We start from the raw sequence: 55,294 nt of genomic DNA on the forward strand, positions 1-55,294 counted from the left end.
GCCTTCGTTTTTTTCAGCACTCTTCTGCAACTCCTTCCATTTCAAGGTATAACTTTTTCAGTTGCTCCACCATTTCGTCATCGGCCTCCCACATATCCCGTTGCACGGCTTCCAGTAGGCGTTCAGTAATATTCTGAAGCGCCCAGGGATTAGCTGCCTTCAACCACTCTGAAAATTCCGGATCGAGGGCAAATTTTTTCGCCAGTTCCTCGTAAAGCTGATCATCCATCACCTGGGCTGTCACGTCCCAGCCAAAAATATGATCCACAATCTGGGAAATATCGCCGGCGCCCTTGTAACCGTGCTCCTTCATGCCCGCGATCCATTTCGGATTGAAAACCCGGGATCTAAGTTCAAAGCGCGTTTCCTCGCTGACGGTTCGGGTTTTGATCCGCTCCGGATTGGAACTATCTCCAATCAGCCCGACCGGGTCTTCTCCCTTGAATGCGCGCACCGAGGCAATCATCCCGCCATGAAAAGAATAGAAATCATCACTGTCGATCATTTCGAATTCCCGGGAATCCAGATTCATGACCGCCGCATCCATCACCGACAATCTTTTTTTGAACAACTCCGGCGCCTGTTTGCCATAGCTTTTCTGACTGTAAGCATAACCGCCCCAAGTCAGATAAATCTGGGCCAGATCATCCACGGTGTTCCATTGTTTCGTATCGATGATGTTGCAGACGCCGGCCCCATAGGCACCGGGTTTGCACCCGAATATCCGGTAACTGCTTTCCTCCCGGGCGCTGTCGTAATCGATACCTTTTTCCAGCAGTTCCTCGATGTCTTTTCGGACATGCTTCGCGACAAAGTTCATCTCTGTCGGTTCATCCAGATCGGCGACAGCCAGCACCGCCCGGTCCAGTAGATCAACGAGATTCGGGAAAGTATCCCGGAACAGACCGCTGATGCGCGTCGTCACATCGATTCGCGGCCGGCCGAGCTCATCAAGCGGAATCACTTCCAGTTCCCTGACATAGGCATTCTGTTTCTGCCAAATGGGTCGGACTCCCAGCAGATAGAGGATCTCCGCTTCATCTTCGCCGCCGGTGCGCATGGTTGAGGTGCCGAAGACCACCATTCCCACATTCTCCGGATACTGTCCCTGCTCTTTTTGGTACTTTTCAAGCATGTCATCAGCCAGACGTTTGCCGGCTTCCCAGGCGGTTGGCGAAGGTACGGTCTGCGGGTCGATTGAATAGAAATTTCTGCCGGTCGGCAGAATATGCGCCATCCCCCGGCTTGGACTCCCAGTCGGTCCCGGTTTGATGAACTTACCGTCCAGACCGTCGGTGATCGCGGTCAGTTCATTCTGGCAGTCAGCAAGACGGGGAACCAGAAAGGTGCAGATATAAATTGCCACCTTTTGGATTTCTGAATCAACGCAGCCAAAAACCTGATTACAGACTGTATCAATCTGCTTTTTCGCAAAATCCGTTTTGGCTAAAACTTCGAGAAACGCGATGGATTTTGCATAAATATCTTCCAGCACATCGGCATTTGTCTTTCCATTTTTGTTAAGTTTCCCCCGGTTGTCAAGCAGTTCATCCAGGTCATAACCATCGAATCTGGCGATGGAACGTCGCAGCGACGGCGTTTCGCCATTGGGCAACTGGGTCATTGCCGACAACAGTTCGATCAACTTTGCACCCGTCGGTGCCGCTCCCAGCGTATGCAGTCCCGTTTTGATCTGCGTTTCTTTCAACTCACTCAGATAATCGTGCAGCTGCTCCAGAAATCCGTCGAAATCCGCAGGCTGAGCATCATCCCGATTGAGGTCCCGGTGCAGATTTATCGCCAGCACCTTTTCCCAGATGATTTTTTGCAGATAACCGAGCTTGCCGGGATCCATCGCCTTGCATTTGTAATAGTCCTGAAGCTGGGTTTCCAGCGCCGCTGTTTCATCGTAGAGTTCCGCCCGCGCCATCACCGGTATCATATGGTCGATGATACAGCAGTTGCTGCGCCGTTTGGCCTGAGTTCCTTCGCCCGGGTTGTTGATGATATAAATATACAGGTGCGGCAGATCTGCGATAGCGATGCGCGGATAGCAGGACTCGGACAGTCCCAGTGCTTTTCCCGGCAGCCATTCCAGTGAGCCGTGCATGCCGACATGAATGATAGCATCGGCTTTGAACACCTGGCGAATCCATTCGTAATAGGCATAGTAATTGTGGGGCATCGGCAGATCCGGGCTGTGATAGACGCTTTCGGGATTAAGGGTGTTGCCCCGCGGCGGCTGCATGCCGATAAAAATATTCCCGTTGATGATTCCCGGCACAGCCAGCTGCTCCTGATGACAGAAAAATTCACCTGGCGGCTGATCCCAGAATTCGGTCATTTCATCGCGCACTTTTGGTGTCAACTTTTTAAACCAGGTCTCATAAGCAGACTTTGAAATCGTATCAACCGCTTTTTTAACCATCTGCTCCGGCGCCGCCCATCTCAGATCGTTGGTCGTTTTCGACAGCAGTTCATCGATAATCGCCGTGCCGTTTTCGGGCATTGTCTCAAGATAATAGCCATTTTTCTTCAGCAGCTTCAGGATATTGGCAACGCTGTCTTTTGAATCCAGCCCGAAGGCGCTGCCGATGGTGTCGTTGCGCGGCGGATAATTGTGAAACAAGATGGCTACCTTCTTGTCTTTGTTTTCCAGATGCTTTAGTTTCGCCCAGTTCTCGGCAATGTCGGCAATGTGTCGGATGCCGTCCCCATCCGGTTGATGAACGACAATCCTGGCGCCGGTCAATGGATCGCGGGTGCCTGAATCCGTAAATGCGCCAGCCAGCGTGATGATATTACCATCCATCTCCGGCAGGGCGGCGTTTGCAATCACATCCACCGGCGAAAGCCCCTGGGTCGAATCTTCCCAAAATTCTCTGTCTGTAAAGGCAACCATCGCTTTTAAAATCGGCACGCCAAAATCTGCTAAGACAGCATCAAGCGACTGATTTCTTACATTGCTTTTATAGCTCATCATCGAAGCGGAAAAACTCATCAGATTTACCATCACATCCACCACCGGTTTTCCGTCCATTTTAAAATAATGCGCCAGAATTTCTGCCAGTCCCATATTGCCGAGATCTTCTTCTCGACGTGTTTTGCGAAACACTGGGATGACATTCATCCCTCGGGTTTCAAATTCTCTGATGAAGGCGTCCACATATTTCGTATCGGCATTTGTCCAGTGCTCCCGGTGAAACCAGATGCCGACTGACAGCCTGCCCTTTTCGTATTTTTCTTTCAAATATTCTGCCAACGTCGGAAGCGTTTCAAAGTCGGGATGGTAGATTCCTTCCCATGGCAGAGGTGCTGGCTCCTGATACACGCCGGAAATTTTGTCTGACCGATTCAGCAGATACAGTAGTGCCTGATGGTAGTTTTCGCAGCCGCTATACGTCAGATACCGGTTCAGCTGCAGGTAAGCTGTTTTGTCAACGGTCGAACACTCGGCTGAAACCAACGCATCGATCGGGTTGGTATAATGAACATAGATCCTGACTGACGCCGGCATGGCGGCAACAATCCTGTCAAATCCGATGCTGTTGTTTTTTCCGCCATGCAGACAGATGATCAGGAAATCCGAATTTTGGGCAAATCCGATAAATTCATCGAGCTCCTCCGGATCATTGAATTCTTTATTTTTCCTAGCATAAACATCAATTTCATACGCTGTTCTGGTCAGTTTTATCGCTTTGCTCAGAATCGCCAGCTCCGTTCCATTTGCACTGCAAAACGCCAATTTCATTGTCATTATAATTCCTCCAATTTTTACACTATAAGGCGGACAGTTCATTAATAAGAAATTGAGGTAAAAAACAAACAAAGTACCGACAATTGTTACATCATGTTGTGTGCCTCAGAGCGGACATCTCGAAGAGTGTCCGAATCTGCAGCACCACAACAGATTAATAATTGGTCGGTACGAGTTTAGCAACAACCTACTGAAAATACATTTTCACACTGTCCGCATACCCATTCGCAAACGCCTATTTCATTATTGAACCGGCACCTTGTACATATAGGTGATCTGGTGATCCTTGAATGCCTCCGGATGGACAATCGCCGCATAATCGGCGACAATATCGTCGAGCTTGTCAACCGACTGATACCAGTTCGCCTGAAAAGCCCAGACGTTTCCAGAAGTGACCGATGGCAATTCGGCAACAAGAGATGCGGAATCGAAAATTTCTCCGGTATTCTTAAATATCTTTTGCCCCATTGGTTCATAGAAAAAGATACTTGCCGTACTTCCCTTTGAGTAAAAGTCTTCAAAGGTAACGTAAGAGTTTCCCGGATCAGCCGTACCAAAATCTTTGTACACATAATCCGCTCCGACAATGGTGTAAATATCAGCTATGTATGATCCGCCGTTTCGCACTAATACCTGCCCGTTATAAATGTATCCCCCCACGACCGTGGGTTTATCCAAACCGGCCACCGCTTTTTTTATTTCATCAAGGTGTTTAGCCGCATTGTCAATCTGAGTATTCGCTTCCTGCTCTTTTCCCAGGAAAGCCGCAAATAGTTTGGTATATTCCATTCTTCCCAAAACGGTTGTTTCCAAACCCGACGAGTCAACAATATAAGGTATTCCCAATTCATCAAGTTTTGGACCAACCGTATCATAGTCGGTATAAGAAATAAATGCCAGATCGACGCCGACACTCACCAAGGCTTCATAATCCAGGGCACTGTTTTTGCCCATAAATTTGATTTTTCCGGCCGCCATTCTGGTATCGATCTGTTCGATTTGACCTTTTCCCACATCGTAGGTCGATACCGCAGCCACTTTGTCGAACACATCGTCTCCCAGCACCCGTAAATATGAACTGTGGGTCGTAGAGCCCAGAAATATTTTATCCGGGTTTCCATTGACCACCTGGGCATTATCATAACCGGATGGTTTCTCTTTTCCTTCAGGAACAATCAGAGTCTGGCGGTCTTTTCCGTCAGTAACTAAGACAACCCCATTATCCAAATACTTGATATTGAAATTCTTTGCATACTGTACCTCCAGCTCACCTTTATTTGAGCTGCCTGAACCCGATTGGCCGGCACATCCCGCCAATACAAACACAGCTGCCAATACAATTGTCAATACTAAAATCACCTTTTTTTTCATTTTGTACTCCTTGTTTTTTTAATTTCTATGCTTAAGCATCACTCAACATTATAAAGTAGCAACCTAACGCACTCTATTTCAAATTTTCAGCATCTTTCTACCATTCTCTGCCCAGCTGATACAGCATCGCATTGAGAATCGCGGCGACCACCGGGCTCCCCCCTTTTCTGCCATTTATCCGGATGATGGGACTGTCGATCTGATCCAGCGCTTTCTTCGACTGGGCAGCTCCAACAAAACCGATCGCCGCACCGATGATCAGATCCGGTTTGGCTTCGCCCGCTTTGACTTTTTCAATCAGGGTATAGAGCGCTGTCGGCGCGTTTCCGATTGCAAAAATGCCAACGGAATCATCTTTAATGGCTTTTTCGATTGCAACAGTCGAGCGCGTAACGCCTCTCTTTTTAGCTTCTTCTGCCACATCAGCATCATGGCTGTAGTTCACAATTTCAATTTGATGATCTGCCAACGCTTTTTTGTTGACGCCAACCTGAATCATCCGGGTATCGGCATAAATTTTCTTTCCCTGCTTGAGGGCGGCCATTCCACATTCATAGCCTCCATTCAAAAATTCCAGCAAATCGGCATATTCAAAATCGGCCGTGGAGTGAATGATCCGTTTAACAATCGGTGCAATTTCTTCCGGGAATGTCCGGTCTCCCAGTTCTTCAGTAATGATCGCAAAACTGCCTTCTTCGATTTCTCTCGGGTTATTGATAAATTCCATTTCTTTTCTCTCTTTCTGTTATTTTTGTAGTCAATCACAAAACTTATAAACGTCGAACTGCTATTGCTTGGCGAGTAGTTTCCACAAACAATTCTGTAACGTGTAGGCGAACAGTGTAAGAGTTGTTTCGTGCGAAACTGATCGCAAAGCTCACGGTACTTTCGCAATTGCCTAAGTATTTTTGAACAAACAATCCAGTTCCTGGATCGACGCATTCCAGGCTGCCACGTCCTGGTGACGGACAATTTCGATGGTTCCACCTTGATAGTCGCCTTCCGACTCCTCCATCATTACTTCCATGTCTCCTTCTAAATTGAGATAGCGATTCTGAAGTGTTTTCAACGCTTCTTCACTGGGTTCCCATTTGTTACGCTGATAAAGCTCCAGAAATCGCCTGGAAATTTCTTCAATAGCATAGACATTATTTTCTTTAAACCAGCGGACCATTTCCTCATCACCGAGATAGGTTTCAACGACTTGATCAATCGCTGTATCGGCAACATTCCGGGTTAAGCATTTCCATTCAAAAAGAGTTTGAACTTTACGCATTAATTCCGAAGCTCCGATATAGCCCTTATTCTTAACGGAAGCATTCCATAATGGGTTAAAAAAAGTATGGGTCATAATCCGTTTTATCTCATCTTCAGTTTTCGATATCACGACCTTTTTTTTATGATTAGAATTCCCGTGATATTGTTTCAATGCATCCTTTGTTAACTGATTTTTCACCATACCGATGCCGCCAAAAACTGAAGCGGAAAAACTGGATGAAAGGATATTGAAACGATTATCGTTGGATGTTTCGAAAGCGACATCCACTGTTCGAATATTTTCTACAAATTCTTTCTTGAAATCAATTCCATTCAGGCCGTCGCCATAGGCATACCCAGAGAAAAGGGTAAAGATCTTCGCTAATTCTTCTTCCGATTCCCATGCGCTGGCCTTCAACGCCAGATCAACACCGGAACCGTAAGCCCCCGGTTTGGCTCCAAAAATCCGAATTGTTGAGCGTCGGAAGGCTTCGGATTTCGACATGTCATCATTGACTCTAATCGCTTCAACCATTTTCAGGGTATTCTTCCGGACAAAATTTATTTCGTCCGCTTCATCTTGAGCCGCGGCCATTTGCACCGCCCGATCCATCATCGCAATCAGACCCGGATAGGCATCCCGAAGCACCCCTGAAATTCGCACAACCACGTCGATCCTTGGCCGTTCCAGTTCTTCAGGGGGAATAACTTCAACATCCATAACAATGCCTGAATCATTCCAAACCGGATGAACTCCCAGCAGTGACAAAATCTGAGAGAGCTGCTCTCCATTAGTCATGGATATATCCGTGGACGTCATATTAACGACAACCTTTTCAGGAATCTTTCCTTCTTCCTTCTGATAATATTCAATTAATTGCTTTGCCATCTCAGTTCCGACAGAATAGGATTCTCGCGTCGGTATTTTTTGTGTGTCCATTAAATAAAAATTACGTCCTGTTGGCATAATGCGCTCCAAACCATCCCGCGGTGAACCGGCAAGTCCCGGTTCAATATAGTCACCATTGAGAGCCTTGATCAGATTTGCCATTTCATTTTCAACCGATAAAAGGCTTTGCTGTGTTTCTTTAATCTCGTTAATAAGAACCGCGCCTTCCATACCATATAGTGATTCGGAATTAAAATCTTCCGACTGGTTCTCGGCGAGAATTTGAGCGATCAGAGAAAGTACTTTTGAATTATAAGTATACTCATCTTTAAAGTCTTTTTTTAAGAAAGAGGCCGTTAAACTTGTTCCATCAATGGATTCTTTAATATAAGATACCTGATCCTTCATGTCCGGCGCCTCACCAAAAATGTGCAGTGCCTGTTCAAAAGATTGGTTGATCGATTGGGTCAGCAGGTTTTTGAGTGCCGTTGCTCCCAAATTAAAATTTTCCGCTTTTTTAATGATTTTCAAATACTCCGGTATTAAATCGATTTCTTTTTCAATATCCTTTTTTAAAACATCAACCTGGTTGCTCTGTGAAGCCACGGCTTCCAAATAGGTTCCCAACATTTTTATCAGCTGAACCCGTTGGTAATCTGTACTGATACAGCTAGGCAGATAATCCAGTATTGTAGCGTAATTTCTTCTTTTTGCACCCATTCCTTCAACACCGATACCAGCATTGTAGCAATAAAAATTGGACAGATTGCCGATAACCACATCCGGCCAACAGTATTGAGACAAGGCATTTACTTTTCCGGGCAAATGTTCGAGGCTCCCTCCGGTTCCGACATGAACCACTGCCTGAGCATTAATGATCGCGTCAATATAACGATAGGTTGCCAGATATTGGTGAGATGGCGGACAGGTCGGATCATGAAGAATCTTGCAGACTTCGCCGGTACATTTGGGTCCATAACAACCCCGCTTTGGCTGCAGCATCACCCAGATATTGCCGAATTTCAGACCCGTTATAATGATTTGGTTTTTGTAAACCATCCCTTCCCCCGGCGGAACTCCCCATGTCTTTTCCATTTGATCTCTAAGCACCGGATCGAGTTTATCGTAGAATTGATTGTAACCTCCGTCTCCTTCTAAAGGCATGCGGTAGATATCCCCGCCAGCCTTAACAATGTTTTCCACCGTGGTCCAACGAAAATCCTGATAGGCTTTTTTGTCCAGCATCTTTTTTTTAAGTGCCGCGCCGTCCTCAGGCCGGTTCAGCACCGAATAGCCTGCATTTTCAAGATTCTTCAAGATTTTGGCAACGCTTTCAAAGACAGCCAAACCCACTCCTGTTCCCAGCGTTGCCTCAACACCTGCGCAAGGTGAACAATTCAGCATTAGGACAATTTTTTTGTTTTCACTCAGGGTTTCTCTCAGCTTCAGTCTCTTTTTAATTCTTGCTGCCAGTCGATTAATTCGTTCTGGAATTGGTTCAGCTTTAACCATATCCCCAGGATCACTTCTGGCCCCAATCACGATGGGTTCAATCATTCCCAGTCTCTCATTGTTAGTGAACGACCATGACATTTCAGTGGAAAGCCCCGCCGTATTCTCAAGCCATTGGGCTTCATTCTGAAGGCGACTGATCATTGGTTTGAAAACTGGAATATTCATTATTTTAAAGGTTTCTACACTTTGACTGAATAGATCACCAGACTGATTATTTCCGGTCGCCCCCAAGGATTGAAGATTAATCAATCCATCGATTTCAAGGCCTTCTTCGGAAGAAAAGCAATCTCTAATAATCATTTCAAAATCTCTGCATCCTGATTCTTTATCTGAAGACAAATTACTGTAAACCGGGATAACACCAATTTCCTGAGCTTCCAATTCTTTGATCAGAGCTTTTTCGACTTCTAAATTATTTTTTCTCCAATTTTGGTAATGGGTAAGCAATCCAACCTGGTTCTTAAAAATATGCCATCTTCGGTACCAATTCTCATAAGATTCAAGAGATGAAAACACCTCTTTTGTATCCGGATGAAATATTCCGTCAGCAATTATATTTTGTTCCACAATACCCTCCTAAAATAATGAATGGTTGGATAAATCCCGGACCGCATCTGCCAGTACATCGGCTTCCAGATCTTCAATTCGATAGTAACGGGCATTCATACAGGATGCCAATTCCTTAGCCAAACCCAGCTTGATAAAATCGACCTCGGTATCCACCACAATGGTCTGGATTCCCTCAAAGCTGATCTTTTTTCCGATTTCCTTCGCTTCAGAAAACGGATCGTTGTCGGTAATGGCGGTATTGGTGCGGCCATCTGAAACCAGAACCAGAATCGGCAATAAATCCTCATGTTTTCGCTGCTCATTTTTGATCACCTCGTAGCCTTTTATCAGGCCTGCCGCCAGCGGTGTTTTTCCGCCGGTCGGTAAATCGCGCAAGCATTTTTGAGCCAAATCAATGCTTCGGGTAATATTAAGCAGTACCTCCGCTTCATTTTTTCTAAATGAAATCAGACCAACCCGGTCCCGTTTCTGATAGGCATCGGTAAGCAGCGAAACGACGGCTCCTTTCACTGTTTCCATCCGTTTTTTGGCGCCCATGGAGCCGCTGGCATCCACCACAAAAACAATCGTGCTGCCGGTTCGTTTTTCCCGCACCTTTTCTCTGATATCTTCCGATTTAATCACCAACGCCAAGCCGTTTTTCTCCCGAACGCTCTGGAAAGGCGCGGCAGCTCGAAGGGTCGCATCAAAGGCTAGATCGGTAATTTTATTTTTCGACATGGCACTTTTTATATACTGACCTTGTTTCGTATCGGTTTTCGTTTTAATTCGTTTACCTTCGCCTTTTCGCTTTTTTCGGTCAATGGCTTTAATATTTAGGTTTCTAACAATAAACGACCGACCAATTTCATCGATTTGATCCAGGATTTCGCTGAACTCCGGCTCCGGTTCCCGGGCTTCATCATCATCGGATTCGTCCGAGTCCGGTGGATCCGCTTCAGGGGTGTCCGGCTGATCTTCCTCCTGCTTTTCCGACTCTTCTTCGCTGTTATTATCCGGATCGTCCGGTTCCTCTTCAGGGGGATTTTCATCCGGATTCGCTTCGGTTTCTTCTTCCGCTTCCGAATCTTGTTGTTCCTGTTCTTGCTGCTCCTCCTGCGGTTCAGGTTCGTCAGGTTTTTCCCGTTTACGATGGGGCAGGGCAAATTCGGCGGCTTCCTTAATGTCGTCAATGTTAATGTTTTTTCGATTATCCAAAGCCGCCAAAGCTTTAGCCGTTTGAATCATCACCAGTTCTGCCCGATTTCCGGCACAATTGGCCTCGTTGACAATATCGGCTGTTAATTTTAAAATTGACTCAGAAATTTTTATTAGGGGCAGCTTTCTTTGCGCTTCGATAACCTGATCTCGTAGCTCAGTCGCTTCCGTCTCCCATTTTTTTACAAATGCAGCGGGGCTGGATTCAAACGCCAGCCGCCGCTTGATCACTTCTTTTCGCTCGGCCAGGTTCTTTGACCCGCCAACCTCCACGTAGATTCCAAAGCGATCCAGAAACTGGGATCGTAAAAAACCTTCCTCAGGATTCATGGTTCCGATCAGCACGAATCTGGACGCATGTTCACAGGCTATTCCCTCCCGCTCAATATGGTTAACACCCGACGCGGCCACTTCCAGAATACTGTTGACAATATGTTCGCTTAACAGATTAACTTCATCGATATAGAGAATATTGCCGTCGGCCTTTTTTAAAATACCGCTTTCAAAGGATCGTTTCCCGACTGAAATTGTTTTTTCAATGTCAATACTGCCAATCACCCGGTCTTCGGTGGCATTGAGCGGCAGCTCCACAACGGCCATCCCGTTGGCGACCTGGTTTAAGCTCCGCACAAGGGTCGATTTTGCAGTGCCTTTCTCGCCGGCCAGCAAAACGCCGCCGATCTGCGGATTAATCAGGTTGAGCAACAATGCTTTTTTGACTTTTTCCTGACCGATGACGGCAGCAAACGGGAAGCGATAGAAACCACGCTGTGTGCGTTTTTCTTTTTTTACCTGGTGGTTGCCGGGTTGCAAGCACAAGTCTGCTGCATTTCCGATTGGCAAATTATACGGCTGCATAGTCAGCGCTCCCGACTTCACTGATAATTTGTTGAACCCTGTCAAAATTCAAGATCCCTTCTTCAAATGGCGTTCGGCGCAACCGGTGCGGCAATACCAGTTCTGCCGCTTCCAGCATATCTGCCGATGAAACCTTGGTCGAACCATTAAACGCGGCAAGGGTCATCGCTGTTTTAATCATAGCGATGTCTGCCCGGTGGCCGTCCACATCCAGTTCGATACTGATTTTTGCGGCTATCTCCAGCATTTCATCACGGTACACAACTTTTTTTAATAATTTTTTCGCTTTTAAAATACGATCTCTTAAATTCTGTTGCTCGTTGATGAATTGCTGTGCAAATTCTTCTTTATCCGCTTCGTAAGCCAGTCTGTTTTTGATGACCGCGATTCGTCTTTCCGTGTTCCGTTCTCCGACCACGTCCACCACCATGCCAAACCGATCCAGAAGCTGCGGTCTTAAATCTCCTTCCTCGGGATTCATGGTACCGACGAGAATAAACCGAGCCGGATGAAAATAGGAAACGCCTTCACGCTCGATGGTGTTCACGCCCATAGCCGCCGAATCCAGGAGGACGTCAACAATATGATCATCCAGCAGGTTAACCTCATCGACATAGAGAATGTTCCGATTGGCCTGGGCTAAAATACCCGGTTCGAACTTTTTCTCGCCTTTTTTAATGGCCTGTTCAATATCCAGGGTTCCCACGACTCGATCCTCGGTGGCACTGACCGGCAGATCCACCACCTTCATTCTGCCAAAGGTTTCCACAAAATTTTCATGGTTTTCATATTTTGAAAGACAATCGCAGCACATGTTCCCCGGTTCTCTGGGGTCACATCCGAAAGCGCAGCCTTCCACCTGGCTCCGGATCGGCAATAAATCAGCCAGTGCCCGGACCGCGGTAGACTTCGCCGTGCCTTTTTCGCCCCGGATCAGAACGCCACCTAGAAGCGGGTTGATGACATTGAGAATCAAGGCCTTTTTCATCTGCTCCTGACCGACAATTCCTGTAAAAGGATAGACAATATTAACATTTTTCATTTTCTTTACCTTCTTTATCTTTATTCAACATTTTTACAATGATGCGCACCCAGAATGAACAGCACAATGAAATACACGGCCAGAACCCCAACATGGAGTGCCATTTGGCCGGCCGATTCGCCGGATGAGCGCAATGCGATATTGGTATGGGTTAATGGCAACACGTAAATAATCCAGCCTAAAACTTCCGGCATCTTGTCCACTGGGAAAAATGTTCCGCATAAAAACGACATCGGCGTAATCACAAAACTTGTGAATTTCGACATGTCGGAATGGGAATTAACCAACAGGCCGACAAAAAATCCCATTGCTGAAAAGACCAGACAGTTCAACAAGGCAATCAGCACAAAATAAGGCGTTATCACCAGATCCGTCGTAAAAACTGACACCAGTATCACAATCAGCAAAGCGGAGTAAACCCCATAAAGGGCGCCGGCAATGATTTTTCCCAAGGCATACACGGTCATATTGATGGGGGAGATCATATAAGATTCAAACGTTTTATAAAACAACCTAGAAATATTTATGGAGCTGCCCGTGTTGCTAAAGCTGATCATCATGGTATTCATGCCAATAATACCCGGAATAATATATGCCATATAGGACATGCCGTTCATTTGGACACTGCCCCCAAGACCCCAGCCAAAGGCAACTAAGTATAGAATCGGTGAAACCATATTGCCAAGGGTCGTTGCCCAAAATTTGCGTTTGAAGACAACCGCCTCCTGCCAAAGAATACCGTATAATCCTGCCATCATGATTCCACCCTTCTGTTGGTAAATTTCAAGAATACATCCTCCAGATTTGACGGCCGGATTCGCACTTCTCCTTCCAGTGAGCCGGCATACGTATTGGCTTCATCCCGCGTTCGGAAAAATTCTTCATGGGTGCTGCCATCATCAAAATACTCCACCGTTACTTTTCCAACTTCTTCAATGAGGTTAGCCGGCGTATCCAGCTGGATCAATTTTCCTTTGTTGATCAAACCCACCCGGTCACATAAAACTTCCGCTTCTTCAATATAGTGGGTGGTCAATAATACCGTCAGCCCTTTTGATTTCAGGCGTTTTAACAGGTCCCACATTTTTCTTCGGGCGGCCGCATCCAGTCCCACTGTCGGTTCATCCAACAGCAGTATTTCCGGTTCATGAAGCAAAGCCCTGGCAATCATCAACTTTCGTTTCATTCCCCCAGAATAATTCTTGGCCAAATCATCTTTGCGGTCTGTCAGTTCCGTAAATTCCAACAACTCATCGATTTTCTTGCGACGCTTATCCTTGCCAATGCGGTAAAGCATCCCATGCACTTCCAAGTTTTCCCAGGCCGACATTTCGTTTTCCAGGTTATTCTGCTGCGGAACCACCCCGATCTTGGCCTTTATTTCAGTTAAATTCCGATCAATACTTTTCCCGTTAATAATAATATCGCCTGATGTTTTCGGGGTGATCGTGCTGATCATGCGTACCGTTGTCGTTTTTCCGGCACCATTTGGTCCCAGAAGGCCGAAAAACTCGCCATCCTCAATGGTCAGGTTGAGCTTGTCCACCGCCGTTACATTTTTGTATTTTTTTGTCAAATCAATTATATTCAGCATTCTTTTCCTTCCTTATAAATCAGTTTCTATTCACTGAAGGTCTCCATATCCCCTTCAATTTCCAGATATAAAGTCCGAAGCTTTTCCAGACTTTCTTCTTTTGCCTCCCACATGCCTCTTTGGGCCGCCTCCAACAGACGCTCGGTCATATTCTGGATGGCCCAGGGATTTACGCTTTTAATCCATTCCCGACGTTCATCATTGAAAAGAAAGTTCGCACTGATTTTTTCATACATCCAATCCTCGACAATATCCGATGTGGCGTCCCATCCAAAAACAAAATCAACCATCCCGGAAATCTCCTGAGCGCCTTTATAGCCATGTTCTTTTAAACCGTCAAACCATTTTGGATTGAGGATTCGGGAACGCATGATTTTGGCAGTTTGCTCATTCACGTTGTTTAATTTAACGCGGGCAGGATCACTGCTGTCGCCGCAATAAGAATGCGGTTTCTCACCGGATTTTGTCCGAACTGCCGCAATCAGACCGCCATGATAGTTATAAAAATCATCGCTTTCCAGCATATCGATTTCCATCGACGATTCATTCTTCACCGTAATCTGTGCCTTTGCAAGTCTTCTTGCAAATACTTCGGTGACTCGTTTCCCATGAACTTTTTTGCCATAAGCGTGACCGCCCCAAAACGTATAACTATTGCCGAGATCGGTATAATTTCCCCAGTTTTTGCTGTTAATCAGCTGGGTGACTCCGGCTCCGTAGGTTCCTGGCGGATCGCTGAAGATCCGCATTCCCGCCTCTTCCTGGGCAGTTTCAATGCTGGCCCCATTGTGAATCAGCGCTCTTACTTCATTCTGAAAATTGCGTTTGATATAATTATCTTCATCGCTTTCATCAAGACCGGCAACCAGATTGACGGCCTCTTCAACTGATTCAATCAGATTCGGGAAGGTATCCCGGAACAACCCTGAAATTCGCAACGTCACATCCACCCGGGGACGTCCCAGTTCCGCAATCGGAATGACCGCCAGACCAATCACCTTATCCGAATTCTCCAGCCATATTGGTTTAATCCCCAATAAATAATAGATTTCGGCAATATCATCCCCGGATGTTTTCATCGTCTCTCCGGCATAGACGACAATGACCATGGACTCCGGATACTTGTTTTCATCCTTCACATAACGATCGATCATCTGCTGTCCCAGCTGCTTGCCGACTTCCCAGGCCGCCCGGGTGGGCACCGCCGACGGATCAATGGCATAGAAATTACGGCCGGTCGGCAGAATGCTCACTTTCCCGCGGGTGGGCGCGCCGGACCCGCCCGGCGGCACAAACTTGCCATCCACCCCATGAACCAGATATTTCATCTCATCGGTTGTTGCGTTTAGTTTTGGTCCCACCGTTTCTTTAATAAAATTAAAAACCGCTTCCAACTCCTCCAGATCTGAACGATCCGCTTCCGGGAAGTAGATGAGTTGTTTGTCATAAATAAAGGTGGGCTGATAAGCCCTTTTGAAAAACACTTTTACAAGTTCCCGGCTGATTTCTTCAACCTCATTAAATTTCATCAGGTTCGTCATTCCCTGATCATCAACCGCCTGCGGTTCGTCTTTCAGTCGTTTATAATCATAGCCTCTGGCTCGGCAGGTTGCCTGGGTCAATGACGGGACCCTAGCATTGGGCAAGCGCATCAGTGCGCAAACCAGTTGATAAAGTTTTTCTCCTTCCGGAGCTTTACCAAAAATATGAAGGCCATCCTTAATCAGGGTATTTTTAATGTCCTCCACCCAGGTATGAAGCTTTTCAATAAAGCCGAAGAAATCAGACTTCATCACTTCAACACTGATGTTCAAGTCGGTGAGATACGCCTGTTCAACCACAATGCGCTCGATATTTTCCTGAACAAATTTCATTTTCCCCTGATCGGTACGCTTTGCCCGATAATACTGTTTAATCAGATCATCCAGTTCTTCCATTTCGTCATAAGAACCACTTAGGGTTAATGAAGGGATCAAGTGATCCAGAAGCACCGCATCGGATCGTCTTTTGGCCTGAATACCTTCACCCTCGACCGTTATATTGTAGGGATAGAGATGGGGTATGTTGGAAATAGCGATGTCCGGATAACATTCTGCCGAAAGCCCGATTTCTTTCCCCGGCAGCCATTCCAGGGTGCCATGGGTGCCCACATGCACGATCACATCTGCTTTGAAGGCATATTTTATCCATTTATAAAAAGCAATGTACTGATGAGGCGGGACGATATCGGTACTGTGATAAACCGCTTCCGCCTTTTCTTCATACCCTCTGGCTGGCTGAAGTCCGATGAAGATGTTGCCGTTGAGAATCCCCGGCACCGGCATCTGATCCCGAAATACCATCTGTTCCCCGGGCGGGTTTCCCCAGTCCCGTTTCAGGGCTTCCCGGTTTTTCATTTCCAGCTGATCAAACCAGTGCTGATAGTCTTCTTTTTCAATAATGGCCACACTCCGCTGGAGCGACTGTTCTGCCGACAGCCATCTGGTATCATTGCTGACGGCATTGATGATCTTCTGGATGATTTCATCGCCGCTTTCAAAATCGTATTCCGTGGTGATGCCATCCGCTTTCAATGCTGTTACCATATCGAAAACGCTTTGCGGCGTATCCAGCCCAAAAGCACAGCCGATCATGTCGTTTCGCGGCGGCATATTGTGAAACAGAATTGCCACCTTTTTATCCTTGTTTTCCGTATGCGCCAGATTGGCCCAGTTGAGCGCCAGTTCACACAGGTTACGGACCCGATCCGGAATCGGCTGGTTGATGGTTTTCTCGCCGATTTCATCCCTGATTACCGTTGAATAGGCAAAGGTAAAACTGATGATCTGACCGTCAAACTCGGGATAATAGACACTGCCCGGAAACGACATTGCATCGATCCCGCGAAGATTATCGTACCAGTCTTCGTAAGTTTGATAGGTACTTAACGCTTTGATAACCGGGACATCAATGGCTTCATAAATGCTTTTTTCAACCGTCTTTGAGCCATCCCCAGGATCGGATAAAATACTCTGAGAATGGCTCATGGTGTTGATGATCACATCGACATTGTTTTTTCCGACAGCAGTGAAAACATGATCCACCACCCACTGAAAACCCCGGCATCCGATGGTGGGTTTCGGTGCTGAAGAAGAATATACCGCCAGAGGATATCCGCCCTGGTTCTCCACTTCCTTAATCAGTGCGTCAATATGTTCCAGATTGTTTTCATGAATCAGTCGGCTGTAAAAGAGAATTCCCACCACTGGTTTACCGCTTTCTTTTGCCTCACGCAAAGCCGCTTCAATAGTCCGTTCTTTTCCCGGATAGTAAATGCCCTCCCATTGGGAGCATTTCGGCTCGTCGTATGTAATTTTCAGTTTGCCGTAGTACGCACCTAAATATTTCAATAAGTTAAGACAATTGGGCGGGCAGGTATCCATGGCATATTTTTGTATTTCTTGATACTCCAGCATTGAAATCCCGGACTTTTTTAAAACCAATTGATTTTCGTCATCATATCCGGACCAGATAAAGAAACGCTTCTTATTTTCATAATTTTCCATAACCGCAGCAAAACTTTTAAACTGGGTCAAGCCGCCATGAATAAAGATAAAAATAAAATCGGACATTTCCAGCTTTTCCATGGCCTCCTGCTTCTCTTGTGCCGAATTGTCCATCCTGAAACTATTGATAAAAACAGTGTTAATATTTTTTTCTTCTTTTTCAAGAAGCTGAGCCGCTTCCTTCATATGATAGGAGTGGTCCATTGGTGAATGTATAAATGCAATGCGGTACATAATTTCTCCTTGCTTTTTTGATCTACCTAAATACTTGCCGCCAACGATCGATGCAGCTTTCTTTCACGGCTGTTGTTTGATCTGAATTTCAATCCTTCACTGCTGATCAGCGAACTGATATCATCAAAATATTCGACATTTTTCTCCCAATTTGCATTTGCTTTGATCGGCTGATGACGAAGACTCAGAATCGTTTTATTCGCATTGCCGGCTAGCTCCAGCAAAACTTTATTGCGATTATCTTCCCCTTCTAAATCAAAACCACTGTCAATGACCACATCACATTTAAGTAACGCTTTACGGGCCTGTTCAAAAACAAATTCACTGACCGGCCTAAAACTTTTTTCAACAATTGTCTGTTTGGCCAGACTTTTAGCTACCTGATAATCCACATCGTTGTGATAGAGTATTCCCGTGCAGAAAGAGATTCCTCGTTTATTGAGCGCCCGATAACAAAGGGTTCCCGACCCGTCGCCGCCGAAGATGAATACTTTCGGCTCTAAATCGCATGTCTTTGGCAATTCCACACTCCCCAAAAGCATATTGAAGCTACCGTGTTCAATGCCATATAGATCCTTGATCACGGCATCATTTAAAACGTCTTCCGGACAGCCGCAGCCGTAGACATGATTATCTTTAACCAGAATAATCGTATCCGCCAATTTGGCCGCCAAATCAACTTCATGTAAAGACAACACAACCGTTACCTCTTCTTTAACGGCCATATTTCTTAAAATTCCCAGCAATTCAATCTTATGCCTGATATCAAGATAGGAAGTCGGTTCATCCAGGACGATGATCTCCGGTTTCTGACAGATTGCCCGTGCCAACAGCACCCGCTGTTTTTGGCCATCGCTCAGTCTTGTAAATTCCTGATTCATTAAATCTAGAATGCTGACTGCTGCCATGGATTCTTCAACGATTCGCTGATCCGCCTCAGTGATTTTTCCAAAGTGATTGGTATAAGGATAACGCCCGGTTGCAACAACTTCTTCACAGGTCATTAATTCCGGTGCCACCTTATCCGTTAATACCACCGATAATTTTTTAGCCGACTCAACGCTGCTAAAATTATTCATATCTTCCTGATCGATCAAAACCGTCCCGGCAATCTTTTTTAAATGCCTGGTAATGCTTCGAAGAATCGTTGATTTCCCTGACCCGTTCGGACCAAGCAAACATAAAATCTTTCCTTTTTCAACCCCGATATTAATATTTTTGATTAATGCCTTGCCACTATACCCCACTGATAAATCAGCTGTTTGAAGATACATTTTATATTTAAGACCGTTGCCTAACAGTCTCTCCACCTTTCTTGATTAATAAATGACGTACCCAATGCTCGTGTTCCATTTCCCGGCTACTTTTTCTTCTTAAGTAAAAGCCAAATGACGAAGGGGGCTCCAAAGAATGCGGTTACTGTGCCGATTGAAAGTTCTGTTGGGGCAAACATCGTCCGAGCCAGCAAATCGCAGAATACACAAAAAACAGCTCCGGTTAAAAAAGTCGCCGGGATGATGATAATCGGTTTTGATGTATTCATCAGTATTTTGGCAATCTGTGGAACGGCGATCCCAACAAACGCGATTGGCCCGGCAAACGCCGTTACGGTTGCCGATAAGAGGCTCGAAAACAAGACCAGCAACAGTCGAAACAGTTTGATATTAATCCCCATGCTCTGGGCATATCCCTCCCCCAGCTGATAAGCACCAATCGGTTTCGACAGCATCATAACAACAAAAAGTGATATGAAAACGACGACGGTCATGACTTGAATATCTGACCAGCCAATTCCGGAAAAGCTTCCCATCGACCAGTTTGTCAGATTTGCTATTTCCTTTTCCTGGGCAAAGTTGATAAAAAAATCTGTTATCGCCGAACAAATATATCCGATCATGACACCTACTAATAAAAGCATCGACATATCCGATACTTTTCTGGCCGCGGCCATCACAAACCCCATCGATATCAGCGAACCGATAAACGCTGCCAGAACGACAACGGTTGCCGGCAATGCACTGACGTAGTTCATCAAAACAATCATCGTGAAACCGACAAACATTTTGGCGCCGGAAGATATCCCCAGAACATAAGGACCGGCAATCGGATTCCTGAAAAATGTCTGTAATAAAAAGCCCGATACGGACAATGCTCCGCCCAGAATGGCTGCCGCCAATAATCGCGGCAGCCTGATCTTCCAGATGATATTGCTGTTGACTGAACCTTCCTGGGCTTTTAATACAATAATTTTGACAATCTCATTAACCGACATATTAACACTGCCCGTGTTAATACTCAGTACCAATGCTACCGCTAATGCTAAAATCAGCAAAATAAAAATAATCTGATAACGAGCGATTTTGCCCAAGTTGCTATTTTTCATCTTTCAAACTTTCTTACTTTAATTTGTATAGGTAGGTTAAATTATCATGGGAATTATCCGTAGCGGTAATCGCCGTATTGATATCGGAAATCATATTGCCCAAGGTCGCATTGACCTGCCAGAAACTCTGTTGGGTACTCCAGACATTTCCATTTTTTACCGCTTTCAAGTCTGCAAACAGCGGATCCTTCGCGACTAATTCCGAAAGTTGTGTCAATTGCTCCGTTGAGCTGAAATCGATATATATGATATAATCCGCATCAGCCGCCGTTTGATAGAAGGTCTCGGCATCCATTTTAGTCGTCCCGCCCTTGTCGGTATTAAAATTAGCGGGATAATAAACGCCGCCTGCCAATTCAATCATTTTGGCAAAATAATCGCCGCCATTTCTAATGTAACAAGCGCCATTTGTTGTCCGGTAAAAAGCAAGCACCGTTTTTCCGGTCGATGTCGCATTGATTGAATCCACGACCTTTTCCTGTTCATCAAACAATTTCTGAGCCTCAGCTTCTTTATTAAATAAGATTCCAAAGAGTTTTACCCATTCAACCCGACCTAGGGGATGCTGTTCATCTGATGAACGATCGACTAAACAATTAAGTCCGAGTTCTTTAAACTTAGCTGCGACTTCGGGATGCGTGTCAAGCATGCCGGAATAGATCAGTAGCTGAGGTTGTTTTGCTGTTAATGCTTCATAATCAGGGGTATCATAGTCACCAATATAGGTAATCTGCCCTGAATCCATTGCTGCTCCAACTTCATCGATATACCAGCTGTCTCTTTTTTGGGTTGTTAACGTAACATCATTCAAGGCATCAATTCCCGTTATTAATGACGCTGCCCCGGTAGATGCCAAACACACATTTGTCAATGGCAACTGTAAAACCGTCACATCCGCATCCAGATCTGCTGGAACACGCTTGCCTTCCGGCACCGTCAGATACTTGGAACCATCTTTGAGGGTAATCATTTTATATCCGCCCTTGTAGTTATCTACTGAAAAATTCTGAGCATATTTTAGTTCCATCTTGGAATCAAATTCCAGTTTTCCATCTACTTTATCTGATGAATTGCTGCATCCCATCAGCATAAAAGACCCCATAACAATCAATAGACATAATGATACCGCTATTTTTATTTTATCTTTCATAAAAACTCCTCTTTCCATTTCTAAATCAAAAACGCCAACAAAAAAACCTCATTATCTCTAAACAAGACAATGAGGTCGCTAAAAAATGCGTGCGATAATAAACCTCCTCCATCTCTCGTAGAGTATAAGTTATTAAAACAGGCAGGTCTTCTGGCTCAAGCGTCAACATTACCTCCTGCCTTCCCAACTAAATGGTGGCATTCCCGGAGGAACTCTTCTCTTACAGCGGCGGGACCGCGTGGGATTTTCACCCATCTTCCCTTTTCACCGGCTTATAATCCATGCGATTACAACCGACACCTGTTTCATTAATTTTTAAATTAAGTATAAGATCAAATTCTAAGCTGTTTTATTCTCAGCTTTATCCTCTTTCTTCTTTCTTTCCACAAATCTTCCCATAAAGAAAGCCAGGATACCCACGCCGATGCCGGTCTGCACACAGAAAAGCAGGCTTTCAATTTCGCCCGGTATTTCTCCGCCAATCCAGGTTTCCATAACCGGAGTGGCCCAAGGCACATACTCACTGCCGGTAATCTCGGAAATTTCCACACTTCCGGCATCATCCGAGCCGCCGAATTCAGCACCTTTCAACATAAACAACGGAACCATGGCAATCAATACCGCTATTATCAATAAACCGATCACTGTTTTTTTCGTTTTTGACATTAGTTTTCACCTCCTGCCAGAAATCCCAGATCGGTCAATTCCGATGATGCATAGGTCTCCAATCCCATCACAATAACAACCGTCAGAATCCCTTCGATAATAGCCAGGGGCAACTGGGTTGGGGCAAATACCGCCAGAAACTTGATGACCGAGGCGCCGACGCCGCCGGTTTCAGACGGATAGGCCAAGGCCAACTGAAAAGCAGTGATACAGTAGGTGAACAAGTCGCCAATGGATGCGGCCAGGAAAATACCGACCTTTCGATTGACTTTTATTCTATTGCACAAAATATAGATGCCATAGGAAACAAAAGGTCCAGCAATTGCCATAGAAAAGGTGTTGGCCCCAAGCGTGGTCAAGCCCCCATGGGCCAGCAGAATCGCCTGAAAAATCAATACAATAATACCCAGAATGCTGACCGCGGAGGGTCCGAATAAAATTGCCGCCAGTCCGGTTCCGGTCATATGGGAACAGCTTCCGGTTACCGACGGAATCTTTAACGATGAAAGCACAAAGATAAAGGCCCCCGCCATCGCCAGAATGGTGATGGATTTGCGATTCAGCGAGACTGTTTTCTTAATTGATAAATAACCGGCGATCAGAAATGGCAGACAGATCGCACCCCACATGATGCAGAATGTCGGTGGCAGATACCCTTCCATAATATGCATGGCATTTGCCACCGGTGATATTCCGAAGACCAATGCAATCGCGGCGACACCGGCAATAAAACGTTTTTCTTTTCTGTTCATTTTTTCTTCTTTGCTCCTTTTTCATTATTATTTTGACATACTTGATTGACAAACAGCATCAGCTCCTCAACGGAACTGGTCTTATTCAGACATTCTTCTTCCAGACGGTCCACTAAGATAACCTTCATGCCTAACTTTTTAGCAGCATTAATTTTATCGACAACGCCGCCCATATTGCCGCTTTCCTTCGTCACCAACACCGACGCATGACAGTATTTGAAAAGCTCGATGTTCAATGCCTCGTTATAAGGCCCTTTGATGGCAATGATATTATTCGGATTAAAGCCCAACTTTTCACATTTGCACAAAACTTTCCAATCCGGGAGGATTCTTAGAAATACGCGCTGCTCATAATCCGGTATCTTCGTAAAAGCCTCGATCTTGTTGCTTCCCAGGGTTAATACGATATTTCCTTCGCAGTGGCGCAATTTCGCACCGGCTTCCCCGTAATTCTTCACCACTGTCACATTTGGGTCATCATCAAAATTAAGCTTTTCCCTCTGAAAACGGATGTATGGCATATTGACTGCTTTACACACATGTAGTGCATTTCGCGTGATTTCTGCTGAAAACGGGTTGGATGCGTCAATTAAACAACATGGCTGTACTTCGTTGAGTAAATTTAAGATCCGCTCTTTATTGAGTTTGCCCTGGTAGACAGTCACGTGCTTATAATCATCCAGCATGCTGCATCCCATCCGGGTCGTGACCGTAACGGCGATATCCACATTCAGTTTCAATAGTCTTTCAATTACTGACTTCGCATCGGTTGTCCCTGCTATGACCAAAACATCTGACATATTTCCTCCTTAGTCTAATTTTAAATTTTTTACACAAAAAAACCTCCTTATCTCTAAACAAGACAAAGAGGTCGCAAAAAAAGCCCGCAAAAATAAACCTCCTCCATCTCTCGTAGAGTTTGAGTTATTAAAGCAGGCAGGTCTTCTGGCTCGAGTATCAACATTACCTCCTGCCTTCCCAACTAAATGGTGGCATTCCTGGAGGAACTCTTCTCTTACAGCGGCGGGACCGCGTGGGATTTTCACCCATCTTCCCTTTTCATCAGCTTGGCAATCCTTGCGATTATAGCTGACACCTGTTTTATTAATTTTCAATTAGTTATTATTATAGCAACTAATTCTTTTCTTGTCACGCTTTTTTTAATCTGAACAACCTGAAAGATAACCTTCTTTATATTTATACGCTGATCACCTTCGGATCAACTGAATTTCTAACCCTTTGATAAGGTAACTCTTTTGACTACTTCTTTTTGTTATCACTCATTTTTTCGCCATATGGCAGCTCGAACGCTTCATTTTGAGAGATTTGCAGATATTTATAAGCTAATTGGGCCGTTGTCCCCACCATTTTCATGCAGTGCACCCGTCGGTCTTTTCCATTCCAATCTTCAAACGGCTCACAGATGGCGCGACAGGTTGTACAGCCATTGGTTTCGCCGAATTCTGTGACCAGGTTATTATAACGTCGGTAATATTTTTGACCGACTTCAGGTCCCCGAATGTCAGCATCAATGCTCCAGGGATCCTTTCTGCCATAAACCGCACTGTTTGCCATCACAGCGGCTGACAGTGCCCCACAGGTTTCACCACAAAGTCCGATGCCGCCGCCAAAACCGGTACACATCGCGATTGTTTCCTTAGGCACATCCAAAACACCAGCACGCAGCAACGCATCATAAACGCTTTCGGCACAATTTAAACCACTTTTAAAATTTTCGATGGCATAATCATTGACCAATTGACTTTTTTCATCTTCGATATCCATTTTATTCCTCTTTTCTATAATTTTTTAAATTTGATTAGCTGTTGATAACAATCCGTTATTGACATATGCTATTTATAAATTATTATAATATATAGTAATCATATGTCAATAACTATCTTCAAATTTTTGGCCAATCCTATTTTAAAACTATTTATCAAAGGTGGAACCAACTAAAAATCGCCTGAAGACCATCTGATCTTTAGGCGATTTTATATTACTTCTTTTGGTCATTATATTCGTTCCGTTGTGTGTCAATTGCCTGCCAAAATAATCAATGATGAACTGATCTTAAGCTTTTTTGTTGGTGAATGCTACTTCAGAGAATCCTTGATCTGCTGAAAATCATATCCCGGTGAAACCGTCGAAATCTCTTTTAATAAAGTATCCGGCGGCACGGTTTCGGGAATTTTGAAAAGAGCATAGAAATCTGCTGAGTTCATGTTTAAACTGTCCATTGCCTGCTGAATACTCATCGAGCCTTTAATGCCACTGACATCAATGGCACTAGTGGGTGCTGATCCCGTCGAAGCTGCTCCCTCGGCAGCTCCACCGGCATTGGCTTTCGCCACATCGAATTGATAATCCGGAACCAGTGCTGAAATATTTTTGAATTGTGTATCCTTGGGTACGCTTTGGGGAATCGCCAGTTGCTGATACACATCATCCAGGGACAGTCCCGTGAGCGTTGCTGCTTCTTCAATGGTGTTGTAGCCTTTCACTTCGTAGACGGGAAGAACCTCTCCCTGCGCCACCGATAATGGCAAAATTTCGAAATTTCCGGTCAGCTGGGCTACCACAATCGTTCCAAAGAATAACCCCACAACCAACACGAACATCACCATCGGGTGAACCGTTTTTTTCGCAACCTGAACCTCCAAGGCGCCTTTACTCGGACAGGCCAGAACACATTCATTGCAGTTGATGCATTCGACCGTCGTGATCTGCTCTTTTTTCTCGATCTCAATGTTCACCGGACAGGACTTGTCGCACTTTTTGCAGTGAATACAGAGGCTGTCGTTACGGACCACTTTCGTCGGGCTCAGTTTACCGATGATTGAATAGAAAGCACCGGCCGGACACAGGTATTTGCAGAAAAACCGGTCATACAGGAAGGAACCGATGATCGTGATCAACAGCAGCGCGAAACCGATAATCGCCAAGGGGTCTTCTTTAAGAGAACCCGAGATTGCCGATAAATGGGAATAAGCCGCATAGGGGTCATAGGGGGCCATCCAGAGTGTCCCGTAATACCAGGCCATGCCCACCGTAAAGACTAAAACAACATATTTGAGATATCTTGCTAATCGATCAACCTTTTGAGGAATGATCAAACGCTTTTTGAACAGTTTCTGTCCGATTTTTGCAAATATTTCCTGCAGCGCCCCAAAAGGACAAAGCAAGCCGCAGAAACTCCTTCGAAACAGAACGGCCAGTGCGACGGTCAATACCAGTATCACGACTGTGCCGGTGTAAATTTTCTTGATAAAGCTGCCCGTCAAGAACAATGTATAAAGGCTTTCCAAGGCCCCATAGGGACACAAGGCATGAATCGATGGCGCTTTTCCGCCACCCAGAGCCTGATGCATATACGATTCATAGGTAATCCAAAGTAGGAGTCCAACCAGCACCAGGAGTCTTGACCATTTTGCCACTTTTTTCCAGTTCACATTCATTGCTATAACCTCGCTCTCTAAAATATTGATGTGTTGACTATTTATCACGGGTTAATAAACATTACTCATAGATAAGAACTGTTTGAATTTATCAGCCCAATTGATGAACAAATCTTTTATTACAATGTATTCCCCATTTTCAGGCAATCATACAGATAAAATCATATTTTTTTCTATCCTCCCGCCCTCGTATTTTTAAGAATCTGCCATAATGTAAATTATTGTATCTTTGTTTTATGTCATTTTTGTGTCAGAATTAATGAGGCCTCACAAAGCTGCGCACCTCCTTTTTTTCTTTATCCTATCAAAAAATGAAAAAAGGGAGGTGTTCGGGTATTGAACATCTCCTTTTTCATCGCTACAAAGCCACCCTCGAGCAACCCGCGCTGCTGCTGATTCAATCAAAACCAGCCCCATGAATTGCGTTTAAGCCGGTGTCTGGGCCTGAGCCTGACTTTGCAGCTTAAAGCTGTTTTTTGCTAAAATAGCGCCGATTGTTACCAGTAAAATACCGACTCCGTAAATCGCAAATAAAATGAGATAACCGGATCCGGAAACAATTTGCCCGCCAATAGCCGTCCCAATACCGCCGCCGCTCATGAAGAAAAATGCGACCAGCGATGTTGCATAACCCCGTCCTTTTGCGGCAAATTCCGTTGCGATGGTCAGGAAGGTCGAATGGGCCATCATAAAACCAAAACCCATTATACCAACGGCAATGACCACGACTGGCAGCATACTACCGGCCGTAATCAAAAGCATGTTTGCGGTAAATGCCAGACTGAGCCCAATGACAACGGTTTTCTTGCGGCCTATTTTAGCCGCAATTTTTCCCGAGTTTCGACCAGCAATGAGCGCCATGATTCCAAAAGCAGTCATCACCATGCCAATCTCAAAATTGTTAATCGCGAAAATCTGTTTGATAAAACCACCAAGGTACGAAAATGATCCGATCAGGAACAGGCCTTCAAAAATAACCAGGGCATAAATAATAGCGCTGGAAGGATTTTTCAAGATGTTGAGATATGGCGTTAAAACCTTGCTCTCTTTGTTTTTAGTTGATGGGATATTTTTACCGATAGTAAATAAAAGTATCGATGAAAGAACTGCCAGCCCTGCATAAACGACAAACACACCTCGCCAATTCAGGAAATAGGCAATTGAACCGCCAATGGCCATGCTGAGTCCCTGGCCAAGAAAAGACATGCCCATAAAGGAACCGATCGCCGACTGCCTTTCTTCAACGGGAAAGACATCCCCGATCAAAGCGATTGAAATCGGCATAATCGCCGCGGCAAACATCCCGGTTAACGCCCGATAGATTATCAGATCTGAAAGCGATACCGCAAAAGCACATAATGCCGTCGCAATTGTAAACATCGCGATGGAAAAGGTAATGACCTGTCTTTTCCCAAACCGCTCGGCAAAATAACCATAAAAGAGCTGAAATAAGCCAAATGGCAGCATATAAGCGGTAATGATAATGGCCGCCGACGCGATGTTAACATTCAAATTCTGAGCGATCGAAGGAAGAATGGGTGATACCACCCAGTTATCAGCCATCGTAACAAAACCGGCTAACCCAAGTATGGGAATTATTTTTTTCCTGTCCATTTTAAATCTCCATTCCGCCGCTATCGCTTGCGGCACAAATTATTATAAAAAATCGTGCGCGATTTTCACCATTCCGTTATATTTAAGATAATCATATTTTCGGCCGTATCACTTGCTATTTCTTTGATGGTTTTCTTTTTTAATCATTTCAATCTAAATAATTAAAAATGATACTATAATTGTTCCTAGAATAACCCAGATTACACTCTTCTTAAACTTAGTTATCAAGAAGAGTGATACAAGAAAGATGGCCCATGTCTGCCAGTTGATCAGTGACTTGACACCAAATTGCAAAGCAATCGCTGCGATAACACCGATAAATCCAGCCAAAAATCCTTTAATTACCACCTTAACCGCTTTAAGATGTTTAATTTTTTCATGAAACCCTCCCAAAATCACTATGAATACTAGTGACGGCAGAAAAATCGATACCGTGGCAATAAAAGCTCCAAGCCAACCCATCACCTTATAGCCAATAAAGGCGGCCGTAATCAGTACTGGCCCGGGAGTAATCTGACCGATCGCAATTCCATCCTGGAATTGTTTCAGGGTAACCCAATTGTTTTGATCAACAGCAATAGATTTCATCAATGGGATAATGGACATGCCCGATCCTAAAGCAAGCGTACCCATGTGTGTAAAAGAAGAAATTAGTTGCCCCGCTCCGGGAATAAAATACCACAACATTGTCCCCATCACGACCAATGCAAATAACAGATAAGTAAAGTGTGATGTCAGGATGCTCTTTAATGTGATTTTCCCCATTTTACGCTCTTCGCGATCTTTCCTGGTCTCGGGAGCAACATCAACATCTTTACTGAAATAATACAACATGAAACCAAGAAAACCGGATAAGAGATAAATATAGGTAGCACTGATTCCTGCAAAATATTCCAAAAGAAAAGCAAGAAGAGCAATGGTTAATGCTTTTAGGTAACCATATTTCCCGGATTTTCCCAAAACCGGTTTGCTTAAACTAATAAGTGCGTTTATAAGCAAAGCCACAACCAAAGCACCAAGCCCGGCAAATATTTTCTGTACAAAACCGAGACTATTATAGCTAAAGTAGAATTGCGCCAGGATAGTGGTAAACAGAAACGACGGCAACACAAAGAGACCTGCTCCCAGGAGCAATCCACTTATTCCTTTGATTTTATAGCCAAGATAGCCTAAAAGCGTTACCCCGGTGGCTCCAGGTAGAATATCAGCGAGGCTTAGGCTGTTCATGAAATCTTCTTCTTCGACCCATTCCTTTTCATTTACCAGTATCTTTTTCATATGCCCAAGTATAGCCGGACCGCCATATCCAGTAATGCCAATATATAAAGCAGTTTTAGCAAACTGTAAAATTGTTGGTTTTTTCATATGATTTGTCGAACCTCTATTTCCTCGATTTCACTTAAGTTGTATTATTTATCAAATTATACTTTTATAATTATCTTAAGCATTGTAAATCCAAGCACCTCCGAAATAAGCAGGTGTTTTTTACGCTGATATTTTTTTCAGCAACTGGAATGATCTAATGTAGACCGTTTATTCCGATTTGTGATAGAGTAGGCATTGTTCGCTGAATCCGGCTGGCGGGATTCCCAAACCCTGATTCAATCTGGCCCAATAATTGACACTTGCAATGGTGCTTGCCAACATCACGATTTCTTTTTCCGTAAATTCACTGGTCAGATTTTTAATAAATTTATCCGTAAAATCTGGCGGTGTACTAGACAGGCTGACGGCATACTCCAGCGCCAGCAATTCACGCAGACTGAATGTCTGAACCGACTGCACCTCACATTTTCCTTGCAGCACCAGCAGTTCAGCATCGGTGATCCCATTCTTTTCAATGCCAGCCGCATTCATATCAATACAAAAGGCACAAGAACAGATCAGCGATGCCTGAAGCCTGACGAGATTAAGCAGCCGCCGCTCCTGATCATTTTTTCCTTTTGCAGTCATCATTTCCAGTACTCCGGAACCGATCGCTGCTCTTGGATACCACGCTAAAAGACGGGCCGGCATCAGGTCTTTACCGGTTTCTTTTTTAGCTATGGCCAATCCCATTCTAATCAAAAACGGGATTTTTTCAGGTGGCTTAATATAGGTGTTTTTCATTTTAAAACCTCCACAATCGTATTTTCTATAAACCTGCTTTTTAGCAGTCAATCATTTTTTATACCTTTATTAACGTTTTCTTTGTTTTTCGAACAGCATTGAATTAAGCTTCCTCGATTATCCACTAACTGTTTCTGATCCAGAACCAGCTGCGGATAGACTTCAATATTTTTTAAAATCTCATCCACGGTATATGCTAAAATATAATTTTCTGTTTTTAATCGATAAGAAATAAATTTTTCTCTTCTTACTGCTATAACGAGGTCGAGGTCTTTTAATTTTGTCAGATTTTTAGAAATGGTCGGTTGCGATACCCCTAAATTTTTACTGAGTTCACAGACACATAACTCGTCTTGTGCAAGCAATAAAATAATTCGCAGTCTTGTTTCATCTGATAACAATTGAAAAACACTGGTGAGCTTCTTCATTTAAACCTCTCTGTACTAAATAGCTAGTTTCTATAATCATATACTTATATAAGAATATGATTATGATATACCCATTATTTAGTTTTGTCAAGCCTTTTTTATACGACTTCTTTTTTTGAAATATCGCCATTAAATAATTAAAAAAACGGAGGCCGTTAAATTTACAGTCTCCGTTTTTTACCCTGTTATGTTATTTTCTTGTTAGCCTAAAACTTTATTAATTGATTTCCCGTGAACATCGTGAAGGGCCTCCATAATGGCTTCGGACAGCGTCGGATGAGGGTGGATCACATCTCCAAGCACTTCAGCCATTAACCCAAGGTGGACGGACTCAGATCGCCAACTGCATAAATCCCTTTTACACTGGTTTCAAGCGTCCCAGCGACTTCAATATGACCCTGCCGATCAACTTAAATTCCTAATTCCGCCAGGTTCAGTCCGGTTGCATAGCTGGGTCAGTTTGTCGATTTCCGAAAGTTTCAGAACTTCGTCCTGCAGTTTCACATTTTCAGTGTTATCCCGGGTCACCCCCAGCAGTTCCTTGAACTGATTATCTTCATCGTAAATTCCGGACAGAATCGTATTCGTATAGAAGGCCCTGCCGTCTTTGCGAAAAGGATATTTCCCAAAAGTATAAGTTTGATTTTGACCTAGATGCCAATCTATTACGAATAATTTATGGCAGAGTGATCTTCCCTACCTCAAAACTTGCTACATACGCGCTTTCTAAAAAATTTATCGAACAACCTAATTTTGATTTGCATCAAATATACAGAGCTCTCGAATTTCTCGCTAAGGAGGCAGATTTTATCCAGTCTTCCTTATACAGAAAACAGCTTGATTAATCAGCAATTTTAGTTTATGATCGTAGCAGAAAAGACTTTTACAGAAGGAACGCAGTGCAAATCTGCGACAGTTTCTTTGCTACTGTAAGAAGAATATGGACGTATTCAGTCATTGGGTTAACCGAGAAGGCTGAATACTAAATGTCCCTTCGAGTCAGGATATTTTTGTAAAAGTAATATCTGTTTGAAGCTTCAAAGAAGGCTGCAAATTGTGATCAACATCGCGAAATAACGTCCTTCAGAACCCTAGGGTTGAAGGCATCATGAAACATCACAGTATTTGTAAACCTTTTTTTGAAAAGGTTTTTTTATTTTTTTGAAGGAATACGATAGGAGGATTTTTATGGCAACTAATAAGAACCGGATCGCACTCATCGGACGGATCTGCAGTGGCAAAACCACATTATGTCAACGACTGACCAATGAATTTATTGCCTATGGCAAAACCCAGCAGGTCAATTACTCCGAACATTTTATTGATACCCCCGGTGAATTTATTGAATTACCCTGTTTTCGTCCTCAGGCCATCAACGTGACCTGTGACTCGGGGCTGATTATTCTTATCAATTCCGGCACCGATCAGCAAAACTCAGTCCCCCCCAATTTTGTCTACACCTACAACATCCCGGTGATTGGTGTCATTACCAAGATCGATCTCAAGCACTGTGACGTGAAGCGAAGTCAACGTTATCTGACATATGCGGGTATCCAGCCAAACAATATTTTACCAGTCAGTGCTTTTACCGGCGAAGGGATCGCTGAGCTTAAAGCCGTTATTCAAAAACATGTCTCTTTTGATCACTAAACCGTTTAATGATCATGGCGATGATGGATATCCGGTAGATGAGAATGGTCGTGTTCCATCTGTTCATGGGTATGAACATGACAATGTTCAACGTCTTTTAAAGGCGGATCATCATGCTGATGATGCAGGTCGTCGTGGTTATGCTTGTGTTCATGGGTTTCCCGGTTATGAATATGAACATGCTCATGATTCTCCGATAGGCCAAGCCAGCTCCCCATAACCATAATCCCCAAAGCAATCAGAAACGAAATCGTAATCGGTTCTCTCCATACCAGCCATGAAATCAGCACCCCTATAAAGGGCGAGATTGCATAATAAGCACTGGTCCTGGCAGCACCTAAATCGCGCTGGGCTTTTACATAAAAGTAAATACTGAGACCATAGGCAACAAAACCGAGCATCAGGGCCAAAACAATTGAAAGCAATGAGCCGGACAATTCCCCCCAGAAAAAGGCGATGAACAAAGCGCCGAGTCCTGACCCGAAACCTTTTAAAATAACAATCTGAAGTGGATCTTTAATGGAAATTTTTCGGGTACAGTTATTTTCAAAACCCCAGCATATACAGGCAAGCAGAACCAGAACGGACCCAAAAGACACCCGGATTGATGACGCATCGGTAATGGTTAACAGGATGCTTGCCAGAGAAATAAAACCAATGGCAATCCAAAGCCGTTTCCCGATGGCCTCATGGAAAATGATCATGGCGATGATTGCGGTTGCCGCTATTTCAAAGGTTATCAAAAGCGCTGCCGTACTTGAGTTGGTCATGCTGATACCGAGCAATAAAAAAATAGCGGCGGCAATGTCCAGTGAAATCATCAGCATGACATAGGGCATTTCATTCTTTGTCAGTCTGGCTTCTTTTGATTCAAGTTTGCGGTTTTGGTTAAAAAAAGTAAGCACCGTCATTCCGATTCCCGCACCGAGATAGAGCAATGCCGCTAAAAAAAGCGGGTTTAATTCATTGATCAGCAGCTTGGAAATGGGCGCATTGAAACCAAAAAGGACAGCGGCTAATATTGCATATAAAACGGAATAATTTTTCATTCTTGTTAATCACCATTATTTCTTAATCATTCAATTTTATCCATTCCTGAGGAAATTGTCAATTTAAAACCTTATATCCGGCTTGTTATCGGCACTAAATTAGCTTAATGATTCTACACATATTCAGCTTTGAATTCGTTTTTTTTACAATAATCATCAACCATTGATCCTTTTGTACAACGAATGGTGGTATCATTTTTATTAATAATCCACTCGCCTATAAAATCAGGTTCGTGAAAAATACTCACATATTTAAGTTTTAAGCAACCATGAAAAGCCCATTTTTTAATATGTTTAACACTCCTTGGAATAAACACTTCGGTCAGATTTTTACAGCGATGAAACGCACTTTCCCCAATCTCAATCACGCCATCAGGTAGTCTGATTTTCCCCTCGAGTCCTGAAAAATAAAATGCCTGATTACCAATAAATTCCAGACTTTCAGGGAAATGAAAATAATTGAGTTCCTTTGTTTTATAAAAAGTCCTTTTTTCAATTCTTTTAATATTAGCGGGAATCGCGATCGATTTTAAATGCTCACAACTTTCAAATGCGCTTTCACCGATTGTTTTTAATTGACTCTCTTTAGAAATTACAATCTGCTCCAAAGATAAACAGTTTTTAAAGGCTCTTACCGGAATTTTTTGTATTCCGTCCGGAATTTCAATCATCGATAAATTTGCACACCCCATACAAGCCGCTTCTCCTATCTCTTTCACAGTAATCGGTACATCTAGGACCCGAAGGGAGGCACATCCTTTAAAAGCATTCTTATCAATTTTTATTAAACCTTCCGGTAAAATCAATTTTTTTAGACTGGTCTTATTTTCGAAAGCTCCTGACCCAATCACATGATAGGCATCCTTAATTTTAATTTTCCCTTGGATATAAGGTTTTACATTTGCCTTATCAAGGGTCTTTTCCATTTCATTCTGAGTGTTTACATATTCTGTTGCGTCTGTCATAATCCCCTCTTCACTCCCTCAGCTACTCATCCCAATAAATAATTTCTAATTTTTATATATACTTCGTTTCATATTTAAATTTCTGACAAAACTGATCAACCAATGAGCCTTCCTTACAATGCACCGTAACATCGTTTCGATTAAAAATCCAATCTCCTAAATATTCCGGATCATGATAAAAAATTACTTTTTCAAGTTTTGAGCACCCGTGAAAAGCCCATTTTTCAATTCGCTTCAAACTCTTTGGCATAACAATTTCTGTTAAGCTTTTGCATTTTGAAAAAGAACTTTCATCAATTATTTCTAATGACTCATTCAATTCGATTGCCGAGAAACCGCAATTGTAAAAAGCTTCCCGGCCAATTTTTTTTAGATTCACCGGTAATTTTACTTCTGTTAAATTCTTGCAGCCGTAGAACGCCCGAAAATTAATCTCTTCCAGTTTTAGAGGCAACGCAATTGTTTCCAACGCTTCACATTCAATAAAGGCACTATCCCCGATATATTCAATTGTATCATGCAGAGAAACATTTTTTAATGATCGGCACTTTTTAAACGTTTTTTCCTCTATTCGCTTCACCTTATTGGGAATCTGCACGGATTTCAATCTTAAGCACTCATAAAATGCGCACTTTCCGATTCTCCAGATATTATTTGATATCTCTATTGTATTCAGCATCGTGCAGCCCTTAAAAGCATCATTTCCAATAAAAGTTACGCTGTCTGATAAAAAAATTCTTCTCACTTTTGTAATATTTTCAAAGGCACCGTAGCCAATCTTAGTATATGGTTCCTGCACCACAACTTTTTTATCCTTAAACATTTTTGCAGTCGTGCGATTAAAAACTTCATTATTCTTCATCCTTTGATTCGCATGCCAGACCTGCGTTTTGGGGGTATTTAAAGCCTTACTTCGATTTTCCATTTACCTTTTCTCCATTTCAAAAGAAGAACTCTCCAAAATTCTTCCAATCGTAATATCATTTCTACTAACGTTCGATTAAACCATATTTTTTTTTGATTCTTTCCAGTTTTTCGATCATTGCGCGTGAAGCAATAAAAAGGAAAAATACCGTTGACACAGCATGAATCAAATCAAACGGTGCACCGGATATATAAATGGCCAAAACCGAAGGCCAGGTAATTATACTGGAATACATAAACAACGAGGCCATATTCAAAAGTCCACCATAAATAAAAAATGTTGCCAAAAATCCATAAATGCACAACTGATATTTTGTACTCTTCAATAATCCTTTTTTATAAAGAATTCCGGCCAAAAATCCAATAATCCCAAAAGCAAACATCTGCCAGGGCGTCCACGGGCCCTGGCCAAAAAAGAAATTAGATACAAAGCCGGTCATTGCTCCAACAAAGAAACCGGATTCTGCTCCAAAACTAATGCCTGCAATAATGACAATTGCAACAACCGGTTTAAACTGGGGCAACATAAAAAAAGCGGCCCGTCCCGCCACACCAATCGCCGCCAAAACCGCAATGACGATTAATTCCCGGGCCTGTGGTTTTCGCCCTTCAAAAACCATGAAAAAGGGAATCATGGTATAAACAATAATCGCCATGCTGATAAAATAATACTTACGATCCCCGATGAGTATCCCAAAACAAATGGTTAATGGAATCATAACAAATATCATAATGATTGCCATCCATGTTCGTTTTCCCAATTTATTATTTTTTGCTCGATCATCATTTTCGGCAATCTTTTCCACATCGTCATTTATTACTTCTGCTTCTGCTCTTACTGTTACTTCTTCCGGTTCTATTTTCCTTTGTTTATGTTGTTGATCGTTTTTTTTCACAGATGTGTTTAAAAACCCCTCCAAGAATTCATCTAATGACTCATTTGACAACATTTAATCACATCCTTCACGGTAATGGCATTTTCAAACACATGCCGGGACATTCGGTTAGCGGCTGTTGTATAAAAACTGTTTCCGGAAAAGAACGCTCTCGGAGTATTACTTGTCACGATATTGCCTTCGAAAAACAAACCGCATCGATCACCATATAATGCACAAAATTCAATATCATGGGAAACCATAATAACCGTCACGCCATGCTCCTGAAGTTTTTTTAGAATTTCTCCCAATTCCTGTTTGAAATTATTATCCAACCCTTTTGTCGGTTCATCTAAAAGTAAGATCTGTGGTTTTAACAGCATTATCTTTGCCAGTGCCAACCGTTGTTGTTCTCCGCCGCTCAAATCATAAGGATGCTGAGTCATAAGCTGTTCAATATGAAAAAGCTGAGCCATTTTTTCTACCGCTATTTTTTTTGTAATCTCCGAATCGACACCTTCCATCCGTTTATTGTTTTTGCCGCCAATCACCTCATACAAATCTAATTCAACCGTTTTTTTGACAAATAAACTTTGCGGGTTTTGTGGCAATACGCCCAGATTATTGTTAAACAATTCTTTATCAGAATATTTTCGAACATCTTTTCCATTTAAATATATTTTCCCCCGATATGGTTTATTGATTCCAGCAATCAAAGAAATTGTCGTTGTTTTTCCTGTGCCGTTTCCTCCGACAATACAATAAAGCTCGCCTTTCTTTATGGACAGTGTCAGATCCTTTACCACATCCGGCAGATTTTTTTCATAGCGAAACCAGGTGTCTTTTATTTCGACTGCCAACTCTTCTTTTTTATCATCCGTCATCTCCAAAGGGATTCGCTGTCTCACCCCATCTTTTTCCGGAAAAAGTGTACTAAGCCATTTTCTTCCCTCTCTGACCGTCAGTGGACAGGATAATTCTGAATCAACCCCGGCATAAATTTGCATCGGCGCCGGCATCGATAAAAACATGTCATGACCCAAACTTTTCAATTGCTTTCCAATTGCCTGTGGTGTTCCCCAAGCGATAATCGCTCCCTCATCCATTACAAAAACTTTATCTGCCGCTGGCAGAACATCCTCCAATCGATGTTCTGTCATAATAATGGTTGTCCCTAAATCTCGATTTATTTTCCTGACTGTTTCTAAAAAATCGGAGGCGGCAATGGGGTCCAGTTGCGACGTTGGTTCATCCAGAATTAAAATTGAGGGATGCATCGCCATAATAGAAGCCAGATTCAATAATTGTTTCTGTCCTCCGGATAATTCCACGACGTTACGTTTGAACCAGGCTTGTATTCCGAAATAAGATGCCATTTCCGCAACCCGCAGCCGAATCGTTGCCGAATCATAGCCCAGACTCTCAAGGCCAAATGCCAATTCATGCCACACCTTATCCGTCACAATCTGATTTTCAGGACTTTGAAGCACATAACCGATTTCCTGACTCTGTGTTTTTAAATCCAAATTTTTTATACTGTTTTCCCGGTATAGAATCTCACCTTCGAGACGGCCAAAAGGAGTTAAAACTGGTTTAAAATGTCTGAGCAGGGTGGTCTTTCCACAACCGCTTTTTCCGCAGAATACAACAAAATCGCCATCTTCTATTTCTAAATTAATATTTTTTAATGCCGGTTTATCCATCTCCGGATAAGTGAAATTCATGTTTCTAACGATTAATTCTGTCATCTCTGTTTCAGCAATTTTTATTAATTACCAAATCCTCCTTCAATTTTTCTTTATATTCACCCAACATGAAATTCTCAACCGCCACAGCACCTTTCAATGGAAAGCTTCTTCTCATCTCAAGCCATTTCAGTTCATAAAAAGCATCAACAAATATCGGTATCAGGCAAAAAAGAAGCAGTGATGTATAGGTGATCAGACTACCAATTGTTAACGGCGCCACGCCGTTAACGATAATGATTGGATTATACTGAGCAAAAATATTTCCTGATAACGCTCCACCCCAAAATACAACTACCAATAAAGCCATGATTATCAATAATATGCCGTCTCGTTTATCAAATCGATATAAGGAAAAAGCCGTTCGTCCCTTTAATCCATATCCTCTGGCTTTCATACTGTCTGCCGTTTCAATCGCATTTTCCAAAGCCCAGGTAATCATAATGGATAAAATCGTGACACCATGCCTTGCTCGCGCAATGATATTTCCGTTTGATACATCTCTGCCAATACATTTTTGTCCATTGCTGATCACTTTCAACTGGGCTTTAAATTTTGGCACAAACCGAAGAACCATTGAGAATATTAGCGAAAGAGCCGGTATAATTCTCCCAAAGAGATAGATAAACTTATCAGATGTCATAATCTTGTTGTAACAGGAAAACCATATAATCACAATTACCAACATCACAGCCAAAACAATTCCGTAGATAATTGATTCCAACGTCACCGGATTGCCATTATTCAGATAAAACAGGATCGTGACTCCCGCATGATTAAACATTGGGTTAATTAATGCGACGATTATCAGCATCGGCAGCATAAACAGAAAATTAAATTTCAGGGATTTCTTCCATCCCAGCAGCAAAACAGAATAGGTAATCGCTGAAAATAATGAGATTCCCAATACAACCGGATGAATAAAAAACATGCTAATTATTAAAACAACACAAAAATAACTAAAACTGATAATCGGATGATAAGTCGAAAATGTATCCTCCATTAAGCCCTCCAAACATAACTATTATTTTTACCACATACTGTTGTCCCCGACGTCTTTTCCAAGATCACACGTATAAATCCAGTTAATGACATCTCCGTTTTTCACTGTGTACTGGCTGCACCCATAATTAGGGAACCATCCATTAACGTTATACATCCAACCGGAAAGTTCTCCGCAGTCAAATTCATACAACTGATTAATTCCCTGAACGTAAGCTGAATTATAAGCCGGTGTAAATTTCGACTCCATATGTATACCATATTGTCGGCATACACGTTGAAGAACATCATGAACCGATTCCCCTGTTGTAAATGACGTTTCCGTTGGGTATAAAATCCATCCATCCGAGGGAACAAAACTTGCTTTTCCCTGAGTCAGGTTAGCCATGTTATTTAAAATTGTTGAACAACTGATCGAAAGCGTACAGGTGTTGGTCGTTGCCGTTGTCGCACTGTTTCCGGAACTATCTGACGTACTTCCTGCCGCATCACCGCTTGTAGCCGGTGTACTATTGGTACTTCCACTGCCGGTTGTTCCCGTTGTTGTTCCTGTTCCAGCTGTTTGTTCCGTCGCAATGGTTTTTCCCCCGACAACATAATAGGTACTCCCGGTTTCAATAATATTAAAACTGACCTTGGTCGTCTCTCCGGAATTATCCAAGGCTGCCGCACTTATTTTACCAAGTGCGGTATCCTGCTGCTTGCATAATGCCCCACTGTCGGCATCCCATTTTTCTGTCAAGGTAAGTGTTAACGTCGGAACCGTAATTAATCCATTATCTCCCGATAATTTTAATCCAATTCCGTAAGGAGCATTTCCCGCTCCGGCCTTGACACTATTCAATTCATCCCCTTGCGTAATAAACTCAACTTTTAAATTCTGATTCGCAGCATTTTTTATATCCTTTCCGTTAAAAGACCAGACATAAACAATTCCCTCTGAACTCGTTCCTGTGAAGGTGACGGTCCGGTCTTTTCCCGCAATCGATCTGAACTGTGCAGCGGTAATGACACCATCATCGGGTATGACCGTATTATCTGCCAGTTCAACAACGCTTGCGGCATTAGCTTCTGATCCAGTCACATTAGTGCAACCCACAGCAACACTCAGCATTAATACCAGCAACATGCAGAAAACAGATATTTTTCTCATATTCATTCTTTTCTTTCTCCTTACCCTAAAGATTCTCCAAACCTTTTACCCCTCTGTTACTGATATAATCCAAATTTCAATTTGACCCGATCAAGCTTTTCAATCATCACCGGGCCAAGCAACGCACCAAAAAAACAGGTTCCTAAAGCATGAACACAATCATATGGAACACCTGACAAATAAAGCAGTTTCAGGGATGACCAGTCCAATTCCATTCCAGAACCCGAAACCCCGACCGACATGACCAGAGCGGCGACATTCATAATCCCGCCATAAATAACAAAGGTGGTTAGAAAGCCAAACACAGCAATGGTTCCGCGATCTGCCGGCAATCGTTGATGTTGAAAAATGGTTCCCAACAGCAACCCTAGGGCTCCATAAGCATATAACTGCCAACCCCAAAATGTTCCCGTCTGGTTGGTTAAAATATGAATTGTCAACCCCAATAGGAGTGATATCAGCACACAAATAATTGGTCCAAAAACGACTTTAAAATCCATATCTTTTTTACGAAACTCCTCATTCCTGTTAAAGCAGATGCCACCAAGAAATCCCAGCAATCCCCAGCAAAACATCTGCCAGGGTGTCCATGGCCCCTGACCGGCAAAAATATTAATAACCAGCCTTGCCATCGCGCCTGTTAAAAAGCCCTGTTCCGGCCCCAAACAAATTCCGGCAATAATGACCAATGCCGTTCCGGCCTGAAATGGACCAATCATAAAGAAAGCCAAATTGCCGCATGCGGCAATTCCTGCCATAACCGCAATGACCACCAGTTCTCTGGCATCCGGTTTTCTGCTTTCAAAAGAGACTGAAAACGGAATGAAACTATAAAAAATAATAAGGATACTAATAATCAAATATTTTCGATCACCAAAAAAAGCAATCCCAAACCATATCGTTAAGGGCACCAATAAAAAAGTAATGATGAAAGATAGAATTCTTCTTTTTTTCATGATACTCTCCAAATTGAAAATGAATTTTGTCTATTCACTGATCTTTTTCTTTTTCTTTGAAATTAATGCATAAATTCCAATCGTGGCAACAATACCTGCCCCACCTGCACTCAACAAAAATATATTATCCTGAAATATTCTGTCTTTTTCGCCATCGGTTGCAACCGCCGCACTGCTTTCTGTTTTAGGCGCAGCCGTATAGGTTCCATCAAAAGTCCATGGTGTAAAAGCAGTATCTTCCGCTGCTGTTCCCCCGCCTTTTGAAGAAACAGCTGCCGCTTTCGTATTTCCTGTTGATTCTCCTGCTGAGAAGCCTCCAGCACTGCTGCCAGTTGCCGCTGTCGTTTCTCCGCTGGTATTATCTATTGCTGCTGTACTCGTACCATTTTTACCAAAACGATCATTATACTTATCGATCAGATCACTCATATTGGTTTTATTATCCGTAACGGCACTAAATCCGTCTGTCATTCTAAAAATCCAGGTTTTTCCAGATTTAAAGCGATTATAAGAAATAATTGCCTGAGCAGCCTGATACGAAGCCATTCCATTCACAGTTCCAGGCTCTGCTCCGCCATTGCTCGTTCCGCCAGCCTTGATGTGCATAAATCCGCCGCCAGACACAGAATAATTCATCAAATCATTTAAAGTAGTGGTGCCGCCCTTGATGAAGCGATCATCGGTACCAGGGTCAATTTCCAAAGACGTCAGTGCCAAGATAACCTGAGAAGTACTTTCAGCTGTTTCCGGTGCGCCAAATGTTCCGTAACTCCCATTTTGATTCTGAAGACTAGACAATACTGTCAGAGCCCGTTCAATAACCGGTTTTACATCTTCCCGATCTTTGTATTTTGCCAAAGATTGGAGTGTCATGGCTGTAACATCCGTATCTGGAGCAGCATCAGTTGATTCAGAATAAAGTGAAAATCCACCTCTTGTTCCACTGCTTGTCACCACTTCACGGGCAAGAATCGTCTTGATCAGTAAGTCGCGGGTCGTCTGTGTTCCTGTATCTGTTACCGGAATTTCATAATCATTGGAATCAAGTGCTATCAAAGCCCAAACATAGGCCATCATGCCCCCTCGCTTAATCTTGTCAAAATCGGCAAGTTTTGTGAGCAGGTTATACCCACCGACATTCGTTGGATTTTTTCCAATCGCTGCCAAAGACATAATCGTTTTTGAATAATCGGTATTGGTTCGATCCCCGGAAATCGTTCCATTGCCGACCTGAACCTCTGCAACGACGCTGTTATAGTACGAATCATAATAACCGGCAGGTACACCATAGCCGCTTCTAGCAAAGCAAATGATTTCCCACAAACCACTTGCTATGGTAGGCTGTGCTGCTGCAACCAACATATAAGCAGCTGTTTCATGATAAGCCGCACTTATATCCGTTTTGGCAGTAACGACTGCCAGATTGATACTTTTATATATAACCATTCCCATTGAACTCATCATCAGACCGTTTTTATTCAAGGTTATACTATCCAGTTCCTTTAAATCCGTTGTATTTTCTGATGAACTGGAAAGATTCGGCACTGGGCTTCCGTCAATTTTCGTTAAGGACTGATCTGTGCCCAGCTGTGGCTCGGTAGTAGGAATTGCACTGACCGTTACCGTACTATTCGCACTTAATCCATCTTTAGTGGCTGCCGTGATCACCGCTGTTCCTGGAGAAATACCGGTTACAATCCCATTTTCATCCACAACTGCAACTACCGGATCTGAAGACTCCCAGCTGATTCCTGCTGCTTCAATTAGCGGTTCAGTTTTAAGTGTCATTGTCTGCGTTTGACTGACATTGATTTCATAATCTGAATTATCAAATGCAATTGATTTGGCAATTACTGGAATCATTTCCTGCAACTCATGGCAAACACAATCAACCGCAGTCTGGGTTGAATCAATTGCCTGGGCAATTAACAAGGCTTCGTTGTACTTGCTGCAAAAATCAGCTTCTGCCAAATAGTGTTCATAATACGGGCTGCTTTTAACCGTTCCCAGAAACTTCGTTAGAGCCTCTTTATCCGCTACATCATTGGCAGCAATTTTGTCACTTAGTGACCGTCCTAAATCAGCACCGTTTCCCCAAACCGAAAACTGAATACGAATAACATCCCCTGAATTAATGGAAACATCGCCAAAAGAACTTCCCCGTAATTCCTGATTAACGGAACACATCCAGGCGGACATGGAACTATAATCTTTTTCAGCTAAACGGTCACTTGAATTTAGACCAGTCGTTAAGGCACTATCCGTTGTCGGTGCTGATTCTAAATTCTCATTGCAACCCATTGAAGATATTTCTTCCGGAATGGATAAAGTCCCGGACTGCGCTCCAATAATTGCTGCTAAATCATTGCCCTTCCAAACGGCATTTTCTTCAATTACTTTATTTAATACCGATTTTACGGTATCACCGCTGTTTATTTTCACCTGTGTCGGCTCTAAATAATACCCCTGACCCAGGGTAGATTTTTCCACCGTTACCGTCACAGTATCTTCCTGCTTTTCACTTTCTGAACTGTTTTCTCCCGCATTTACAAAAGAAAAGCTTTCAGTGGACAACACCATCATGATCAGCAGAAAACACACAAAAGGTTTTTTAAAGCCGTGTTTCATAATTTATTTCACATCACTTTCTAGTTATTGCTGATAAAAGACTGAGCCTGATCGATGGTTGTGTCTGGTGGTGTTTCTCCTTTAGGCACAACGACAATTTTGATGCCTTCCAGTCGATATGCAAAGCCTGCTGTCCCAGAATTTTCACCATTTTTCGCCCAACCCATCCAGCCGACGTTTTGAGCATGAACCTGATAATAAATATCATAGTTGTCTGCATCGCCTCCAGTCAGCTGAATTCTGATGGCTTCCAATCTTAGGCTACGTCCGGTTGTACCGCTCAGATCGCCATTGCTTTTCCAGGCATCTTCCCAGCCAATATTTTCGATATGTGTTTGATATTGAATGCCCAGATCGGCAGTGGTATCATCCAGCTTTACCTCAATTCCTTCTAACCGCAAGGATTGGCCGGTTGTTCCGCTCATTACACCATTGCTTTTCCAATCCTGCCAGCCAACATCCTGTACATGCGTACGATAAGTACAATTAACGGATTCCAAATTTGCCGGTGCTGGAATTGCAGCCTTTAGGTTGGTGTACATATCTTTTATTTGTTTATTCGTTGCTTCTAAATTCATCATCATCGCATAAGCCTGGTTGTATAAAGAACTAAAGGTTGAATCCTTCATATATTGGCTTTTATTTGGGCTGCTGTTGATTTCACCCAGCAAAGCCGTTAAATTTGTTTTATCTGTGGTATTAATGGGTGTCATTCCCCCCTGGAAATTCTGTCCTAAATCAGCACCATAACCCCAGAGTGTAAACTGCACCCGAAGCACATCCCCATCTACTGGTTTGTACCCATCGAATCCATACCCCGGGAACGTATTATTAACCGAATACATCCATCCCGACATGGGGCTGTAATCTTTTTCAGATAGTTGATTCGAATAAGTCAGTCCTTCTGTCATTGCGCTTGCGGTTGTCGGCGCTGCTCCAAAATCCGTATGCGATTCCATCGCCGAAATACAAGCCGGGACATTGACCGTTCCAGTCTGTGCCCCATAAACTCCCTGGAGATAATTTGCCTTCCATCGTAGTTTGTTCTCACCTAAAAATCGATTTAATACAGTAATACCGGTATCTCCACTATAGATTGGTATTTGACACGGTTCTACATAGTAACCTTCACCCAATGTGAATTTTTCAACCGAAATAGTTATGGTTCCGGTACTTACCTGTTGTGTGTTTGTCGATTCTTCAGCAAAGACCGAACCACTGAATAAAAATAGCGTTACCGATATTAGAAACAATAGTAATACAGTTCTTAATTTTGTTGTTTTCATCACTTTCATAACATCACTTTCATCATTTATTTATAGTGTATTTTAATGATGACAATGACAAAAACATTTATCCTCATCAGATTAGAATGCTTTGCCATATTCATCATCATTAAAAGGAGGCCTAATCATTCTTCACGAGTTATTGCTGATAAAAGCCTGATCATTATCAATCGTTGTTGTTGGTGCGGCTTCGCCTTTAGGCACAACGACAATTTTAATGCCTTCCAGCCGATAACTGAAGCCTGCCGTTCCAGCGTTTTCTCCATTTTTAGCCCATCCCATCCAGCCGACGTTTTGAGCATGAACCTGATAATAAATATCATAGTTGTCTGCATCGTCCCCTGTCAGTTGAATTCTGATGGCTTCCAATCTTAAACTACGTCCGGTTGTACCACTCAGATCACCATTGCTTTTCCAGGCATCTTCCCAGCCAATATTTTCGATATGGGTTTGATATTGAATCTCCAGATTGGCAGCGGTATTCAGACTTATTTTAATTCCTTCCAAGCGGAGGGATTGTCCCTGAGTACCACTCATGTCGCCATTGGTTTTCAGATCCTGCCAGCCGATATTCTCTACATGTGTCTGATAAATACAGTTTACGGGGGTAACGACAGGTATCTGAGTTCCCAGTTTTGCTTTTACGGCATTGTATTTCGTCATATCAATGCTGCTTTTCTGGCTGTCTGTCAATGTCAGGGACGTCAGAACTTTATCCACGTTATTAAGTGCTGTCTGCGCAGCTTCTTTATTATTTGAAGTGATGGTATCAACAGCCGGCAATGCCACTATGGCATTATTCACTTTAACGGTGGAGTTAACCATATCGGTGCAGTCAAAAATCTGCTTTTCTCCCCGATAAGAGCGAACCAGGGCTTCATAGCCTCTGGCGATCTGCCCTTCATCTGCTGAAAAAGACTCCGTCGTGGCGGGGAGAATATCCAGCATGGTGTAACCATTCTTTATAAAGCTGGTTTGGAAAAGATTAACATTTCCCATTCCCAGCATAATAAAACTTTGCGCGTTGGACCATGGGTTGTTGTATGATATACCACTGTATAATAGCCCCGTGTATCCCTGGTGTGCTGAAAAATAAGGGATAAAGACTTTCTCCATTGCCTGTTTTACATCATAAAACTGATCGCCTTCTTTCGCATTGGGATCATAATAAGCGGCGATCGGCTGAAATTCCATCACATACATATCAATCAATGGATCACTGTGGGTAACCGTACCCGTTAGTGCCTTTGCTGCCAAATCATGAATATATGATGCTTCCTGACCCGGTAAATACTGATAGGAATCAATGGCAAACTCACTGACCTGTCCCACGAAATATCCATCAGAAGGGTTCTTGCCGTTAGTGAGCATTTCAATCAGATTGTAACCAGCCACATTTCTGGCATCATAGCCCATGGCCGTGATGGCCAATGCGTCCTTTGCTACATCGTTGGCATCAAAACCTTCGTTTAATGGTTTACCAGCGCTGTCAACTTTCTCTGAATCCTTATATTTTTGTTCAAAAGCAGCAAAACACTCGGCATTAAAACCATCATGTGGCGTATACCCAGCTCTGGCAGCCGTAAATATCAGCCATGAACCATAGGTCTTTCCGTTTGTCACGCCAAAAACAGCATCATGTCCTGAAACATTGGCCGGAAGTTGCGTCTTTAAACATGTTTGTATGTATGTTTCAGTCGTACTGATTAAGCGCTCCTGTTTTGTGACATCCGGAACCGTTGTATTGCCATTATTGGCAAACGACGGATGGTTAGCTTCAAAATCTGTTCCATAAACGGGTGTTACGCCTCTTTCATACCAGTAATTTAAATAGTAACCCGTCGGCAGCGTGTTTGTACATTCGATTGTATATTGATTGAGCAAACTCGGAATCGCCGCATCAAAACTATAGTCAGTCGAAGCCAATCCACTGAAAATCAGTGGATTTTTTACGCTTGTCCCTGAACTCAGCACCAGATGTGCCCCGGAATCATCAATAATCTTCTGACTGGCAGCTGTCCCATCAAGAGCCACAAGCTTTGTCGTATAAACCGCCTCAAGATATTTCGAACTGTCTTCGTTTATCATGCTGGATGGCACCACTTTGTTATCAATCGTGAACACAACCTTTACATTAATCGGGGTTTTATCTTCGGCATGAACGGTCATTGTCCCCATTGCGATCAAAATACCAGCCAGTATCAGCAGATAGATCATCAGCATTCCTGTTCTTTTTCTAATCATTGTAAAATTATTCATATTCTCTCTCCTATTGTGTGTGAACCTAAGCCCAAAAGAGCTGCCCGCTCGCTTTGGCTTTTCCGTTTTTAATCTTATTTTCTTAAAACAACGCTTGTACCTTTTCTACAACACTCCCTTCGATTACAAAAATATAAACAAAAAAAGAACTCCTATCCGCGCCAAAAAAAGACGTGTGACAGAAGTTCCAGAAGTTGCTGTAGAACTTTGTTTGACATAAATCCTCATTTGCGAAGGATCATGTCCATCTATAAAGAATAAGTTCCCGACTGATGCCTTTCGGCAATCACGGTAGCGCATCTGTTTGGGTTTTTCACCCCGATTCCTCTTAGGTAAGCTACGAATTGATCGTTTTTCTGCTTACCAAGCCTAATAGAATCTTAACGATTCCCGGCATTCTTCATAAATTTATTAAATTGTCAATTTGCATTTTCCAAAACCTGAGGCATTTTCTCATTTCTAAAAAACGCTGAAATTGCTGCTATCTTAAACGTCACTAAACAGAATTTCACTTAATTTATTTAAGATATAAGCAAAGTTTACCATCAGAGATAATGAAATGCAACATTTTTTATCTTTTTTTATATCATTTTTTACCGACACAAAAAAGATACTTATCCATAATCATCAGTCGATAATGTATAAGCACCTCGTCTATTCGGGAAAAGGTTCCTAACCATTCGTTTTATATTTCTCCCAGCAGGAGTTCCACCTGATCGGTTTTTTCCCATCCAAAGCCCTGATCTTCTCTGCCAAAATGGCCATACGCTGCGGTCTTAAGATACTGCGGTCGATTTAGCTGCAGTGTTGCGATCATATCGCTGACGCTAAATGAAAAACACTTCATAATCATCCGTTCAAGGCATTCGATATCAATTCGTTCCGTTCCAAACGTATTGACACAAACTGCTTCGGGTTCCGGTAAGCCAATGGCATAGGCCAGAGAAAGCTCACAACGCTGTGCCAAACCGGCGGCCACAATATTCTTCGCCACATATCTGGCCATATAAGCGGCCGTTCGATCCACTTTGGTTGGATCTTTACCTGAAAAAGCACCTCCTCCGTGCTTTCCCACGCCGCCATAGGTATCCACCATAATTTTTCGGCCGGTTAATCCGGTATCCGCCATCGGACCCCCGATGACAAATCGGCCCGTTGGATTAATATGAAATTTAGTTCGACTGGTGATCCATTTGATATCGATCACCGAAAAGATCACTTCTTTTAAAATTGTTTCGTATAACTCTTCATTGTCTACCCCATTGCGGTGTTGCACCGACACTACAACGCTGTTTATTTCCTGCGGTTGTCCTTTTTCATCATATCGGATGGTGACCTGTGTTTTTCCATCCGGATACAGCCAGTCAACCTGATTTGTTTTTCTCAGCTGTCCAAGCTTCATGGCCAATTTACTGGCCAAATCAATGCTCATCGGCATAAAATTCGGGGTTTCATCACAGGCATAACCATACATAATCCCCTGATCTCCGGCACCTAATTCCTTTATCACTTTGTTATTACCCGTTCTTTTCCACCGACAGCCCCTGCTTGACGGAACCCATAGCCCCGGCTGCTCAGTCTCCTGCCAATCAACGCCTCTGGCAATATCGCCTGATTGCTGATTGATATTGGTCAGTATCAGACATTTTTTATCATCCAATCCCATTTTCTCATCACAATAACCAATGCTTTTTATCACTTTCCGAGCTGTTTCGATGACATCAACTTCAACCTCGGAAGTCACTTCACCGGCAATCATAATGATGTCTTTTGAAGCCATCGTTTCGATCGCTACCCGGGCATCCGGATCTTCTTTTAAGTAGGCATCCAGAATGCCATCTGATATTTGATCACAAAGCTTATCGGGATGGCCTTCCGTAACCGATTCCGAGGTTACCAGACATTCACTCAATTTTTTTCACCTCCCTAGTCATTCAGACTCTTTTTGTAATGCAATGCCGTAACATGCTCATACTTTTTAAAAACTTTGCTGAAATAGCTGACTTCATTGTAGCCTAACTGATAAGCTACATCGGTCAGGCTGGCATCCTTCGAATAAAACCACCACTTTGCCAGCATCAGTTTTCGCATATGTAAATATTCCATCACACTAATTCCAAATTCAGTTTTAAAGATACGGCTTAAATAGCCCTGACTGACACTGCAGTTTCGAGTTATTTCCTTCAGCCCGATGTTTTCTTCCAGATGGCTATTAAGATAGTTAAAGACCTCTTCTAAAATAGGGTATTTTGCCACCGCTCTGTTTCGATAAACCAGATCCATGCTTTGCAACAGAAAAAACTCGAACTCTTTTTTATGAACAAATTCTTTTTTACCTAACTTTTCTAGACTTTCTCCCGAATGTTCAAAGATTTCCAAAAAACTCTGGATCGTTTTCTGATAGCTTTTTTCAGCACTTTCATCCAGTTTTTTCACAAAAGCCGGTACCCCATAATACATTTCCCGGTAGCTTTTAAAATTCAGTAACGCATTCAAGTATTTATCTTTTTTCTGGGGCAGGTCATACCGGTTTAAATGCCGTTTAAGAATTTCTTCAATTTTTGCATGAGAAATCGGTTTTAAGAGATATTCTTCTGCTTTCATTTTCAGCGCTTCCTGTAAATAATCCAATTTATTATAGGCGGTTAAGATATAGATGCTGATCTCTTTGTTACTGGATTTAATCCGTCGGCCCGCTTCTATTCCGTTCATTTCCGGCATCATGATATCCATGAAGATGATATCGATATTTTCTTTCTCACAGATTTTAACCGCCTCTTTTCCCGTCTTTACCGCATGGACGACATCAAACCCATCAATTTTCAATATCATCCGCGTCAAGGCTTCCCGCATTAAATACTCATCATCGGCAATCAATACTTTAGGCATTTTTAGCCCGCCTTTCCATTGAAGTTTTTGGGATAGCTAATCCTGCAGATCGACCCTTTTTCAGTGATGTTTTCAATAACCGCATCGTACTGAGCACCATAACGATCTACTAATCGTCTTCGTATTTCTCGAATAGTCTGCAGCAGTCCATGATCAGAAAATTCTTTTTCAGATTCACCTGCCAGCGAGATTTTTTTACCGCTTAACCCTTTTCCATTATCTTCAATGATTATCTCAATACTGTCGATTTTTTCCGCCGCCGTTATCTTTAACCAGCCCTTTTCTTTAAGGGGCATCAACCCGTTCACCACGGCATTTTCAACGAACGGCAGCAGCATAAAACTGGGAATCACAACTTCCTGTTCATTGAAATTTCGGATGATTGTATAATCAAATTTATCGCCAAACCGAATTTTTTGAATCTTCAAATAGCGTTCGATATTATTGATTTCTTCTAATAACAGCCGTTCCTTAACCGATGTCGCTAAATTGATTCTTAAAAGCTCCGCAAAGATGGTTGTCATTTCATTGGTTCGCGGTGCATCTTCAATCATGGCTAAATTTGAAATCGTTGTCAGACAATTGAATAAGAAATGCGGATTAATCTGTGCCTTGAGTGTGTTTAATTCATCATTTTTTAAATCTCTTTCCCGTTGAATAATCTGTTCTCGTTTATGAAAAAGCTCTTTTTTTTGTTGCGTGATTTCCTGTGCTTCCAGACGTGACAGTTCTTTTTCACCGACTTGGGTAATAATCATTGAGACCATATCGGCAATATTCAAAAATTGGGCATAGCGCATTTTTGTGATTTCATTGAAAAGGCTTTTCGTCTCGGGATTCTCTTCATAATTGACTTGATGCTGCTGTAGGCTTTTCAGCCGACACACCTCAGAAGGGGCATCCTCGCAACGAATCTGTCCCCCGATGAAGCCCCCTAAATAGTGACCCTTGATAATAATGGGAATGGCAACTTCGATCAGCCCACAGGGACAAAAATACACATTTGTCTTTTGTGTTACCGCAGCCATAATGGCGCCGTAGGCATCCGATGACTTGCAAAATATTTCGCTTCCATGTCGTTGACGAATCAACTGACAAAAAGAAGTAAAGGCCGTTAATTCCGTTACCGGTTCACCTTTGTAATCCACGGTAACAAAAGCCAAACCGGTAGCAGTAGAAACTTTTTCCTGGATTTCTTCCAACATTTCTTTTCCAAATAAAGAAGTAATATCAAAATCTTCAATTAAAAAACGATCGTCACTTTTTTCAATTGAATTGATATAATTATTCATTATACTCACCTCGTATAAATCGTTATTTTATGGGTCTATCTCTCTTTTTGCAACGAGTGTTTCAGGATTTCCAATCTCCATGGTCCCTAAATATCGATTACTAAAGCACGGATAAATGAATGATTTTTTCTCCTATTGTTTTTTTTAATAAAGTTTTTTTTATGCAGTCAATAATTATGCAGTTGTTTTTTACAAACGCTTATAAACATCTTTCGGTTTGTGATTTTACGCAAATAAACAGGGTCCCCCAGAAAGAAGAAGGAAGAAGGGGAAACCCTGCGATAATATTAAAGTGCTAGTTCCTATAGCTATCACATTTAATCATATCCTGTTTATTATTTATTGTTATTCATCAGCGGTTTTCTTATCCGCCAATAACGCAATGAAAGCCGCAACTTTTCACCACCTCCTCTAAAGCATCTATTTCCGGTTCCGTCAACGACGGCGTTTTTTCCAGTTTATAGGGTCTGCCCAACAATTCATACTTATTTTCGCCATATGTATGATAAGGTAAAAGATGAATCGTATCCACCCCTTTAAGGGTCGCTGCAAAACCGCAGATCGCTCTAATTTCCTTTTCGTTGGCATTAACTCCCGGTATTGTCGGAACACGAACAACGGTCTTTGTCATCCCGGCAATTATTTTTGCATTTTTATGAATCAGCGCATTGGAAACACCGGTATATTTTTTATGGATTTCGTCGTTATAGCTTTTGACATCCAGAAGCGCCAGATCCAAATATGAAAAGACTTCATTGATGGCACTTTCGCTGCCGATATAACCCGTTGTTTCAACCGCTGTATGCCATCCGTTAATCTTACAGGCTTTTAACAATTCGGTTGTAAAACCATACTGAACCAGCGCTTCCCCTCCTGAAATGGTAATTCCACCGTTCGAATGACGATAAATAGCTTCATCCTTTTTAAGAATATCAACCACTTCGTTGACCGTCATCTTCTTCCCTTTAAGGACCAGCGCTTCGGTGGGACATATTTTGGCACAAGCCCCACAGCCGATACATTTTTCCCGATCAATGAATGCGTCTGTTTCCGAACTCAATGCCCCCTGCGGGCAAACCGGTAAACAGAGCCCACAATGAACACATCGATCGACTTGATACATCATCAATGGTTTAAGGGATTGAGCCTCGGGGTTGCAGCACCACCAGCAGGAGAGCGGACAGCCTTTTAAAAATACGATTGTGCGAATTCCTGGTCCATCGTGTATTGAAAACCGTTGTATGTCAAACACGATTCCTTCCAGGTCATAATTGATTTTCATAACAGACGACTCCTTTGCTAAACCGCTTAAAATGATTGTTCGGTACGGCTGATAATATCATCCTGAACTTCTTTGGCTAGAACAGTGAACTGGGCACTGTAACCCGCAACCCGAACCACTAAATCGCGATACTGATCCGGATTCTTCTGCGCCGCCAGAAGGGTTTCCTTATCAATAACATTGAACTGCACATGCATGCCTTTGTGATCAAAGTAACTGCGAACAAGCGCGGCAAACGTCTGTAAGCCTTTGTCTCCCGCTAAAGCGGCAGGCAAGAATTTCTGATTGTACAGCGTTCCGTTAGACGCTCTGAAGTGATCCAGTTTAGCAACAGAATTGGCTGCCGCCGTGGGTCCATTGACATCCTTGCCAGCTCGTGGCGATACCCCATCAGCCAGCGGTTTGGTTGCCAGACGTCCATCAGGAAGTGCGGCAACATCCTTACCGAATAACACATTAGCGGAAACAGGGTAAATGCCAGCCTGAAATTGTCCGCCTCGCGGGTTCGTATAGTTTTCCACTTCCTTACAATAAATTTGAGCGCATTTTCTGGCCATAAAATCCACTTCATCAATGTCATTTCCAAAAGCTGGGGTTTTATTCAGTAATCCCTGGATTCTCAGATAATCATTGGAGCCATACGATTTCGGCGTCGTTTCCATGGCTGCTACCTCATCTGTTAATTTGGCAATATCCAGAGATCCGCTGGTGCTGAGTATTTTCTTGACCACTTCATAAACCTTCATCTCCGTTGTCATATCTTTCAGATCAATACTTTCAGAACAGGTTCTGTGTATCGGTTCGCCAAAGTTAGCATCCAGAGCATTTTTTAACTCCGTTAACGTCATGGCTTTGTCCTCAAACACGTTTTTCTGAATGGCATACATGGAATCTCCGGAATCGGCCACCCCGAAAGCCTGAGGCCCGGTAAAGTTATAGATGGCGCCCCCTTCCTGTACTGATTTCCCCCGACCGATACAGTCATCCACCAGCGCGGATAAAAACGGCAGCGGACATCTTTCAGCGTGGGCAATATCCACACAATTATCGGCTTCTGCCAGATAATGGACAAAATACTGGATCTGCTTAGTGAAGGCGCAGAAGAAATCATCAATTGAGGTAAAAGTCGTGATGTCTCCGGTTACCGGCCCTAATTGTTTATCCCCAGCCTTCCCGTTATTCAGGGTGATTTCCAGAACCTTGGCTACATTAAAGAATGCGGCATCATGCCAGCCTTCGGTTTTATGCGGGCACTGGGGCTCCACACAGCCAATAATACAATAATTCCGAGCATCGTTTAACGTTACACCCCGGTTTACCAGTGCGGGTATGATGACCTCATCATTGTACATGGCCGGAACACCCAAACCCAAACGGGTTACCTCACAGGCTCTGAATAAGAATTCATCCGGAGTTCCCTGCCATACCCGGATGGAAAACGATGGTGCCGGCAACTTGACATGAGCGGTCGCCTCCATACACATATAGGAAACATCATTGGTGGCATCCATTCCTTCCTCATCCTGACCGCCCACACAGAGGTTCTGAAAAACGGCATAGCCGGCAAAAGCCTGAGCCGATATTTCATCACGTGTTTTGTTGACATCATTCAATTTAATCCAGATGCAGTCAACCAGTTCCTGGGCAAAATCTTTTGCGATGGTTGGGTCATTTTTTAAATAAGGATACATGTATTGATCAAATCGCCCTGGTGAGATGGAATGTCCACTGGATTCAATTTGCAGCATGCACTGGAGAAACCAGAATGACTGGCACGCTTCATAAAAATTGGAAGCCCCATTTCCGGGAACTTTCATACAATTCTTGGCGATTTGCAGAAGTTCCTTTTTTCTCTCCGGCTTCATTTCAGACGCTGCCATTGCCATGGCCTTTTCGGCATACCGATGGGCAAAATTAATCGCCGCATTGTATGAAATGATAATAGCATTGTAAAACTGCAGTTTTTTAATATAATCGGGATCGCCACGGTCCATTTTTTCCATGGCTTCCACAACTTCGGTAATGATTCCCCGGAAACCTTTTTCGAGAACTTTTTTGTAATCGACACTCACGTGTCCAACCCCGCCATAAAAATAATTACCGACGGTAAACACCCCTGCGCCCATGCAGTCTTTCGTTTCCTGAGACATATAGGAAGTTGCCAGATCACTGGTTGTTTTTCCCGGCCAGTATAAAAAAGCATCATGGAGTTCCTTCGCCGTTTCTTTGGGTATCTGAAAAGGATCCGCGACTCTTGATCCCATCGTGTCAAACTCTTTTTCAACCCAGTCGAAAGAGAATTCCGGACAAATTTCAGTTGAACGCGGGTTCTTTGTAATGGCACCCACAATCAATTCATTATCCCGGATCGTGATGGGCAGATTATTAAAGATCTTCTCGACCGCTTTTGCTCGCCGCAGAATCGGCGACAAGCCTTCTGTTTCCTTATAAGCTTCCGTCACCAGTACTGCCCGTTCTGATTCCACATAGGGTGTCGCATCCAAAATAACCCTTTTTAATTTTTCAATTCGCTCTGTCGGGTCCGTAAAACCTCTTGCTATCATGAGATAAGCCTCCTAGAATTAAATTTGTTCAGTTTCAGTAAACAAAATCCTAAGTTCATTATATGGCACCTTTTAAATAAACCTTTACACAATCAAAACCGAAAAAAGGTAAATTTCAAACCTTTCCGACGTTTTCTAATGTTCTTTTTTATCCCTGTGTACACCGGCTGATTTAACCACGGTAACAATCCGGTTTGATCAATTTTATATAAACGCCGGAGAAATTCATATAATTTCTCCGGCGTTTGGTGAATCTTACTAATTAGTTGTTGCTGATAAAAGCCTGATCGGTTGAACCCGGGGCAGCGGTTCCTTTCGGCACCACCATGATGCGGATCCCTTCCAGGCGGTAAGCAAAGCCTGCGGTTCCGGCGCTTTCGCCGTTT

40 protein-coding genes, 1 pseudogene and 3 riboswitches (1 of these 44 running past the window's edge) are annotated in these 55,294 nt (G+C 43.1%); of the genes and pseudogenes, 2 read left to right on the forward strand and 39 right to left on the reverse strand.

All coding sequences use genetic code 11. The features are described from left to right. The 22 genes from FZC41_RS10605 to FZC41_RS10710 all read right to left on the reverse strand — a co-directional run. On the reverse strand, positions 1-20 hold the 5' end (the start) of the coding sequence (locus FZC41_RS10605) for a radical SAM/SPASM domain-containing protein (RefSeq protein WP_148567381.1). It extends 1,024 nt beyond the left edge of the window; only the first 20 of its 1,044 coding nucleotides appear in the window; the start codon lies at positions 18-20; its stop codon lies off the left edge, out of view. Continuing rightward, positions 14-3,799 (reverse strand): cobaltochelatase subunit CobN, encoded by a 3,786-nt coding sequence (cobN, locus tag FZC41_RS10610; protein WP_148567382.1) that lies wholly within the window; start codon positions 3,797-3,799, stop codon positions 14-16. Before cobN (FZC41_RS10610) ends, FZC41_RS10605 begins: the two co-directional genes overlap by 7 nt. A gap of 201 nt (positions 3,800-4,000) precedes the next feature. After that, complete coding sequence (locus FZC41_RS10615; protein ID WP_148567383.1) at positions 4,001-5,128, reverse strand: ABC transporter substrate-binding protein; 1,128 nt, start codon at positions 5,126-5,128, stop codon at positions 4,001-4,003. Positions 5,129-5,225: 97 nt separating this feature from the next. Further along, positions 5,226-5,855: a precorrin-8X methylmutase gene (locus FZC41_RS10620; RefSeq protein ID WP_148567384.1), complete on the reverse strand. Its 630-nt coding sequence runs from the start codon at positions 5,853-5,855 to the stop codon at positions 5,226-5,228. A gap of 171 nt (positions 5,856-6,026) precedes the next feature. Further along, positions 6,027-9,356 (reverse strand): cobaltochelatase subunit CobN, encoded by a 3,330-nt coding sequence (locus FZC41_RS10625; RefSeq protein ID WP_170253957.1) that lies wholly within the window; start codon positions 9,354-9,356, stop codon positions 6,027-6,029. A 9-nt stretch (positions 9,357-9,365) separates the two neighbouring features. Next, positions 9,366-11,414 carry a magnesium chelatase subunit D family protein gene (locus FZC41_RS10630; protein WP_148567386.1) on the reverse strand — a complete coding sequence of 683 codons (2,049 nt, stop codon included), beginning with the start codon at positions 11,412-11,414 and terminating at the stop codon, positions 9,366-9,368. Then, on the reverse strand, positions 11,401-12,456 hold the full coding sequence (locus FZC41_RS10635; protein WP_148567387.1) for a magnesium chelatase ATPase subunit I: 1,056 nt from the start codon (positions 12,454-12,456) through the stop codon (positions 11,401-11,403). The genes FZC41_RS10630 and FZC41_RS10635 overlap by 14 nt, the downstream gene beginning before the upstream one ends. A 20-nt stretch (positions 12,457-12,476) precedes the next feature. Further along, the gene (locus tag FZC41_RS10640) at positions 12,477-13,214 is read right to left on the reverse strand and encodes an ABC transporter permease (protein WP_243136699.1); all 738 of its coding nucleotides are present in this window, start codon (positions 13,212-13,214) and stop codon (positions 12,477-12,479) included. After that, positions 13,211-14,050, reverse strand: coding sequence for an ABC transporter ATP-binding protein (locus FZC41_RS10645; protein ID WP_148567388.1), 840 nt, complete (start codon positions 14,048-14,050; stop codon positions 13,211-13,213). The genes FZC41_RS10640 and FZC41_RS10645 overlap by 4 nt, the downstream gene beginning before the upstream one ends. A 26-nt stretch (positions 14,051-14,076) precedes the next feature. Further along, a complete protein-coding gene (gene cobN, locus FZC41_RS10650) occupies positions 14,077-17,829 on the reverse strand; it encodes a cobaltochelatase subunit CobN (protein WP_148567389.1) in 3,753 nt (1,250 codons plus the stop codon). A 26-nt stretch (positions 17,830-17,855) separates the two neighbouring features. Continuing rightward, positions 17,856-19,139: an ABC transporter ATP-binding protein gene (locus FZC41_RS10655; protein WP_243136700.1), complete on the reverse strand. Its 1,284-nt coding sequence runs from the start codon at positions 19,137-19,139 to the stop codon at positions 17,856-17,858. Positions 19,140-19,189: 50 nt separating this feature from the next. Then, positions 19,190-20,212 carry a FecCD family ABC transporter permease gene (locus tag FZC41_RS10660; RefSeq protein ID WP_148567390.1) on the reverse strand — a complete coding sequence of 341 codons (1,023 nt, stop codon included), beginning with the start codon at positions 20,210-20,212 and terminating at the stop codon, positions 19,190-19,192. Between the two features lie 13 nt (positions 20,213-20,225). After that, positions 20,226-21,362, reverse strand: coding sequence for an ABC transporter substrate-binding protein (locus FZC41_RS10665; protein WP_148567391.1), 1,137 nt, complete (start codon positions 21,360-21,362; stop codon positions 20,226-20,228). 123 nt (positions 21,363-21,485) lie between these two features. Next, positions 21,486-21,681, reverse strand: a riboswitch (cobalamin riboswitch). A gap of 20 nt (positions 21,682-21,701) precedes the next feature. Next, the gene (locus FZC41_RS10670) at positions 21,702-22,028 is read right to left on the reverse strand and encodes an energy-coupling factor ABC transporter substrate-binding protein (protein WP_148567392.1); all 327 of its coding nucleotides are present in this window, start codon (positions 22,026-22,028) and stop codon (positions 21,702-21,704) included. Further along, positions 22,028-22,780: an energy-coupling factor ABC transporter permease gene (locus FZC41_RS10675; protein WP_148567393.1), complete on the reverse strand. Its 753-nt coding sequence runs from the start codon at positions 22,778-22,780 to the stop codon at positions 22,028-22,030. The genes FZC41_RS10670 and FZC41_RS10675 overlap by 1 nt, the downstream gene beginning before the upstream one ends. Then, positions 22,777-23,580 carry a precorrin-6A reductase gene (cobK, locus tag FZC41_RS10680; RefSeq protein WP_148567394.1) on the reverse strand — a complete coding sequence of 268 codons (804 nt, stop codon included), beginning with the start codon at positions 23,578-23,580 and terminating at the stop codon, positions 22,777-22,779. The genes FZC41_RS10675 and cobK overlap by 4 nt, the downstream gene beginning before the upstream one ends. Before the next feature lie 118 nt (positions 23,581-23,698). Continuing rightward, a riboswitch (cobalamin riboswitch) is annotated at positions 23,699-23,895 on the reverse strand. A 145-nt stretch (positions 23,896-24,040) separates the two neighbouring features. Then, a complete protein-coding gene (locus FZC41_RS10685; protein ID WP_148567395.1) occupies positions 24,041-24,565 on the reverse strand; it encodes a C-GCAxxG-C-C family protein in 525 nt (174 codons plus the stop codon). A 311-nt stretch (positions 24,566-24,876) separates the two neighbouring features. Next, the gene (locus FZC41_RS10690; RefSeq protein ID WP_186855144.1) at positions 24,877-26,238 is read right to left on the reverse strand and encodes a 4Fe-4S binding protein; all 1,362 of its coding nucleotides are present in this window, start codon (positions 26,236-26,238) and stop codon (positions 24,877-24,879) included. Positions 26,239-26,664: 426 nt separating this feature from the next. Then, on the reverse strand, positions 26,665-27,852 hold the full coding sequence (locus FZC41_RS10695; protein WP_148567396.1) for an MFS transporter: 1,188 nt from the start codon (positions 27,850-27,852) through the stop codon (positions 26,665-26,667). A 153-nt stretch (positions 27,853-28,005) separates the two neighbouring features. Continuing rightward, complete coding sequence (chrA, locus tag FZC41_RS10700; protein WP_148567397.1) at positions 28,006-29,217, reverse strand: chromate efflux transporter; 1,212 nt, start codon at positions 29,215-29,217, stop codon at positions 28,006-28,008. 168 nt (positions 29,218-29,385) lie between these two features. Beyond that, entirely contained in the window at positions 29,386-29,961 is a 576-nt protein-coding gene (locus FZC41_RS10705; protein WP_148567398.1) for a carboxymuconolactone decarboxylase family protein, read from the reverse strand. A 47-nt stretch (positions 29,962-30,008) separates the two neighbouring features. After that, positions 30,009-30,389: an ArsR/SmtB family transcription factor gene (locus FZC41_RS10710; RefSeq protein WP_148567399.1), complete on the reverse strand. Its 381-nt coding sequence runs from the start codon at positions 30,387-30,389 to the stop codon at positions 30,009-30,011. A gap of 605 nt (positions 30,390-30,994) precedes the next feature. Here FZC41_RS10710 and FZC41_RS17905 point away from each other — a divergent pair. Both FZC41_RS17905 and FZC41_RS10725 read left to right on the forward strand, forming a co-directional pair. Further along, positions 30,995-31,228, forward strand: a pseudogene (locus FZC41_RS17905) (IS1634 family transposase); the annotation flags it as partial. Positions 31,229-31,233: 5 nt separating this feature from the next. Continuing rightward, positions 31,234-31,419, forward strand: a riboswitch (cobalamin riboswitch). A 158-nt stretch (positions 31,420-31,577) separates the two neighbouring features. Then, on the forward strand, positions 31,578-32,039 hold the full coding sequence (locus FZC41_RS10725) for a EutP/PduV family microcompartment system protein (protein ID WP_148567400.1): 462 nt from the start codon (positions 31,578-31,580) through the stop codon (positions 32,037-32,039). Between the two features lie 5 nt (positions 32,040-32,044). On the opposite strand, the gene FZC41_RS10730 is transcribed toward FZC41_RS10725, so the two are convergent. The 17 genes from FZC41_RS10730 to FZC41_RS10810 all read right to left on the reverse strand — a co-directional run. After that, positions 32,045-33,088, reverse strand: coding sequence for a DMT family transporter (locus tag FZC41_RS10730; RefSeq protein ID WP_148567401.1), 1,044 nt, complete (start codon positions 33,086-33,088; stop codon positions 32,045-32,047). 113 nt (positions 33,089-33,201) lie between these two features. Next, positions 33,202-34,053 (reverse strand): leucine-rich repeat domain-containing protein, encoded by an 852-nt coding sequence (locus FZC41_RS10735; RefSeq protein WP_148567402.1) that lies wholly within the window; start codon positions 34,051-34,053, stop codon positions 33,202-33,204. Between the two features lie 52 nt (positions 34,054-34,105). Beyond that, the gene (locus FZC41_RS10740; RefSeq protein ID WP_148567403.1) at positions 34,106-34,978 is read right to left on the reverse strand and encodes a leucine-rich repeat domain-containing protein; all 873 of its coding nucleotides are present in this window, start codon (positions 34,976-34,978) and stop codon (positions 34,106-34,108) included. A 64-nt stretch (positions 34,979-35,042) separates the two neighbouring features. Further along, positions 35,043-35,927, reverse strand: a complete 885-nt coding sequence (locus tag FZC41_RS10745; protein ID WP_205737073.1) for an ECF transporter S component — start codon at positions 35,925-35,927, stop codon at positions 35,043-35,045. Beyond that, complete coding sequence (locus FZC41_RS10750) at positions 35,906-37,600, reverse strand: ABC transporter ATP-binding protein (protein ID WP_148567404.1); 1,695 nt, start codon at positions 37,598-37,600, stop codon at positions 35,906-35,908. The genes FZC41_RS10745 and FZC41_RS10750 overlap by 22 nt, the downstream gene beginning before the upstream one ends. A gap of 7 nt (positions 37,601-37,607) precedes the next feature. Beyond that, complete coding sequence (locus FZC41_RS10755) at positions 37,608-38,600, reverse strand: energy-coupling factor transporter transmembrane component T (protein WP_186855145.1); 993 nt, start codon at positions 38,598-38,600, stop codon at positions 37,608-37,610. A gap of 27 nt (positions 38,601-38,627) precedes the next feature. Continuing rightward, on the reverse strand, positions 38,628-39,758 hold the full coding sequence (locus tag FZC41_RS10760) for a DUF4430 domain-containing protein (RefSeq protein WP_243136701.1): 1,131 nt from the start codon (positions 39,756-39,758) through the stop codon (positions 38,628-38,630). A gap of 50 nt (positions 39,759-39,808) precedes the next feature. Beyond that, positions 39,809-40,708: an ECF transporter S component gene (locus tag FZC41_RS10765; protein WP_148567406.1), complete on the reverse strand. Its 900-nt coding sequence runs from the start codon at positions 40,706-40,708 to the stop codon at positions 39,809-39,811. A gap of 30 nt (positions 40,709-40,738) precedes the next feature. Continuing rightward, positions 40,739-43,336, reverse strand: a complete 2,598-nt coding sequence (locus FZC41_RS10770; RefSeq protein WP_148567407.1) for an Ig-like domain-containing protein — start codon at positions 43,334-43,336, stop codon at positions 40,739-40,741. Between the two features lie 20 nt (positions 43,337-43,356). After that, positions 43,357-44,631: a DUF4430 domain-containing protein gene (locus FZC41_RS10775; protein WP_243136702.1), complete on the reverse strand. Its 1,275-nt coding sequence runs from the start codon at positions 44,629-44,631 to the stop codon at positions 43,357-43,359. Between the two features lie 123 nt (positions 44,632-44,754). After that, a complete protein-coding gene (locus FZC41_RS10780; RefSeq protein WP_243136703.1) occupies positions 44,755-46,881 on the reverse strand; it encodes a hypothetical protein in 2,127 nt (708 codons plus the stop codon). Between the two features lie 685 nt (positions 46,882-47,566). Further along, positions 47,567-48,793, reverse strand: coding sequence for a methionine adenosyltransferase (gene metK / locus FZC41_RS10785; RefSeq protein ID WP_148567408.1), 1,227 nt, complete (start codon positions 48,791-48,793; stop codon positions 47,567-47,569). A 14-nt stretch (positions 48,794-48,807) separates the two neighbouring features. Then, entirely contained in the window at positions 48,808-49,770 is a 963-nt protein-coding gene (locus FZC41_RS10790) for a response regulator transcription factor (RefSeq protein WP_148567409.1), read from the reverse strand. A 2-nt stretch (positions 49,771-49,772) separates the two neighbouring features. After that, a complete protein-coding gene (locus tag FZC41_RS10795; RefSeq protein WP_148567410.1) occupies positions 49,773-51,062 on the reverse strand; it encodes a sensor histidine kinase in 1,290 nt (429 codons plus the stop codon). Between the two features lie 364 nt (positions 51,063-51,426). Beyond that, complete coding sequence (locus FZC41_RS10800; RefSeq protein ID WP_148567411.1) at positions 51,427-52,344, reverse strand: glycyl-radical enzyme activating protein; 918 nt, start codon at positions 52,342-52,344, stop codon at positions 51,427-51,429. A 26-nt stretch (positions 52,345-52,370) separates the two neighbouring features. Further along, positions 52,371-54,908 carry a glycyl radical protein gene (locus FZC41_RS10805; protein WP_148567412.1) on the reverse strand — a complete coding sequence of 846 codons (2,538 nt, stop codon included), beginning with the start codon at positions 54,906-54,908 and terminating at the stop codon, positions 52,371-52,373. A 262-nt stretch (positions 54,909-55,170) separates the two neighbouring features. Next, positions 55,171-55,294 (reverse strand): hypothetical protein (locus FZC41_RS10810; protein WP_148567413.1); only part of this gene is annotated, 124 nt, incomplete at its 5' end.

The sequence above is a fragment of the Acetobacterium paludosum genome, from assembly GCF_008086595.1.
Lineage (GTDB): Bacteria > Bacillota > Clostridia > Eubacteriales > Eubacteriaceae > Acetobacterium > Acetobacterium paludosum.

Bases quoted from the DNA above. Each gene is read 5' to 3' on its own strand.
- cobN (WP_148567382.1), bottom strand. From the start codon at position 3,799: ATGAACTGTCCGCCTTATAGTGTAAAAATTGGAGGAATTATAATGACA.
- FZC41_RS10615 (WP_148567383.1), bottom strand. From the start codon at position 5,128: ATGAAAAAAAAGGTGATTTTAGTATTGACAATTGTATTGGCAGCTGTG.
- FZC41_RS10620 (WP_148567384.1), bottom strand. From the start codon at position 5,855: ATGGAATTTATCAATAACCCGAGAGAAATCGAAGAAGGCAGTTTTGCG.
- FZC41_RS10630 (WP_148567386.1), bottom strand. From the start codon at position 11,414: ATGCAGCCGTATAATTTGCCAATCGGAAATGCAGCAGACTTGTGCTTG.
- FZC41_RS10635 (WP_148567387.1), bottom strand. From the start codon at position 12,456: ATGAAAAATGTTAATATTGTCTATCCTTTTACAGGAATTGTCGGTCAG.
- FZC41_RS10640 (WP_243136699.1), bottom strand. From the start codon at position 13,214: ATGATGGCAGGATTATACGGTATTCTTTGGCAGGAGGCGGTTGTCTTC.
- FZC41_RS10645 (WP_148567388.1), bottom strand. From the start codon at position 14,050: ATGCTGAATATAATTGATTTGACAAAAAAATACAAAAATGTAACGGCG.
- cobN (WP_148567389.1), bottom strand. From the start codon at position 17,829: ATGTACCGCATTGCATTTATACATTCACCAATGGACCACTCCTATCAT.
- FZC41_RS10660 (WP_148567390.1), bottom strand. From the start codon at position 20,212: ATGAAAAATAGCAACTTGGGCAAAATCGCTCGTTATCAGATTATTTTT.
- FZC41_RS10665 (WP_148567391.1), bottom strand. From the start codon at position 21,362: ATGAAAGATAAAATAAAAATAGCGGTATCATTATGTCTATTGATTGTT.
- FZC41_RS10670 (WP_148567392.1), bottom strand. From the start codon at position 22,028: ATGTCAAAAACGAAAAAAACAGTGATCGGTTTATTGATAATAGCGGTA.
- FZC41_RS10675 (WP_148567393.1), bottom strand. From the start codon at position 22,780: ATGAACAGAAAAGAAAAACGTTTTATTGCCGGTGTCGCCGCGATTGCA.
- cobK (WP_148567394.1), bottom strand. From the start codon at position 23,580: ATGTCAGATGTTTTGGTCATAGCAGGGACAACCGATGCGAAGTCAGTA.
- FZC41_RS10685 (WP_148567395.1), bottom strand. From the start codon at position 24,565: ATGGATATCGAAGATGAAAAAAGTCAATTGGTCAATGATTATGCCATC.
- FZC41_RS10690 (WP_186855144.1), bottom strand. From the start codon at position 26,238: ATGAATGTGAACTGGAAAAAAGTGGCAAAATGGTCAAGACTCCTGGTG.
- FZC41_RS10695 (WP_148567396.1), bottom strand. From the start codon at position 27,852: ATGGACAGGAAAAAAATAATTCCCATACTTGGGTTAGCCGGTTTTGTT.
- chrA (WP_148567397.1), bottom strand. From the start codon at position 29,217: ATGAAAAAACCAACAATTTTACAGTTTGCTAAAACTGCTTTATATATT.
- FZC41_RS10705 (WP_148567398.1), bottom strand. From the start codon at position 29,961: ATGAAAAACACCTATATTAAGCCACCTGAAAAAATCCCGTTTTTGATT.
- FZC41_RS10710 (WP_148567399.1), bottom strand. From the start codon at position 30,389: ATGAAGAAGCTCACCAGTGTTTTTCAATTGTTATCAGATGAAACAAGA.
- FZC41_RS10725 (WP_148567400.1), top strand. From the start codon at position 31,578: ATGGCAACTAATAAGAACCGGATCGCACTCATCGGACGGATCTGCAGT.
- FZC41_RS10730 (WP_148567401.1), bottom strand. From the start codon at position 33,088: ATGAAAAATTATTCCGTTTTATATGCAATATTAGCCGCTGTCCTTTTT.
- FZC41_RS10735 (WP_148567402.1), bottom strand. From the start codon at position 34,053: ATGACAGACGCAACAGAATATGTAAACACTCAGAATGAAATGGAAAAG.
- FZC41_RS10740 (WP_148567403.1), bottom strand. From the start codon at position 34,978: ATGGAAAATCGAAGTAAGGCTTTAAATACCCCCAAAACGCAGGTCTGG.
- FZC41_RS10745 (WP_205737073.1), bottom strand. From the start codon at position 35,927: ATGTTGTCAAATGAGTCATTAGATGAATTCTTGGAGGGGTTTTTAAAC.
- FZC41_RS10750 (WP_148567404.1), bottom strand. From the start codon at position 37,600: ATGACAGAATTAATCGTTAGAAACATGAATTTCACTTATCCGGAGATG.
- FZC41_RS10755 (WP_186855145.1), bottom strand. From the start codon at position 38,600: ATGGAGGATACATTTTCGACTTATCATCCGATTATCAGTTTTAGTTAT.
- FZC41_RS10760 (WP_243136701.1), bottom strand. From the start codon at position 39,758: ATGAATATGAGAAAAATATCTGTTTTCTGCATGTTGCTGGTATTAATG.
- FZC41_RS10765 (WP_148567406.1), bottom strand. From the start codon at position 40,708: ATGAAAAAAAGAAGAATTCTATCTTTCATCATTACTTTTTTATTGGTG.
- FZC41_RS10770 (WP_148567407.1), bottom strand. From the start codon at position 43,336: ATGAAACACGGCTTTAAAAAACCTTTTGTGTGTTTTCTGCTGATCATG.
- FZC41_RS10775 (WP_243136702.1), bottom strand. From the start codon at position 44,631: ATGAAAGTGATGAAAACAACAAAATTAAGAACTGTATTACTATTGTTT.
- FZC41_RS10780 (WP_243136703.1), bottom strand. From the start codon at position 46,881: ATGAATAATTTTACAATGATTAGAAAAAGAACAGGAATGCTGATGATC.
- FZC41_RS10790 (WP_148567409.1), bottom strand. From the start codon at position 49,770: ATGCCTAAAGTATTGATTGCCGATGATGAGTATTTAATGCGGGAAGCC.
- FZC41_RS10795 (WP_148567410.1), bottom strand. From the start codon at position 51,062: ATGAATAATTATATCAATTCAATTGAAAAAAGTGACGATCGTTTTTTA.
- FZC41_RS10800 (WP_148567411.1), bottom strand. From the start codon at position 52,344: ATGAAAATCAATTATGACCTGGAAGGAATCGTGTTTGACATACAACGG.
- FZC41_RS10805 (WP_148567412.1), bottom strand. From the start codon at position 54,908: ATGATAGCAAGAGGTTTTACGGACCCGACAGAGCGAATTGAAAAATTA.